This is a genomic window from Gibbsiella greigii (assembly GCF_039540155.1).
GTDB lineage: Bacteria > Pseudomonadota > Gammaproteobacteria > Enterobacterales > Enterobacteriaceae > Gibbsiella > Gibbsiella quercinecans.
In genome coordinates this window covers 1-56,983 of sequence record NZ_BAABEM010000051.1, presented here as the reverse complement: position 1 = coordinate 56,983, position 56,983 = coordinate 1, and the positions used below count along the sequence as shown (strand labels likewise).

Genomic DNA, 56,983 nt, shown 5'->3' with positions numbered 1-56,983 from the left:
ATGTCGCGGATCAGCGCGTTTAGCGTTGCGTCGGTAGTGGTCAGCAGTTGTAGCTGATTGCCTTTTACGCCGTCGATGCCCTGGCGGCGGTTGCACAATTCGAACAGCGGACTTGCCACTTCGCTGTATTCGGTGGCGAAAATTCTGCGGCTTTCTTTCAATTCGCTTAGCCAACGGGCGGTGGAAGGCCACATTGCTTTCGCACGTTCAGCCCGGCGTTTGCCCAGATTTAATTCGCCAAACGACAAATACGCCACGATGCCAAACAGCGGCAGAATATAAATGATCAGCAACCAGGCCATGGCGGACGGCACGGCGCGGCGTTTCATCAAAATGCGTAACGTCACACTGGCGATCAGTAGCCAGTAGCCGAATACCATTAACCAACTGACTACGGTATAAAATGTTGTCATAAAGGCGAAATATCCTGTTCGCAAACCACCAATGATGAGTGTATGCACAGATCGGAAAAAGAGGGAAACCCTTTCCGGCACTTACTGCTGTTGTGCAACGCCCAGGCGGCGCCCGGAGCGCTATTGCGCGCCGTCTGCGCCGAAATACGTCACTGCGTAACAAAGAGTCTATTTATAACATAAATATGATTGACTTAAGGAACTTACCTGCGGTGACAGCGGGTGTTTTGCCGTTGTATTTTAGCACGCTACCGATTTACCCGTGACTTGGCTCACGAATGGAAAGGGCTATAATGCATGCGCTTGGCTTAGCGAGGGAAAGAATATGAGACACAGTCGTAATGAAGTGGGCCGTTGGCGTATGCTGCGCCAGCAGCAGCGCCGCCGCCATCGCTGGTTGGAACGCCAGTCGTGCAGTAACCGCCATATTCTGCGGGTGCGGCACCGGCTGGACGGGCAGCATCGCCGGTCGCTGCTGTTCGCTGTTGCCTGCGAGTGGTAGCAAACAAACAGTCCCTTACGGGACTGTTTGCTTTCTCAGGGAATTATTTGCCCAGGTAGGCGTTCAGCATCCAGACCTGTTTTTCCTGCTCTTTGATATAATCGCTCATCAGGGAAGAGGTGCCTTCATCGCCGGCTTCCGCCGCCAGGGCCAGCAGCTCGCGCTGCTGGGTCAGCAAGATGGAGTAGCCGTCCAGCAGGCCGCCCAGCGTACCCTTATCATCAGTGACGTTGGTATCTTCTTTGATATCTGCGGTTTTCAGATAGTCGCTGAATGCATGGCGCGGCTGATAACCCAACGTCAGAATACGTTCTGCCAATTCATCTACTTTCGTCAGCAGATCGTTATAGGTTTCTTCAAATTTGACGTGGAGTTCAAAGAAATGCGGGCCGGAAATATTCCAGTGATAGCCGCGCACGTTCATATAAAGCACCTGATAGTTGGCCAGCAGCGCGTTCAGCGCTTCAGACAGTTTTGCTGAGTGTTTCGCATCCAGTCCAATGTGAGTTTTTGCTGACTTTTTCGTCGTTGCCATAATAATCTTCTCCTGATTATTGGTTCCGGTGGTTTACACAGATAAAGGCCCATACAAACACGGTAGCGGGACATGCTTAACCCTGGCGTGTATCGGCGTGTTCAATCCATAACGCAAACTCCGGAAACAGTGTACGCACAATGCTTTAACGGAAAAAGCGTCTTTTTGCTTTTGGCGCTATCGGCCGCCTGAACCGCTGGATTATTCAGGTAACGCCGTTGCGGGTGATGCTGCAATGGACGTGGTCTTTTAACGGCGTAACTCAAGGGTTCACACCCTTATTATTGCGCGTGCTATTGGAAAATAAGTGTAAAAACAGGTAATTGTACTCAGATGAATAGATGTTACTTACTTTATGGCATGGTGAAATGAAAAAAAGCTTAATAACGCTCGTCGGGGTGCTGGCATTAACCAGCGCGTTTTCGGCAATGGCCAACCGCTGTATTGAAACCCGGGCAGGGATCGATGTGGGCTCCGGCAGCACCAAGATCCAGGTGGCGCAGGTGGATATTTGCCGGCAAACCCTGGGCAAAGTGTTATATGAAGATCAACGCCCGGTAGGGTTTAACGCCGATCTGGCTAAATCGACCAATAACCAACTTGGCAGCGCCATCCAGCAACAAGGGCTGGCCGCGTTGAGAGCGCTGGTGACGAAGGCGCAAACCTTCCACCCGCAACGTATCACCGGCGTGGCGACGGCGGTATTTCGTTCGGCGGCCAACGGCCAACAGGTCATTGATGCTTTTAACCAACAGCTCGGCGTGCAACTGAAGGTCATTTCCCAGCAGCAGGAGGCCGAACTGGGGTTCCTGTCGGCAAAGGCGGCGTTGCACGATAATCGCCTGCGCAATGAAGATTTGCTGGTTTGGGATATCGGCGGCGGCTCAATGCAGATGACGGCCTTTCGCCAGCAAGGGGGCCAGACGGTCACCGATATCTATCAGGGCAAGTTGGCTTCGGTTACTCTAAAAGACTTCATCACTCTGGTGCTGCAAAACAAAGATCCGCAAGCAGACAACACGCCGAACCCGATTGGTTCGCTACGCAATACGGTGCTGCGTTACGTGGCGTTTTATGCCCGCACCCACGTTAGCCCGCAAATTAAACAAGATATCAAAACCCGCAGGGTGATCGGCATCGGCGGTGTGCATGGTTATTCGATCAAAGCGCAGGTGCAGCCCGCGGGCAACACCTATACCCAGGCCGATCTGGCGCGCGTGGTGCAACGCCAGGTATGGAAAGGGGACTCGGAACTGGCCGGGGATTACCGCGCGACCGATGTCAGTAACCTGTTGCTGGTGGAAGGCTTTATGCAGGCGTTGGCGATCCCGCAGGTGACCATCGTGAAAGCCAGCCTGATTCAGGGGATACTGATCCAGTAACCTTATATTGATGTGGTGTTAAACGGCAAAAGGCCTCCGAGCATCGGGGGCCTTTTGCGTTATCTGGCCGCCATCAGGCCGGTAAAGCCCATGAAGGCTAACGACATCCGCCCGGTGGTGATCAGCGAGATAGAGGAATCTTTGAACAGAGCCGGAACGTTAGCCACCGTCAACGCCGTAGAAGATTGCTGCCGGAAATGTGTGGCCGGCGTTATCGCTGGTCAGTGATAAGAAAGTCGTGGAAATAACACGCTTCTATACTGTTGCTATAAAAGCGTGTTGATCCGTTGGGGCATTGCGCCAGTGAATGGCCTATCAGAACACTTGCTTAAACGGCTTTACCGTGACCTCGCCATAAACCCCCGCATCAACATACGGATCCTGCTCGGCCCAGGCTTTGGCTTCGGCTAATGAAGGGAATTCGGCGATCACCGTGGAACCGGTAAAACCGGCGCTGCCGGGATCACTGCTGTCAATGGCCGGGTTTGGGCCGGCCACCACCAGGCGGCCTTGGTCACGCAGCGCCTGCAGGCGGGCCAAATGGGCCGGGCGTGCGGCCAGGCGGTTTTCCAGGGAGTTGGCAACGTCTTGTGCGTAAATCAGATAAAGCATGTTTAACCTTTAGAATCATTGCTATATAACGGTAAAATCAAGGTAGCGCAAAATATGCGCCAAGGAAACGATTTTCACCGGTGCGGGGGCGGGTGCCTTGAAGCAGCCGCCTTTTATCCGTATCATGCCGCCCGCATGATATATTCAGAAAATGAATGAGAGGTGAGGGAAAATGACGGAACTGGTAAGAGAAAAACTCGATTTGCCAGCGGGGAAAAAGAAGCTGTTGTTGCACTCTTGCTGCGCGCCCTGTTCCGGTGAGGTGATGGAGGCTATCCAGGCTTCCGGTATTGAGTACACCATTTTTTTCTACAATCCGAACATTCATCCACAGAAAGAATATTTGCTGCGCAAAGAGGAAAACATCCGCTTTGCTGAAAAACACGGCGTGCCTATTATCGATGCTGATTATGATACCGATAATTGGTTCGCCCGCGCCAAAGGTATGGAGAATGAACCGGAGCGCGGCATTCGTTGCACCATGTGTTTTGATATGCGGTTTGAACGCACTGCGCTGTACGCCTATGAACATGGCTTTGACGTCATCTCCAGTTCGCTGGGCATTTCCCGCTGGAAAAATATGCAACAGGTTAATGATTGCGGTACCCGCGCCGCGCAAAAATACCCGGATTTGATTTACTGGGATTATAACTGGCGCAAGAAGGGCGGATCGTCACGCATGATTGAAATCAGCAAGCGTGAACGTTTTTACCAGCAGGAGTACTGCGGCTGCGTTTACTCACTGCGCGACGCCAACCTGCACCGTAAATCCCAGGGGCGGCCGTTAATCAAACTGGGCGTTTTATATTACGGTGATGAGGAGTAACGCATCGCGTGCCGGCCGTAAGTCCGCATATTTACTGCCCCAATGAAAGATGGGCATCTGCCGCAAGCGGGTGCCGCTTCTTGAGCCGCCCAACCGTTATTCGTTATTTTCGTGCGCAGATCGCCAAACGCTCGCAGCTAGCCAGAAAGTCGCCGGCTGCTTCCGGCATTTTTTTGTTTTATATCAGTGCATAGCGTAGCCGGATGCATCAGCATAGAAAGCCTCCTAATTCATGAGGGGGGCTTTCGCGCCAACCGGCAACGCTGGGCGGCGTGATAACGAGTCAGTTCATTTTGCCGGCTTTTCCGTTTACCTCTCCAGAAAAGGTTAAAACTCCGTGTCATCGCGTTAAAAGCCAGGTTATAAACGGGCCAATAACCTTGCTAACTGCAGGTTTTAACGGCAAATAGTCATGATTAGAGCAATAGTTTGCTTTCGTTATTGAATATGATTGCTATTTGCATTTAAACTTGGCGAATCCGAGGAAACAGAATCATTATGCCGCTAAAAAAGATGTTGCCTATTCGCCGTTTGTCAGTGCCGATTGTTCTTTCCGTTGGCTTACACAGTGCCCTGGTGGCCGGTTTACTCTATGCGTCCGTCAAGGATGCCATGGAGCTGCCAAGGCTGGAAGAGGCGCCAATTAGCGTCATGATGGTGAATTCCGAAACCATGACGGAACCGCCGCCGCCGTCCGCTGCGGAGCCTGAGCCGCAGCCTGAAGAGCCACAACCGGTTGCAGAGCCTGAGCCAGAACCCGAGCCGGAGGTCGTGCAAGAACCGCCGCCGCCGGTGCCGGTGGCTATTCCTAAACCTGAACCGGAAAAACCCAAGCCGAAGCCAAAACCGAAGCCAAAGCCGAAGGTTGAAAAGGCGATAAAACGCGAACAAAAACGCATTGCGCCCCCGCGCGATCCTTCGCCGTTCGAGAATAATGCGCCAAGCAACGCGTTGGCGAATGCGCCGGTCAAGCAGGCGCCGAATGCGCCGGTGCAAGGGGATTCACTTGACGTTGCGCCGCGTGTCATCAGCCAGGTAAAACCGACTTATCCGATGCGTGCGCGTGCCTTGCAGATTGAAGGCCGGGTTCGGGTGCAGTTTGATATCGACAGCGATGGCCGCGTGGATAACGTGCGTATTCTGTCAGCAGAGCCGCGTAATATGTTTGAACGTGAAGTTCGCCTGGCGCTGCGCAAGTGGCGCTATGAAGGTAAAACGATTAAGAATCACACAATTAATATTGTATTCAAGCTTGACGGCACCACGACGGTGAACTGAGTCTGTCCGGTTGTCATAAAAAAGGGCCGCATTCAACTGCGGCCCTTTTTCGTGGCAAAGGCTGGCGTTTATTCGCCGCCTTCGCCGCGGAAGTTCCTTTTGCCATCCGGCAGCGGGCGCGAGTGGCCTTCGTCGTCAACGGCGACATAGGTAAATACCGCTTCGGTGGCGCGGTAGCGCTGGCCGATAGGTGCCGAGGAAACCTTTTTCACCCACACTTCAACATTGATGGTGATTGAGCTACGCCCGGTGCGTATGCACTGGGCGTAGCAGCAGATGACATCCCCCACGGCGACCGGTTTCAGGAAGGTCATTCCGTCAACGCGCACGGTAACCACGCGCCCTTCAGCAATCTCTTTTGCCTGAATCGCACCGCCAATGTCCATTTGCGACATTATCCAACCGCCGAAAATATCGCCGTTGGCATTGGTATCGGCAGGCATCGCCAATGTTCGTAATACCAGCTCACCGCTGGGTAAAGGTCGTTGTTGTGTCATCGCTTTCCGCTTTGATAACGTGGTTCAAAAAAGCCCGCTGGTGAGCGGGCATGGTGCAGGGCGCTACTTCTTCTGTTCTGCTGGCATATGTTTATAAATATAGACGCCGCTGAGCAAGGTGAAGACCAGCGTCAGCGCCGTCAGGCCGAACACTTTAAAATTGACCCAAACGCTTTGCGGCAGCCAGAACGCAACATAAATGTTCGCCAGACCGCAGGCCAGGAAAAACAGCGCCCAGGCAAGGTTAAGGTTGTTCCACACGCGATCGGGCAGCGCCAACTCTTTGCCCAACATGCGCTGGACCAGCGGCTTTTTCAGCACCAGTTGGCTTATCAGCAACGCCAGTGCAAACAGCGTATAAATAACCGTCACTTTCCATTTAATAAACAGATCGTTGTGGAATACCAGGGTCAGGGTACCGAATACGGCCACCATGATGAAAGTGATCAGCGTCATTTTCTCTACCTTGCGGTATTTAACCCAGGTAAAGACCAACGCCAGCGCCGTGGCGGCAATGAGGGCGCCGGATGCAACGTAGATATCGTAGAGCTTATAAAAAGCAAAAAAGACGATGAGTGGGAGGAAATCAAGAAATTGCTTCATAAATCAATCCATCATTTGTTCATCGGCAGACTATACCGGATTCGGCTGTGTCTGTGTACCGCAGGCAAACGCCGATTATCGACGTTTCTCTGCGGGAATTCCGCAGGCCCGGCGAATATTTGCATAACCTTACGATTATATCTGCAGGCCGCCGATGCAATGCAAAAGGCCCAAATAACTAGGGCACGTCGGTTGACGTGCCCTACGTTGCGAAGGCGTTGTTAGCTGCGTAGCAGCATATACAGCCGGAACAGATAAATCAGCAGCAGCGCTGATATCAGATTGCTGAGCGCGGTTAGCACCACGCTGGCAACGTTTGGCGTTATCGCCGACAGATGGCTGACCAGGAACAGCACCAGCAGCTTCGCCGCCAGCCACAGCATCATGGCCGGCACAATCACGCGTGCGTTGGAGAACGCCAGCTTGCTGCTTTGCTTGAGCGAAGCAAATACGCCTTTTTTATCTGCGGTGGCAATCACCGGCGCTAACGAGAACGCAACAGCCAAAATAACGCCGGGCACCACAAACAGCATTAAGCCGAGCTGGATCAGCAAGGTGCCGATAAACAGCAACAGCAACAGGCGCGGTAAAATAGGGGCGGAAATACCGATTGCGCGCAGCGCGCTGGTTTGTACCCCTTCAGACACCAGGCGGATAAGCGTCAGCATCCCGCCAACCAACAGAACATTCCCTACCAGCGCAGAGACGGTGGCGGCGGCGGAAACCTTCAGCAACACCATTTGCTGCTCGGGCGACATCTGTTGGATGATTTCCTGGATCCCAATCCCGGTAGAGGACGTAAAGTCATTTTCCGCCGTCGTCAGGATCTGTAACTGTTCCGCACTCGGGCTGAATACCTGGTTGAGCAGGACAGAAATAAACGCGGTTAACAGCGCCAGCAGCAAAATGCTGACCAGTTGGTTGCGGAAAAAGTTAAAACTGTCACGGTACAACGTGTTGGCCGTGATAGGCATGCAGACTCCTTGGCATTAAGAACAGAGATAAGTAGGGCAGTGCCATCAGGCCGCCGCAGGGGAACGATTTCAACGCGCGTTTATACCGATCGCCTGCCAGGGGCAGCCTGGCAAAAGGCGACGGTTTTTACGGCCGGCGGGTGAAATGGCTACGCCCCACAACGGTGCACTGCTGTAGTGGTGATTGTACCCTGTTCCGCTTCGCTGTGGCACCCCATCAGTGGTACAGCGCTGATTTCTTCAGCAGCGTTAGCGCTGGGCAGGGGCAGCGGTTTTTCCATCGGCAAAGGCGGCAGGCCGTAGCGCGCACGTGCGCGATCGCAGGCCTCGTTACGCAGGCCGTTCAAGCCGGATTTGTCAAATTCCCGGCAGGGGGACGGCCGGTTGAGGTAAATAGAGCAGGAAACGGCCTTGCCGATCTCGCCGTCCAATGCGGTGCAACGGGGGGATTTGCTGTTCGTCCCCTGCATACAACGCAGAAACGGGGTGAGCGGCTCGGTTAATGACGTGGGGACAACTCCGCCGCCGTCATCGGCTTCAGCCCAGTAAAATGATACGCGGAAATAGGCGCAGCAGGCGCCACAGCTAACACAGGGATTATTGAATTCGCTCATCTTGATTGCCCACCGACTCCTCACGGCCACCAACCAAAACCAACATCGATGCAAGACGTTACTCAGTGGCCGAATGTTTGGCAACTGAAATTTCACGCGGCGCACTATTTGCCATAAATCGTGATTTTTGATGTAGATCAATCCGCTATTTATTAGCGTGTTAGGTAACCTTGTTTTTAGTGGGAATTTGAATTTTTACCCATAAGATGTGATCTCGATTGGATCATAAATACCCGTTAGCAGGTATATTCGTTGAAACTTTAACCACACAAATGGAATGGATAATGAAAAAGACAACTCTGGTGGTACTGGCGGCCATGATGGCACCGATGTTGGCAAGTGCGCATCAGGCCGGTGATTTCTTGTTCCGCGCCGGCACCGCGACCGTTCGGCCGACGACGGGCTCTGATGATGTGCTCAATCAGGGCTCATTCGATGCGAACAACAATACTCAGCTCGGCCTGACCTTCGGTTACATGGTCACGGATAATATCGGTGTGGAATTGCTGGCCGCGACGCCGTTTCGTCATAAGGTCTCGCTGCATGGTTCGGGGGTGAGTGGCGATATCGCAACCATTCATCACTTGCCGCCAACCCTGATGGCGCAGTATTACTTTGGCGATCGGCAGGATAAACTGCGCCCATATCTGGGCGTCGGTGTGAACTACACCATGTTCTTTGATGAAAAATTCAATGACAACGGTAAGGAAGCCGGGTTGAGTAACCTGAGCCTGAAGAACTCATGGGGCGTTGCGGCGCAGGCAGGGCTGGATTACAACCTGGATGAGCATTGGCTGCTGAACATGTCGGTCTGGTGGATGAATATCGAAACGAAAGTCCGCTTTGACGATAATGCCGGTGGCCACCACAGCATTGATACCCGGTTGGATCCGTGGGTGTTTATGTTTGGGGCCGGTTATCGCTTTTGATGCGGAATGCTTACATGGGGAGGCGCAGTATTGCGCCTCCTGTTTAACGCTACTTGACTCGCATGTCGTTCGCGACGGTTCTGACGCCGGCCACGCCGCGGGTGATTTGAATCGCCCGGTTTGCATCGGCCTGCGAGCTGACGAACCCGCTTAATTGCACCCGCCCTTTAAACGTTTCTACGTTGATTTCCGTGGATTTTATTCCTTTATCTGCCAGCAATGCTGATTTTACTTTGGTGGTAATGACGGTATCGTCGATATAGCCGCCGGTTCCTTCCGATTTTGCCGTCGGTGCGCAGGCGCTAACCGCTACGGCCACCAGGGCCGCCATGCATAAGGCCGAAATGGTCTTAAATAGCTTCATAAATTACTCTCCATGCAATGTTATTGTTTGAAACTACGCTCGGTTTTTAACCTGCCGTTTTTGCTTGTTTAAGCGAAAAGAGGTAGGACCCAGAGTATTGTGGAACAGGAAACGCGGAAGTTCAAATAGGCGTGCCGATGCGGCGGGGGAAAGCTGCGGGCATCAGGCTGCCCGCAGCTGATGCGTCAGGCGCGGGTTGCGGCCTTCATTTCACTGACGAATTTACCCAGCTTGGCCAGCATTTCTTCCGGTTGCGCCTGGTTTTGCTCAATGATTTTTACAATTGCCGAACCGGAGATGGCGCCGGCGGCGCCCGCTTGCAGCGCCGCGCGCACCTGCGCCGGCTCGGAAATGCCGAAGCCCTGCAGCGGCGGGGCAGCGTGGTATTCACGCAGCGTATCCACCAGATGATGCAACGGCAACTGCGCTCGGCTTTCGGTGCCGGTGACCCCGGCGCGTGACAGCAGGTAGGTGTAACCACGTCCATGGGATGAAATTTCACGCAACAGATCGTCACTGGCGTTCGGCGGGCAGATGAAGATCGGGGCGATGCCATGGCGCAGCGCCGCGGCGCGGAACGGCGCGGACTCTTCAAACGGCACGTCAGCGATCAACACCGAATCGACGCCCACCTCGGCGCAGCGCGCATAGAACGCGTCGATGCCTTTGTGGAACACCAGGTTGGCATACATCAGCAGGCCGATGGGCATAGCCGGGTGCTTTTGGCGGATCGCCGCCAGCATTTCGAAGCAGTGGGTGGGCGTTACCCCGGCGGCAAAGGCGCGCAGGGCCGCACTCTGAATGGTCGGCCCGTCCGCCAGTGGATCGGAGAACGGGATGCCTAGCTCCAGTGCGTCGGCGCCGTTTTCTACCAGGGTATCGATAATCTGCAGCGACAGGGCCGGGTTAGGATCGCCAAGCGTCACGAACGGAACGAACGCACCTTCCTTGTTGCTTTCCAGGCGTTTAAACAGTTGCTGATAACGTTCCATCAAATTTCTCCCCGTGCTTTCAGAATGTCGTGAACGGTAAATATGTCTTTGTCACCGCGGCCAGACAGGTTGACCACCAAAATTTGCTCTTTCTGCGGCGTTTCACGGATCATTTTCAGCGCATGTGCCAGAGCATGGGAGGATTCCAGCGCGGGAATAATGCCTTCATGGCGGGAAAGCGCTTTGAAGGCATCCAGGGCTTCATCATCGGTGACAGAAACGTATTCCGCACGGCCGATGCTGTTCAGATGCGCATGCTGCGGCCCGACGGAAGGGAAGTCCAGCCCGGCGGAAATAGAATACGATTCTTCGATTTGCCCTTCAGAGGTCTGCATCATCGGGGATTTCATGCCGAAGTAGATACCGACCTGGCCATGCTTAAGCGGTGCGCCGTGCTGGCCGGTTTCAATCCCAAGCCCGGCCGGTTCTACGCCGATCAGGCCAACGCCCGGCTCATCAATAAAGTCCGCAAACATGCCGATGGCGTTGGAACCGCCGCCAACGCACGCCAGCACGGCATCCGGCAGGCGCCCTTCGCGTTCCAGAAGCTGCGCTTTGGTTTCTTCGCCGATCATGCGCTGAAATTCGCGGACGATCGTCGGGTAAGGGTGCGGGCCGGCTGCGGTACCGAGCATGTAGTGGGCGTTTTCATAGCTGCCGGACCAGTCGCGCAGCGCCTCGTTACAGGCATCTTTCAGCGTAGAGGAACCGCTGTGCACCGGGATCACTTCGGCGCCCATGAGGCGCATACGGAACACGTTGGGTGACTGACGCTCCGCATCCTTGGCGCCCATATACACGCGGCACTTCAGGCCGAGCAGGGCGCTGGCGAGCGCAGATGCCACGCCGTGCTGGCCGGCGCCGGTTTCTGCGATGATTTCGGTTTTCCCCATGCGTTTGGCGAGCAACGCCTGGCCCAACACTTGGTTGGTTTTGTGCGCGCCGCCGTGCAGCAGATCTTCGCGCTTCAGATACAGTTTGGTTTTGGTGCCGGCCGTCAGGTTTCTGCACAGCGTCAGTGCGGTGGGGCGCCCGGCGTAGTTTTTCAGCAGATCGTTGAATTCCGCCTGGAACGCCGGATCTCGCTGGGCACTGACAAAGGCTTCTTCCAGTTGTTGCAGCGCGGGCATCAGAATTTGCGGCACATACATGCCACCAAATTCACCGAAATAGGGGTTAAGCAGCGTCATTTTTTTCCCGTCTTATCCATTAATTAGAATGATTGTGAATCAGTAGGCGCGTAGCGTCTGAAATACCGCAGCTAGAAGATTGGCATCTTTGATGCCCGGCGCGCTTTCCACGCCGGAGTTGAAATCCAGCCCGGCGCAGCCCAACTGTGCGGCCGCGACGCAGTTGTCGGCGCTCAGCCCGCCGGCCAGCATGACGTTATCCAGCTTCTCGCCGTGCAACATGGCCCAGTCAAAGCGTTGCCCGCTGCCGCCAGCACCGTTATCCAATAGATAGCGATCCACCTGCTGCAGGTTACGCGCCGGCAGGCTGTCTTTCACACTCAGCGCTTTCCAGATCTGGCATTCGGCCGGCAGTTCGGCCCGCAGCGCGTTGATATAGGCCTGATCTTCCGCGCCGTGCAGCTGTACCGCGCGCAGCCCAAGCTGGCTGGCGGTTTGCGCCACAGTACTCACCGGTGCATCGCTGAACACACCGACGTACTTCAGCGGCGCGCCGGCGATGATGCTGCGCGCACGCTCGATATCCACGCAGCGTGGCGAGCGCTCGACGAAAATCAGCCCGCCGTAGTTAGCGCCCGCCTGTTCAGCGGCGGCGGCGTCCTGCGGCCGGGTCAGCCCGCACACCTTGTTATCGCCAAGCAGCACCTTGCGCACCGCGGCGCGCAGATTGTCTTCGGCCATCAGCGCGCTGCCAATCAGGAAGCCGTTGGCAAAGCGGCTGAGTTCACGCACGTGGCCATAGCTGTTGATGCCGGACTCGCTGATTACCGTCACGCCGTGCGGTACGCGCGGTGCCAGGCTGCGGGTGCGATCCAGGTTAATGCTCAGATCCCGCAGATCGCGGTTATTGATGCCCACCACGCGGGCGCCCAGGGCGATCGCGCGTTGCAGTTCTTCTTCACTGATCACTTCGGTCAGCACGCCCATCTTCAGGCTGTGCGCCACGGCGGCGAGCTGACGGTATTGATCGTCATCGAGTACCGACAGCATCAGTAGAATCGCATCACCCTGGTAATAGCGTGCCAGGTAGATCTGATACGGATCGATGATGAAGTCTTTGCACAATACCGGCTGCGTTACCGTTTTGCTCACTTGCGTGAGGAACTCGAAATTGCCTTGAAAATATTTCTCATCGGTCAGCACGGAAATTGCCGAGGCGTAATCTTTATAGACCGTAGCGATGCTGACCGGATCGAAGTCTTCACGGATCAACCCTTTGGAAGGGGATGCCTTTTTACATTCGAGAATAAATGCCGTTTTGCTGCCCTGCAGCGCATGGTAGAAACTGCGTGTGCTGGGGGTTATCTGGTTTTGAAAGCTGGCCAGCGGCTGTTGTTGCTGTCGTGCTGCGATCCATTGCGCTTTGTCACGAACAATTTTGTTGAGCACGGTTTCCTGCATCATTTATCCTCTTGCTGCCAATGCGGTTACACGCTGGTAAGCCTGCCCGCTATGTATCATATCCAATGCCTGCTGTGCGTTCTGCCGCAGGTCTTCATTACCGAAAAGTTTCAGCAGCAACGCCACGTTGGCGGCCACTGCGGCGGCATGCGCCGGCTCGCCCTTACCTTGTAACAACCGTGCCAGAATGTCACGGTTTTCTTCCGGAGAGCCGCCCTGCAACGCTTCCAGCGGGTAGGTTTGCAGGCCGAACGACGCCGGGCTTAGCGTATAGCTTTCAATCATGCCGTTATTGAGTTCGGCCACGTGGGTGGTGGTATGGATCGCCACTTCATCCATGCCGCCGCCGTGAACCACCGCTGCACGTTGGTAACCCAGCACACGCAGGGTTTCAGCGATCGGCAGCACCAATTCCGGGCTATAGACGCCAATCAGCGCCAGCGGTGGGCGCGCCGGGTTAATCAGCGGGCCCAGCACGTTGAAAAGGGTACGGGTTTTCAACTGTTGGCGCACCGGCATCGCATGGCGGAACCCGGTGTGATACTGCGGGGCGAACAGGAAGCAAACGCCCAGATCGTCCAGCGCCTGACGGGCTTCTTCCGCCGGCAGATCAAGCCGGATGCCGAAGGCGGCCAGCAGATCGGAAGAGCCAGAGCGGCTGGAAACGCTACGGTTGCCGTGCTTCGCGACTTTCGCTCCGCAAGCCGCCGCCACAAACGCGCTGGCGGTGGAAATATTGATGCTGTTGGTGCCGTCGCCGCCGGTGCCGACGATATCGGCGAACAGGTAATCCGGCCGCGGGAATGGCTTGGCATCCGCCAGCAGCGCCTGTGCTGCGCCGGCAATTTCCTCCGGGCGTTCGCCGCGGATTTTCATGCTGATCAGCGCCGCCGCCAGTTGGCTGTTTTCCAACTCGCCGCGCACGATGCCGCCGAATAGTTGTTGGCTTTCCTGCTGGCTTAGCGGTTGGGCGCCGTACAGTTTTTCAAGAATAGGTTGCATGGTGGTCACTCCTGTCCTTATTTCGCCAGCGCCCAGGCCAGGGTTTGCTCCAGCAAACGCGCGCCGTGGGTGGTGAGAATCGATTCCGGGTGGAACTGGAAGCCGCAAACGCGTTGGGCGTCATTACGCACCGCCATCACCATTTCGCCAAAGTGCGCATTGACGGTCAGTTCGGCGGGAATGTTGCTGCCGACCAGTGAGTGGTAGCGGGCCACCGGCAGCGGGTTCACCATGCCGGCAAACATGCCTTCGCCGTCGTGGGTAATCGGCGATGCCTTGCCGTGCAGAATCTCGCCGGCCTGGCCGACATGGCCGCCGTAGGATTCGATAATGGCCTGGTGGCCAAGGCAGATGCCGATAATCGGCAATTGCCCACGCAGGCGTTGCAGCAGTTCCGGCATACAGCCAGCGTCGGCCGGTGTGCCTGGGCCAGGGGAGAGCACCAGCACCGGCTGCTCCATCTGTTGCAGGCGCTCAATGATGGTATCGGCGGCGATCTGGTTACGGTAAACCACCACCCGGTGGCCGCTGGCGCGCAGTTGATCGACCAGGTTGTAAGTAAAGGAATCGACGTTGTCGAGTAACAGAATATCCGCCATCAGAACACCTCCTTGGCCTGATGCGCGCTGGCGATAGCACGCAGCACGGCACGTGCCTTGTTTCTTGTTTCATCGGCTTCCGCTTGCGGAACGGAATCCAGTACCACCCCGGCGCCGGCCTGCACGGTCGCGATCCCGTCTTCAACATACGCCGAGCGGATGACAATACAGGTATCCAGATCGCCATGCGCGGTGAAGTAGCCGACGGCGCCGCCGTAGCTGCCGCGGCGGGAGCCTTCAGACGCAGCGATAAGCTGCATGGCGCGCACTTTCGGCGCGCCGCTGAGCGTGCCCATGTTCATACAGGCCTGGTAGGCGTGCAGTACGTCCAGATCTTCACGCAGGGTGCCGACCACGCGCGAGACCAAGTGCATAACGAAAGAGTAACGGTCGACTTTGGTCAGATCGGCGACGTAACGGCTACCGGCCTGGCAGATGCGCGCTAGGTCATTGCGCGCTAAATCCACCAGCATCAGGTGCTCGGCCAGTTCTTTGTGATCGGTGCGCATTTCCAGTTCGATGCGGCTATCGAGATCCAGATCCAGCGAACCGTCGGCGCGGCGGCCGCGCGGGCGAGTGCCGGCGATCGGGTAGATTTCAATCTGGCGGTTGTTGGCATCGTATTTCAGCGCGCTTTCCGGTGACGCGCCGAACAGCGTGAACTCATTATCCTGCATAAAGAACATGTAGGGGCTGGGGTTGTTTTCTTTCAGCGTTTTATACGCCGCCAACGGCGCCGGGCACGGCAGTGAGAAACGGCGGGACGGCACGACCTGGAAGATTTCACCGTGACGAATAGCCTGCTGCAGGGTGCTGACCACGGCACCGTACTCTTCATCGCTTTGGTTACAACTGAGCTGCATGTCTTCAATCTGTTGCTGAGGGATCGGCAACGGTGTTTGCTTGATTTGCGCCTGTAACTGCTCCAGGCGTTGCTGCAAGCGCCGTTCTTCGCCGGCGTCAGGGGTGAACAGGCTGGCCTGCAGGCGGGTAGTGCGGTGTTGGTGATCCAACACCAGCAAGGTTTCCGCCAGATAGAAGCAAAAATCCGGGCAGCGTTGATCGTGGCGCAGCGCCGGCAGATCTTCGAACCCCGCCACCAGATCGTAGGCGAATAGCCCGCCGAGTAGCATGGCTTCACGCTCATCGACTGGCGTTTCGACCAGCGCCAGCAGGGTGCGCAGCGCATCGAATACCGATAACGAACGCAGGCGCGCGTCTTCGTCCTGCACGCTATCTATGACCGGGAACGTCAGCACGCGGCCATTGGGCTGCACCTGAATCGCCACTTCAGCCGGCAATGCGTTGTCCAGCAGCGGCAATAAGGCCGCGCCGTTGGCGGTCAGCGCCTGGATGGTCACCGTGCGTTCCAGCGCAGTGATGCGCAGCGCACTGTCAACCACCAGCAGGCTTTTTAGATCTTCTTTGCTGTTGATCTCGGCTGATTCCAGCAGCAAGGTCGCCGGGCGTGCGCCGCACAGTTGATTGAACAGACTGGTGGGATCCCCACGGTAGATGGCTTGCGCCGTGAGCAGTTTCAGCTGTGGTTTGGTGTTTATCATGATGATTCCAGTTGAATTTTGTCCATAAAAAAGCCCGCATGCGATGCGGGCTTAGGAAATCTGCAGTGTCAAATGACAGGTATGCGCGATTATACCGCCCGCGGAAGGGAGGTGCGCCACCAACGAAGAAGAGAAGTTTGCTTGCTCATTTATGTGCTCTCTTGGATTATCATTTAACCTGTAACTGGTGTACTAGTTAACTAGTTCAGTGAGGTAAAGTCAACCCCTTTCTGAAGAATGTTTTTGTCTGCCGCTGGCAGAACATTTGCAGGCACATAACCGGCAAGGTGAGAATAGATTTCCGTCCGCCCGGGCTTAACGGTTATGATAATCCTCCCAGCCATAGCCGGATATTTCTTTTGACACACACGCCGTTACCTTCTTCAGCATTCACCCTGTACGATCTTCACAGCCACACCACTGCATCTGACGGCTATCTTTCGCCAACGGAACTGGTGCTGCGGGCGGTGGAAATGCGCGTCGGCGTGTTGGCGATTACCGACCACGACACCACCGAAGGTCTGGCAGAAGCCACCGCCGCCATCGCTCACCACCGCTTACCGCTGCAGCTGATCAATGGGGTGGAAATTTCAACCCTGTGGGAAAACCACGAAATACATATTGTTGGGCTGGGCATGGATATCCAGCACCCGGCGCTGCTTCAGCTTTTGGCCGAACAGGCCGAGCGCCGTCGGCAGCGCGCCCAGGCGATCGGCGAACGGTTGGCGAAAGCGCGTATTCCCGGGGCTTATGAAGGCGCACAGGCGCTTGCGGGCAGCGGCGCAGTAACGCGCGGGCACTTTGCGCGCTACCTGGTGCAATTTGGCGTGGCGGATAATCTGGCGCAGGTTTTCAAGAAATACCTGGCGAAGGGCAAAACCGGCTATGTTCCGCCGCAGTGGTGTACAATAGAACAAGCTATTGATGTGATTCATCAATCCGGCGGCCAGGCGGTCATGGCGCACCCTGGGCGTTACGATTTGTCGGCGAAATGGTTAAAGCGCCTGCTGGCGTATTTCGCCATGCAGGGCGGTGATGCGATGGAAGTAGCCCAGTGCCAACAGGCGCCGCATGAGCGCAGCCAACTGGCCGCCTATGCGCGGGATTACCAGTTATTGGCTTCCCAGGGCTCTGACTTTCACCAGCCCTGCGCCTGGATTGAACTGGGCCGTAAACTGTGGCTGCCCGGCGGCGTTGAGCCGGTGTGGCGCGATTGGCCGGTGCCAGGCGCCAACAATACAGAACAGATTTAACGCGGGCGGGGCCGCTCGCGAAGTGACTTTTAGGAGCAAGATATGGGCCAGCATTTTTATATACACCCGGACAACCCCCAGGCACGCCTGATCAACCAGGCGGTTGATGTGCTGCGCAAAGGCGGGGTGATTGTCTACCCGACGGATTCCGGCTATGCGCTGGGCTGCATGCTGGGCGAGAAGAACGCCATGGAGCGTATCTGCCACATTCGCCAGTTGGGCAGCAATCATAATTTCACGCTGATGTGCCGCGATCTGTCGGAGCTTTCCACTTATGCCTACGTGGATAACAGCGCGTTTCGCCTGATCAAAAACAACACGCCGGGCAACTACACCTTTATTCTCAAAGCCACCAAGGAAGTGCCGCGTCGGCTAATGAATGAAAAGCGTAAAACGATCGGCCTGCGCGTGCCGTCCAACCCGATCGCGCTGGCTCTACTGGAATTGCTGAATGAGCCGATGATGTCGACCACACTGATGCTGCCGGGCAATGATTTCGCGGAATCCGATCCCGAAGAGATCAACGATCGTCTGGGCAAACAGGTGGATCTGGTGATTCACGGCGGCTTCCTCGGCCAGCAACCAACAACGGTTATCGATTTGACCGAGTCTTCGCCGGTTATCGTGCGTGAAGGCGCCGGCGACGTTGCACCGTTTCGCTGACAGGCCGCGGCACCTGTCCGTTTTCTGAAAAAGTGCCCGCCTTGCAGTTATTTAGCATAAAAACCGCTATTCTGATTGTCCAATACGGTTAACGAGCAGGATAGCAGGGCGATGATCAACAAAACACTTCTGATGCTGATGATCTTACTGGTACCGGCGTTGGTGCATGCCGGCTTCTATTCCGGCAGTACGCTGCTGGCGCAAACGCAGGATTACACCAAGCATAAGGCCGGGGCGGTGACCGCCAGCGAAGCCCTTAACAGCGGGCTGTTTATGGGCTACGTGGCCGGCGTGTTCGATAGCTATGCGATGCAAGGCAACCGCAATATTTGCCCCGGTTCCGGTATCAGCGTCGGCATGGCTGCCGATGCCGTCATGAAATACCTTGATGATCACCCAGAACAACTGCACTATTCGGCGCCTTCTGTGGTGATGCTGGCGTTGACCACCGCGTTCCCTTGTGAACGGCACTAAGGCAATAATCGCGCTTGCCGCCTACCTTCATTTCTGAAGCAAGTACTCAGACGCAGAATGTCGCCCTTGTGCCGTTTGTTGTAGGTTGGGCATCACGGTGCGATACACGCACCGTCCACCATTAAGGGATCTGCTTTAGGCTGTTGATTGCATGAAGTGGCAATTCTAGAACGTCTGGCGTTTAGGATGGGGTGTCAATCGGTGAAGGGGCGTGATTTCTTTACTCTACGGAACCAATAAAAAATAGGAACCTTCCGACACACCAGACGGGTTATGATTAGCTCAGTTTGTCTTTACGGTGATCGGGTATGGATACAGTAGAAGAGCTAAACGGCACGTATTTTATGCAGGCCGCGCCAACCTTAGCGCCAGCGAGTTGCTATTTATGATCTTTTTCCCCCTCCTTGGCGTAGTTATTCTATCCGCTGATGTCTTACAAATTGTCTACGGCACAATCCACAACTACAACACAATTGCCAGAGGGAACGATAAATTATGGAAATAGATGAGATTGAAAAACGTGTCTATGACCTTGTGCGGCCCTATGCTGGTGTTTATGTGTTTAGCCGGAAGGACGTCCCCTTAACCCCTGAAACCGACCTTGATTCTGAACTAAGTATTGATGAGCTTGAAATAGAAGACCTGATGGAATCCTTCTTCAAAGAATTCAAGGTAGAGCGCGGCCGATTCAATATTAAAACCTATTTTCCGGAAACCCCAATGTCATGGAATCCATTTAAGAAGGTGGAACCCGTTCCTGTTCCCGATTTTACTATCGGTATGCTGATTGAATCCGCCAAAGCTGGCCGCTGGCTTTATGAATGACGATTTGATCTTACTCAACAATAGTGGACATGCGTCTAAGTGAGTAAACTCTTAACCAGAGCCCGCTCACATGGCAAAACCCGTATCAACCAGCAAAACCCCGTAAGCAATATACGCCTGAATTTCGTCAGGAAGCGCAAGGCAGCCAAAGCCAAAACAGTGCAGCAAGACAAGTGTAATAAAATAACACAAAACAATAACGAAAGGTTATAACAAAAGCCCGGCGTTTAGACCGGTTTTTTTGTATCTATGGTTCTGCAGAGTGTACAACAAACAGGGTTACATAGTGGTGAAAAGACTGTATAATAACAACCGGTAATGCAAGTAAGCTATTGAAAATAAAAGATATTTTATTTTCACAACGACGCCTGTGAAGGCGACACTAGAGGTTGCTCAATGAGCGAAAAGTTACAGAAAGTTTTAGCGCGTGCCGGCCATGGCTCGCGCCGTGAAATCGAAGCGATGATCCAGGCAGGCCGCGTCAGCGTTGATGGCAAAGTGGCCACGCTGGGCGATCGCGTTGAAGTGACGCCGGCGATGAAAATCCGCATGGACGGCCACATTGTCTCGATCAAAGAATCCGCGGAAGCGGTGTGCCGGGTGCTGGCCTACTATAAGCCGGAAGGCGAGCTGTGCACGCGCAGCGATCCGGAAGGGCGGCCAACGGTGTTCGATCGCTTGCCGAAGCTGCGCGGCTCCCGCTGGGTTGCGGTAGGGCGCCTGGACGTGAATACCTCCGGCCTGCTGCTGTTCACCACCGACGGTGAATTAGCCAACCGCCTGATGCACCCAAGCCGTGAAGTCGAGCGTGAATACGCGGTGCGCGTATTCGGCCAGGTTGATGATGAAAAAATGAAACTGTTAAGCCGAGGCGTGCAGTTGGAAGACGGCCCGGCGGCATTTCGCACCATCAGCTTCCAGGGCGGCGAAGGCCTGAACCAATGGTACAACGTTACCCTGACCGAAGGGCGCAACCGTGAAGTTCGCCGCCTGTGGGAAGCGGTCGGCGTCCAGGTCAGCCGCTTGATTCGCGTGCGCTACGGCGATATTGATCTGCCAAAAGGGCTGCCGCGCGGTGGTTGGGCCGAACTGGATCTGCCGGCGATCAACTACCTGCGTGAGCTGGTGGAGCTGAAACCGGAAACGGTCAGCAAATTGCCGGTGGAGCGTGAGCGCCGTCGCGTGAAGGCGAACCAGATCCGCCGTGCGGTAAAACGCCACAGCCAGGTTGCTGGCGGCCGCCGCAGTGCCCCGGGCAGCAAACCCGCCAAACCTGCCGCCAAGCGCGGCTGATAGCGGCCGTAGCCCACCTGGCGGTGCGGCTACGGCGCTTTTCCCTGCTACCAATCGATCCCTTTCTGCGCCTTGATGCCGGCGTCAAATGCGTGTTTTACCGGCCGCATTTCGGTCACCGTATCGGCCAGCGCCAGCAGCTCGCGGTGGCAGCCGCGCCCGGTGATGATCGCCGTTTGATGCGCCGGGCGCTGCTTTAGCGCCGATAATAGCGCGTCAAGCGGCAGATAGCCGTAACTGACCATGTAGGTCACTTCGTCGAGCAGCACCACGTCCAGGCTGCTGTCGGCCAGCATGCGCTTGCCGTGTTCCCATACCGCCAGGCAGGCTTCGGTGTCGGCCGTTTTGTCCTGGGTTTCCCAGGTAAAGCCACTGGCCATCACCTGAAATTCCACATTGTGTTGCTGCAACAGGTTCTTTTCGCCGTTAGGCCATTCCCCCTTGATGAACTGGATCACCCCGGCCTTCAGGCCGTGGCCGACGGCGCGGGTAATGGTACCGAACGCCGCCGTGGTTTTTCCCTTGCCGTTGCCGGTAAACACCAACACCAGGCCGCGCTCTTGCTGTGCGTTGGCGATGCGGGCATCAACCTGTTCTTTCAGGCGCTGCTGGCGTTGTTGGTGGCGATCTTCGCTCATAGCAGTGAACCTCTATTCCGCCGGGCCGGGCTTGCGTTTGGGTTGGGCATCAAAGCTCATACCGGTCTTGCGGCGGCTGTCGTCGCCCATCAGGTAGAGGTATAACGGCATGATGTCCGCCGGCGTTTTCAATTTGTTGCTGTCTTCCTGGGGGAAGGCGGCAGCGCGCATTTGGGTGCGGGTGCCTCCCGGGTTGACGCAATTAACACGCAGAGGCGTGCCTTTGTACTCTTCCGCCAGTACCTGCATCATGCCTTCGGTGGCAAATTTGGACACCGCATAGGCCCCCCAGTTGGCGCGGCCCACGCGGCCGACGCTGGAACTGGTGAACACCAGCGATGCACTGTGAGATTTGAGCAACAGCGGCAGCAGCGCCTGAGTGAGCATAAAGGTGGCGTTGACGTTGACCTGCATCACTTCCGTCCACGTGGCAATGTCGGTTTCGGCCATCGGCACGATGTCGCCCAGCAGGCCGGCATTGTTCAATACGCCATCCAGGCGCGGCACCTGTGTGGCCAAATCACCGGCGATTTGTTGGCATTGTTCCGGGGTGGCGTGCAGCAGATCCAACGTGATGGTTAAGGCCGGTAGGCCGCCTGACTCGGCGATTTGCTGTTGCACCGCCAGCAGTTTGCTTGCGGTCCGGCCCAACAGCACCAGGCGGGCACCGAAGCGGGCATAGGTCAGCGCCGCTTCGCGGCCAATGCCGTCGCCCGCGCCGGTGACTAAAATAATACGTTGATCGAGCAGATCTTGTTTGGGTTGATAATGCACAATAATTCCTCGTGCCGGGGGCAACCCTTGCGCGGGCGCCCCAGTGGGATACGTAGCCGGAACGGGAGCTGAAACCTCGACCGTTATGCCGGCTGCGCAGCGAATTTGCCTCATCATTTAGATGAATAATCTGTGTTATATGCCTGAAATGGAGCGTCATTTCAATGACTAGCCGGTGAAATCGGTATTCTTTTGTAACAAAAGCAGAACAATCCCAACGCGAAAGGCCCGTAGTGTATCCTCAGCCGTGCGTTTGCGTATTTAGCCGCGACAGACATGGCATCACTTGGCTAAAATGGGCAGAGTTATACTAACAACCTGTTAATCAAGGCGGAATCTGTGGAGTTTATATCTGAGTATGGCCTGTTTCTGGCCAAAGTGGCCACGGTGGTGATTGCAATCGCCGCACTGGTAGCGCTGGTGGTCAATCTTGGCCAGCGCAAAGGGCATCGCAAAGGGGAATTGCAACTGACCGATCTGGGTGAACAGTACCGCGATATGCAGCGGGATATGCGCCTGGCGCGTATGGACGCCGTTGAGCAAAAGGCCTGGAGCAAGCAGTTTAAAAAACAGACCAAAGCGGATGAAAAGCTGAAGAAACAGCGGGTCAAATCCGGTTCTGCGGCAGTGGTTAAACCCTGCCTGTTCGTGATGGATTTTAAAGGCAGCATGGACGCTCATGAAGTGACCTCGCTGCGTGAAGAGATTTCCGCCGTGTTGGCGGTGGCCACTCCGCAGGATGAAGTGCTGCTGCGCCTGGAGAGCCCTGGCGGGGTGGTGCATGGCTACGGTTTGGCGGCTTCGCAACTGGAGCGGCTGCGCAAAGGCGGTATTCGCCTGACGGTAGCGGTGGATAAAGTCGCGGCCAGCGGCGGCTACATGATGGCCTGCGTGGCGGATCGCATCGTTGCCGCGCCGTTTGCCATTATCGGTTCGATCGGCGTCGTGGCGCAGATCCCCAACTTCCACCGTCTGTTGAAGAAAAACGATGTTGACGTCGAGCTGCACACTGCCGGCCAGTTCAAACGCACGCTGACGCTATTTGGTGAAAACACCGAGCAGGGGCGTGAGAAGTTCCGCGAGGAGCTGAACGAAACCCACGAACTGTTCAAACAGTTTGTGCGCCAACAGCGGCCATCGCTGGATATCGACAACGTGGCGACCGGTGAGCACTGGTTTGGCATTCAGGCCAGAGAGAAGGGGCTGATCGACGCCGTTGGCACCAGTGATGATTTGCTGATCGCCGAAATGGAAAACCATGAAGTGATTGGGGTGCGTTATACCCGCCGCAAACGCCTGATGGATCGTTTTACCGGCAGCGCGGCGGAAAGCGCCGATCGCCTGCTGCTGCGTTGGTGGCAGCGCGGGGAAAAGCCGTTGCTTTAAGCCGAATGCTTTTACCAAACAGGGGCCGCAGCGCCCCTGTTTTTTTTGGGCGCTAATCAATCAGATGATATTTTTCTGACAGTTTGTGCGAGAGGTGCTTAAACATATTAAACACCGCCGTTGTTTTTGCCGTTGGCAATCCATCCGGATCCAAAAAGAATTCCCCACGGAAAACTAAAACGTGGCCTTTTTGTTCAACCTCTGTGGCTACCATGCCGTGAAGATAATCTTCGTGCTCGCGGATGATGTTATTTGCTTCAGCCAAAAGGCTTTCCCGGTTGATCGGGGAGGTATTCGTACGCATTTATTACGCTCCAATCATAAACTCTGGCGGCATTCTAACGCTGGTTTGTGTTTATCCGCAAACTGGCTATGGTTTATTTGCGCAGCGCGCGGCATTCGGTAGATTACAGTTGGCGAAAATGCATTTTCCATGCTAATTAGGTTGCGCAACGTTTTTTATCAGGTACAGTGTGGGATTTCGTGGTATTGGGTGGAAGGTTTTGTTTACGGCTTACATGGGCGCGCGTTGAGATACTTAAGTCGCGTTGATGAAATCCCCCGGCGATCAGCCACTTGTACCCCGGTTGCGCAATTGAGCGGCTATCAGGAAAAAACATGTTGATCTCCTGCCAGAGTGCCGCAATATAAAAAAGCGATATGGATTGCCGTGGCACGGCAGGATAAAAGACTTCTTTTTAGAAGAAATAAATTAGGTTAAAAGGTAAATATGGGTAAAGCTCTCGTAATAGTTGAGTCCCCGGCAAAAGCCAAAACTATTAATAAATACTTGGGAAATGACTACGTGGTGAAGTCCAGCGTGGGTCATATCCGTGATTTGCCGACCAGTGGCTCAGCCAGCAAAAAGAGCGCTGACTCGACCGAAGAAAAAGCCAAGAAGAAAGTTAAAAAAGATGAAAAGACGGCCCTGGTTAACCGAATGGGCGTCGATCCTTATCACGGTTGGAAAGCGCAATATGAAATCTTGCCGGGTAAAGAAAAAGTTGTCGCCGAGTTAAAATCATTAGCGGAAAATGCTGACCATATTTATCTCGCAACCGACTTGGACCGCGAAGGGGAAGCCATTGCCTGGCACCTGCGGGAAGTTATCGGTGGTGACGACAAACGCTTTAGCCGCGTGGTATTTAACGAAATTACCAAAAATGCTATCCAGCAGGCGTTCAGTCAGCCGGGCGAACTGAATATCGATCGCGTTAACGCACAGCAAGCGCGCCGCTTCATGGACCGCGTGGTCGGCTATATGGTCTCCCCGCTGCTGTGGAAAAAAATCGCCCGCGGCCTCTCTGCCGGGCGCGTGCAATCGGTGGCCGTGCGGTTGGTGGTTGAGCGTGAGCGCGATATTAAAGCCTTCGTACCGGAAGAATATTGGGAACTGCATGCCGATCTGCTGGCGAAGGGCGAAACCGTGCTGCAGATGGCGGTAACCCATGTTCACGACAAGCCGTTCAAACCGGTAAATCGTGAGCAGACGCACGCTGCGGTAAAACAGTTGGAAAACGCGCGTTACACGGTGCAGGATCGGGAAGACAAACCCACCAGCAGTAAGCCGGGCGCACCGTTTATCACGTCCACGCTGCAGCAGGCTGCCAGCACCCGTTTGGGCTTTGGCGTGAAAAAGACCATGATGATGGCCCAACGGTTGTATGAAGCCGGCCACATCACCTACATGCGTACCGACTCCACCAACCTGAGCCAGGATGCGCTCAACATGGTGCGTGGTTACATCGGCGATAATTTCGGCGCCAAATACTTGCCGAAAGCCGCCAATCACTACAGTAGCAAAGAGAATTCGCAGGAAGCGCACGAAGCGATTCGTCCCTCCGACGTCAACGTGGTGGCGGAGCAATTGAAGGACATGGAGGCCGACGCGCAGAAGTTGTATCAGCTGATTTGGCGCCAGTTCGTGGCCTGCCAGATGACGCCAGCGCAGTATGATTCCACGACGCTTATCGTCAACGCTGGCGATTACCAACTGCGTGCCAAGGGCCGTACCCTGCGCTTCGACGGCTGGACCAAAGTGATGCCGGCGCTGCGCAAAGGTGATGAAGATCGCACTCTGCCTCTGGTGGAAGTGGGCAGCGAACTGGAACTGCAAAAATTGATCCCAAGCCAGCACTTTACCAAGCCACCGGCGCGCTACAGTGAAGCATCGTTGGTCAAAGAGCTGGAAAAACGCGGGATTGGCCGCCCGTCGACCTATGCCTCTATCATTTCCACGATCCAGGATCGCGGCTATGTGCGGGTAGAAAGCCGCCGCTTCTATGCAGAAAAAATGGGTGAGATCGTCACGGATCGGCTGGAAGAAAACTTTCGCGAGCTGATGAACTACGACTTCACCGCCCGCATGGAAGACGGCCTGGATCAGGTGGCGAATAACCACGCCCAGTGGAAAGCCGTGCTGGACGAGTTCTTTGCCGAGTTCAGCGAACAGCTGGAAGTGGCGGAAAAAGATCCGGAAGAGGGCGGTATGCGCCCGAACCAGATGGTGTTGACCAGCATCGACTGCCCAACTTGCGGCCGCAAAATGGGTATTCGCACCGCCAGCACCGGCGTATTCCTCGGCTGCTCCGGCTATGCATTGCCGCCGAAAGAGCGCTGTAAAACCACCATTAACCTGGTGCCGGAAACCGAAGTGCTGAACGTGCTCGAAGGCGACGATGCGGAAACCAACGCCCTGCGCGCCCGCCGCCGCTGCCCGAAATGCGGCACCGCGATGGACAGCTACCTGATCGACAACCAGCGCAAGCTGCACGTGTGCGGCAACAACCCGGCCTGTGACGGTTACGAGATCGAACAGGGCGAGTTCCGGCTGAAAGGCTACGATGGCCCGGTGGTTGAGTGCGACAAGTGCGGCGCTGAAATGCACCTGAAGATGGGGCGCTTCGGCAAGTACATGGGTTGCACCAACGAAAACTGCAAGAACACCCGTAAAATCCTGCGCAACGGTGAAGTGGCGCCGCCGAAGGAAGATCCGGTGCCGTTGCCGGAATTGCCGTGCGAGAAGTCCGACGCGTATTTTGTGTTGCGCGATGGCGCAGCCGGCGTATTCCTGGCCGCCAACACCTTCCCGAAATCACGCGAAACCCGTGCGCCATTAGTGGAAGAGTTGCAGCGGTTCAAAGATCGCTTGCCGGAGAAACTGCGCTATTTGGCGGAAGCGCCGGTGGTCGATCCGGAAGGCAACAAAACGCTGGTGCGCTTTAGCCGCAAAACCAAGCAGCAGTATGTGTCCTCGGAAAAAGACGGCAAAGCCACTGGCTGGTCTGCCTTCTACGTGGATGGCAAATGGGCGGAAGCGAAGAAATAGCCCGGAGAGTCCCCTGTAAAACCAGCCCCCGTGGCTGGTTTTTTACTGGTGAAAACCCCATCTCGCCGCAGGCTGCTATCATAATTGAATAACAGGCTTAGCCTTGATAATCACCCAGAATAATCATTACCATGCTGTGACACGGATCTATACTTGCCACAGTGACGTGGTATAGTGGTTATATAAAAGTATTTCTTATGAAAAATGCTTATTACTTGCGGTATTTTCAGCCTCAGCATCGGGTTCTGAGCGAAACACGGCGTGTTTATAGCCTGTGATTGTTTCAACTATACCCAAAATAATTCGAGTTGCAGGACAAAAACGCAAAAGCGTTTTTGAACAGCGCTAGCGCTGGCCCCGAAGGGGTGAGGCCGTATGGCCGAATCATGCGGCAACGCAGCGAATCCCCAGGAGCTTACTGGAGTAAGTGACTGGGGTGAGTGACAAATCTGCCAGGAGTAGATTTGAACGCTGTTAGCAGCGGCCCCGAAGGGGCGAGGCCCAGGGATGGGCCGAGTAATCAAGCCAACACGCCTGCAACTCGAAGTATGAAGGGGATATACCGGGGTAACGCCGATATACCTGGCTGCGGTTAAGCCGCAGTGTTTAACCTAGGATGGTATAAGAATGAAATTGCAGCAGCTTCGTTATATTGTGGAAGTGGTTAATCACAATTTGAATGTGTCATCGACTGCCGAAGGGCTTTATACCTCACAGCCGGGTATCAGCAAGCAGGTGCGGATGCTGGAGGATGAGCTTGGCATCCAGATCTTTGCCCGCAGCGGCAAACACCTGACGCAGGTGACGCCTGCCGGGCAGGAAATCATCCGTATCGCGCGTGAAGTGCTTTCCAAAGTGGATGCCATCAAGGCTGTTGCCGGTGAACATACCTACCCGGACAAAGGTTCGCTGTACGTTGCGACCACCCACACCCAGGCGCGCTATGCGCTGCCCAACGTCATCAAAGGGTTTATCGAACGCTACCCGCGCGTATCGCTGCATATGCACCAGGGCTCGCCAACCCAGATCGCGGAAGCCGTCTCCAAGGGCAACGCCGATTTCGCCATCGCCACCGAAGCCTTGCACCTGTATGACGATTTGATCATGCTGCCGTGCTACCACTGGAACCGTGCGGTGGTTGTGAAGCCCGATCATCCTTTAGCGGGCAAAAGCCAGATTAACATCGAAGAGCTGGCGGCTTACCCCATCGTGACCTACACCTTTGGCTTTACCGGCCGCTCGGAACTTGACACCGCCTTTAACCGCGCGGGGCTGACGCCGCGTATCGTGTTCACCGCCACCGATGCGGACGTGATCAAAACTTATGTGCGTTTGGGGTTAGGCGTGGGGGTGATTGCCAGCATGGCGGTAGATCCGATTCAGGATCCGGATCTGGTCACCGTCGATGCGCGCGATATTTTCAGCTACAGCACCACCAAAATCGGCTTCCGCCGCAGCACCTTCCTGCGCAGCTATATGTATGATTTTATCCAGCGCTTTGCGCCGCACCTGACGCGTGACGTGGTTGATACCGCAGTAGCGCTGCGTTCCAATGAAGAGATAGAAGCGATGTTCAAGGACATCAAACTGCCGGTGAAATAACCCGTTTTTCGGGCAGGAGCGATTCAGGCCTACGCCTGTCGATCCTGCTCGCCACGTTTTCATCTCCTGCCTCACCGCCACTCTTACGCCTTTCCTCCGCTGTCACGCAAACTTTGCGGGTTTGATTGCCTGCGCCTGTTGTTGTTATCAGAACGTTAAATCAAGTTTGTGTTATCTTTAAGAAAGACCTTATTAAGTACCCTGTTTTGACATAATAAAAAAGGAGGAGCTATGTCGTTGGATCTGCGTATAAAAAGTATGGATAAACTGGCGGTAGGGGATCGTGAATACCACTACTACAGCTTGCCGTTGGCGGCCAGGCAACTGGGGGATATCGGCCGGTTGCCGAAATCCATGAAAGTGTTGTTGGAAAACCTGCTGCGCCACGTGGACGGCGACACCGTGCAAGAGGACGATCTGGCCGCGCTTGCCGGCTGGCTGCAAACAGGCCATGCCGATCGTGAAATCGCTTATCGGCCGGCCCGCGTGCTGATGCAAGATTTCACCGGCGTGCCGGCGGTGGTGGATTTAGCCGCGATGCGCGAAGCCGTGCTGCGCCTGGGCGGCGATGTGGAACAGGTGAACCCGCTGTCGCCGGTGGATCTGGTCATTGACCACTCGGTCACCGTCGATGAGTTCGGTGACGATCGGGCCTTTGGCGATAACGTGCGTATCGAAATGACGCGTAACCACGAGCGCTATATGTTTCTCCGCTGGGGGCAAAAGGCGTTTAACCGCTTTCGCGTGGTGCCGCCCGGCACCGGTATTTGCCACCAGGTCAACCTGGAATATCTGGGCCAGACGGTATGGCACACAGAAGAGGGCGGCAAGCGCATCGCTTACCCGGATACCCTGGTCGGCACCGACTCCCACACCACCATGATTAACGGGTTGGGGGTGCTTGGCTGGGGCGTGGGCGGCATCGAGGCCGAAGCCGCTATGCTCGGCCAACCGGTATCAATGCTCATTCCCGACGTGGTGGGGTTTAAACTGACCGGCAAATTGCAGGAGGGGATTACGGCCACCGACCTGGTGCTGACCGTCACCCAAATGCTGCGTAAGCATGGCGTGGTAGGTAAATTCGTCGAGTTCTATGGCGATGGTCTGGCGGATTTGCCGCTTGCTGACCGCGCCACGATTGCCAACATGTCGCCGGAATTCGGCGCCACCTGCGGTTTCTTCCCCGTGGATGACGTTACGCTGGGGTATCTGGCGCTCAGTGGCCGCAGCGATGAACAGATCGCGCTGGTTGAAGCTTACGCCAAGGCGCAAGGCATGTGGCGCAACCCAGGGGATGAGCCGGTGTTCACCAGCACATTGGCGCTGGATATGTCTACGGTGGAATCGAGCCTGGCCGGGCCTAAACGCCCACAGGATCGCGTTGCGCTCGCCAACGTGCCGGCAGCGTTCAATGCCGCAACCGAGCTTGAGATCGGCAGCAAAAGCGCCGGCGCCGTTCCCTTTACGCTCAATGGCACTAGCCACACGTTGCATAACGGAGCGGTCGTGATTGCCGCGATCACCTCCTGCACCAACACCTCTAACCCCAGCGTGATGATGGCCGCCGGTTTGTTGGCTAAAAAGGCGGTTGAGAAGGGGTTGCGTACGCAACCCTGGGTAAAAACCTCGTTGGCGCCCGGCTCGAAGGTGGTGACCGACTATTTCGCCAGCGCCGGGCTGACGCCCTACCTGGAAGAACTGGGCTTCAATCTGGTGGGCTACGGCTGTACCACCTGTATCGGGAACTCCGGGCCACTGCCGGCGCCGATCGAACAGGCCATTAAAGACGGCGATCTGACGGTGGGCGCAGTGCTTTCCGGCAACCGTAACTTTGAAGGCCGTATCCACCCGTTGGTGAAAACCAACTGGCTGGCTTCACCGCCGCTGGTGGTGGCTTATGCGCTGGCGGGCAGCATGAAAACCGATCTGCTCAACCAACCGCTGGGCGAAGGCCGTGACGGCCAGCCAGTTTATCTGAAAGACATTTGGCCAAGCAGCCAGGAGATCGCGCAGGCGGTGGCGCAAGTGCGCACTGAGATGTTCCACAAAGAGTACGGCGAAGTGTTTAACGGCGATGCCGACTGGCAGGCGATACAGGTGGCGGGCTCCTCAACCTATACGTGGCAGGAGGATTCAACCTATATCCGTCATCCGCCGTTTTTCACGAGCATGAAAGCGCAGCCGGAGCCGGTGCAGGACATCAAAAACGCGCGTATTTTGGCGATCCTGGCGGATTCGGTCACCACCGACCATATCTCGCCCGCCGGTAATATTAAGGCCGATAGCCCAGCCGGGCGGTATCTGAGCGAGCATGGCGTGGCGGCGGATGCCTTTAACTCATACGGTTCGCGCCGCGGCAACCACGAGGTGATGATGCGTGGCACCTTTGCCAACATTCGTATCCGCAACGAAATGGTGCCGGGGGTGGAAGGGGGGATTACCCGCCATGTGCCGTCGCAGGCGCAGATGCCGATCTATGACGCTGCAATGCAATACCAGCAGGAAAACGTGCCGCTGGCGGTGATCGCCGGTAAGGAATACGGCTCCGGCTCCAGCCGCGATTGGGCCGCCAAGGGGCCACGCTTGCTCGGGGTGCGGGTGGTGATTGCGGAATCCTTTGAGCGTATCCACCGTTCCAACCTGATTGGCATGGGGATCCTGCCGCTGGAGTTCCCGCAGGGGGTGACGCGTAAAACGCTGGGGTTGAGCGGCGATGAACAGATCAGCGTCGGCGGTTTGCAGGCGTTACGCCCGGGGCAAACGGTGCCGGTGCATATCACCTATGCCGACGGCCGGGAAACGGTGATAGAGACGCGTTGCCGCATTGATACCGGCAATGAGCTGGTCTATTACCAAAACGACGGCATTTTGCATTACGTGATCAGAAAAATGTTGTGACGGGCGGCTGTCAGGCAGGCAAATCGCGCGATGAAAAAGCCCGCCGGGATTAAGCGGCGGGCTGCTTACGGCAAGGAGTGCTATTTTTGATCCAGCAGATGCCCCATTTTGGCCGCTTTGGTAGCCAGATAACGCTCGTTCTTTGGGTTACGGCCCACGATCAACGGCACGCGCTCGGTGATATTGATGCCCGCTTCGGTCAGGATCTCGACCTTCTTCGGGTTGTTGGTCAGCAAACGCACTGCATTCACGCCCAACAGTTTGAACATATCGGCGCACAGGGTGAAATCACGCTCATCGGCGGCAAAACCCAACTGGTGGTTGGCTTCTACCGTGTCGGCCCCTTTATCCTGCAGCGCGTAGGCGCGGATTTTATTCAACAGGCCGATATTACGGCCTTCCTGGCGATGGTACAGCAGAATACCGCGCCCTTCCTCGGCAATATGCTCCAGTGCGGCCTCCAGTTGGAAGCCACAGTCACAGCGCAGGCTGAACAGCGCATCGCCGGTCAGGCATTCCGAATGTACGCGTGAGAGCACAGGCGTATCGCCTGAAATATCACCGAAGACCAGCGCCAGATGATCGTGCCCGGTAGCCAGTTCTTCAAACCCCACCATCAGGAAATCGCCCCAAGGTGTTGGCAGTTTAGCTTCTGCCACCCGTTTAAGCTGCATGTTACTCTCCACAAACACACCCGATTTAATCACTGTTGCGCAGCGTACTTCCGGTACGACCTGATGACCAGAACTAAAAACACGCGTCAGCGAACTGTCGTTCGTTAAATATGCGCTATTTTGCCACAACTTCTTGCCCAGTGGTGCTCAGCAAAGCAGCATCCGGTGTTTTACCTGCCTTATTATTGCGATAGGTGTAAATACTGTTTAATTTTGCCCATGTTGTCGGGATGACAAGATTGTTACACTGCAGGCGGGTTCAAGCATAAGGATGAACGAATGTTAGAGATAGCAAAACGCACGGCGGTGGGCGCCATTCTGTTGTTGGTTATGCCATTGGCGGTCTGGTTTTCGGGTTGGCAATGGCAGCCCGGCGGCAATGAAACGGTGTTGAAGGCCCTGTTTTGGGTCACGGAAACGGTGACATCGCCCTGGGGAACGTTAACCAGCGTGCTGCTTTCCCTTTGGTTCCTGTGGTGCCTGCGCTTTCGGCTAAAGCCGGCGATAGCGCTGGTGGTTCTGCTGTCTGCCGCGGTATTGATCGGCCAGGGTGTGAAAAACCTGATGAAAGAGCAGGTGCAGGAGCCGCGGCCTTATGTGGTGTGGCTGGAGCAGGCGCATGGCGTTGATGGCAAATATTTTTACTCGCTCCATCGCAAGGCGCGCAGCGCGCTGGTGCAGCAACAGCTTTTGGATCAGCCGCTGGTGCCGCAATGGCTGCGCCAACATTGGCAGTTCGAAACCGGCTTTGCTTTCCCCTCCGGCCATACCATGTTCGCTGCCACCTGGGCGTTGCTGGGCGTCGGGCTATTATGGCCGCGCCGCCATTATAAAACCGTGGCGGTGCTGATGGTTTGGGCGGTGGGCGTGATGGGCAGCCGCTTGTTGCTCGGCATGCACTGGCCGCGCGATCTGGCGATGGCTACGCTGATCAGTTGGCTGCTGGTCACCCTGGCATGCTGCCTGGCGCAGCGTTGGTTCGGCCCGCTGGCGCCGCAGGAACAGGAACCCCAATCCAACGCCCAGCGCGAGTAAGGCCGTTGTAATATCCATTAAGGTGACAATGTCACTAAATTCGGCGGCCTTTTTGCGGACCGCCGTCCGGCCTGCGTTGTTTTGCTCCAATTAGCCCCCATATCCTGATAAATACGCCGGTTTGATAGGGTTTCTCATCAATAGTGCTAACTGTGCCTTTTTACTGCTGAATATCCCGGCAGACGGCCGCTTTTATCATGCCGAGGGTTTCCCTGCCAGCGGCGGAAATGCTAACTTAAGGGGCAGGGACGCCATAAATTGGCTTGATTCATCCGATTAACTCGGCATTACGGGAAATAATGTGAAATATTTGCTGATTTTTTTGCTGGTTCTGGTGATATTCGTGATTTCTGTCACCCTGGGGGCGCACAACGATCAGGTGGTGTCTTTCAATTACCTGATAGCGCAAGGTGACTATCGCGTATCCACGCTGCTGGCCACGCTGTTTGGCGTGGGTTTCGTCCTTGGCTGGATCATTTGCGGCCTGTTTTACCTGCGCACCCGCATCGCGCTGGCGCGTGCAGAACGCAAGATCAAACGGCTGGAACTGCAGCAAGAGCCGCAAACTGAGCCGGTTCCCTCTGCTGTCAGCAAGGAATAATCCTCTATGTTAGAGCTGCTGTTTCTGTTGCTGCCCGTTGCTGCCGCCTATGGTTGGTATATGGGGCGCAGAAGTGCTCAGCATGATAAGCAGCAGGAAGCCAACCGCTTGTCGCGTGAATATGTGGCGGGGGTGAACTTTCTGCTTTCCAACCAGCAGGACAAAGCGGTCGATCTGTTCCTCGATATGCTGAAAGAAGACAGCAATACCGTTGAGGCGCATCTAACGCTGGGCAACCTGTTCCGTTCTCGCGGCGAAGTCGACCGCGCCATTCGCATCCACCAGGCGCTGATGGAAAGCGCCTCCCTGACCTTTGAGCAACGTTTGCTGGCCATCCAGCAGTTGGGCCGCGATTACATGGCGGCCGGCCTCTACGATCGCGCCGAGGACATGTTCGGCCAGCTTATCGACGAGGAAGATTTTCGCATTTCCGCGTTGCAGCAGTTGCTGATTATCCACCAGGCCACCAGTGACTGGCTAAAAGCGATCGACGTGGCGGAAAAACTGGTCAAGTTGGGAAAAGAGAAGCAGCGGATTGAGATCGCCCATTTTTACTGCGAACTGGCGCTGCAGGCGATGGGCAGCGACGATCTGGACAAGGCGATGAGCCTGTTGAAACGCGCCGCGGCGGCGGACAAACAGTGCGCGCGCGTCTCCATTATGGTCGGGCGCATCTATATGGCGCAGGAAGAGTACGCCAGGGCGGTGGAATCACTTAAGCGCGTGTTGGAACAGGATAAAGAGTTGGTCAGCGAAACGCTGCCGATGCTGCAAGAGTGCTACCGGCACCTGCCGCAGCAAGAAGGCGAATGGGCCGATTTTCTGCGGCGCTGCGTTGAAGATAATACCGGCGCGACCGCCGAGTTGATGCTGGCGGATATCGTCGAGCAGCATGAAGGGCGTGATGTGGCCCAGTTGTACATCAATCGCCAGTTACAACGTCACCCAACCATGCGCGTGTTTTACCACCTGATGGATTATCATCTGGCGGATGCGGAAGACGGGCGGGCTAAAGAGAGCCTGGTGTTGTTGCGCGATATGGTTGGCGAGCAGATCCGCACCAAGCCGCGCTATCGCTGCCACAAATGCGGCTTTACCGCACATTCACTGTATTGGCACTGCCCGTCATGCCGGGCCTGGGCGTCGGTTAAACCGATCCGTGGCCTGGATGGGCAATAAAATACATACGGGGTTACGGGGTTAACTGCTGCGGCAGTTGCAGTGTTGGCGAGTGTTTGGCCGCACACGTTGCCGGTGAGTAGGCAGGGCCAACACACCGGCAACGTGAAGCAAAGCGATTATACCGTTCGGCTTATTTCTTCTTGCTGTTTTTCAACAGTTGGCGCAATTTCTTCAGCTCTTTTTGAGTCAGTGGTTGTTCAGGCGTTTCCTCGGTGCTCTGGTTATCCACTTCGCTGTGGTGAACCGTAGGCGCCGCAAAGCTGGCTTCCAGGCGTTCGCACACCAGTGCGCTCAGAGAAAGCTGCTGCTCAAGGGCCACTGCCTTGATTTTATCCTTCAGTTCCAGAGGGATTTTAATGGTAAGTGTTGATATCTCGCTCATTTTGCAGCCTTTATTGCAGTAGGGTTACCTCAAGCTATGCCAGCTGCACCAAACTGTCCAGTATGTAATAAAAATTTAATCTAACTGTCATTTTCCGCAGCCTCGTTTCTTGCGCTGCGGGCCGAACAGAAATGCCGCCAACGGCGGCCTGGCAACGCTGCGGCTGGGATTTCCCGCCGCTGGCATGTAGAATGCGGCGGTCGGTTTTACAGGTAATGACGTAACTATGTCCATTTTACAAAAGGTAGAAGAAATGAAGTCTGGAAATAACAAGAACAACAATGACTTGACCTCATCACCGATCGTTGTGGCGCTGGATTATGCAGACAAGGGGGCGGCATTGGCCTTTGTCGACCGTATTGATCCTCAAGACTGCCGGCTTAAAGTGGGCAAAGAGATGTTCACCCTGTTCGGGCCGCAGTTCGTGCAAGCATTGCAGGCGCGCGGTTTTGAGGTTTTCCTCGATCTGAAGTTCCACGATATTCCGAATACCACCGCGCATGCGGTAGCCGCTGCGGCTGAACTGGGTGTGTGGATGGTCAATGTGCACGCCAGCGGCGGTGCGCGCATGATGGCGGCGGCCAAAGAAGCCTTGCAGCCGTTTGGCGCCGATGCGCCGTTGTTGATCGCCGTTACCGTGCTCACCAGCATGGCGGCGGAAGATCTGCGGGCGATTGGTATCGATGCCAGCCCGGCAGAACATGCAGAGCGTCTGGCGCGCCTGACGCATGATTGCGGGCTGGATGGGGTGGTGTGTTCGGCCCACGAAGCCGAACGCCTGAAGCAGGCCTGTGGCCGGCAGTTCCAACTGGTGACGCCGGGCATTCGTCCTGAAGGCAGTGCAGCGGGCGACCAGCGCCGTATTATGACGCCGGTGCAGGCTCAGGCCGCCGGCGTGGATTATATGGTGATTGGGCGGCCCATCACCCAATCGGCCGATCCTGCCGCCACGCTGAAAGCGATTCGCGCATCTCTGGCATAAGGAGTTAACGATGAACGACAGTAACAGCCGCCTGGTTTATTCCACCGGCGTTGGGCGGGTTAATCAACCCAAGGCGGCGCCGCAACGTCCCAAAGGGGACGGCATTGTGCGTATACAGCGCCAAACCAGCGGCCGCAAGGGCAAAGGGGTCTGCCTGATCAGCGGTATCGATCAGGACGATGCCGCGCTGAATAAACTGGCTGCGGAGCTAAAGAAAAAGTGCGGTTGCGGCGGCGCGGTGAAAGACGGCGTGATTGAAATCCAGGGGGATAAGCGCGATCTTCTCAAGCAATTGTTGGAAGCCAAAGGCATGAAGGTCAAGCTGGCCGGCGGCTGAGGTGTAAACCATGCCGCAGGGCGGCATGGTATGTGGTGGTGCGGTTGTTGATGCAGGAAAAAGCCACAGACAAAAGAGAACAGACCTGAAATTATTTTTGTTAATACGTCAAAGCGCTAAAGCTTTTGCTCGCCTGCTGGCAGAGGTATCTGGCAATTTATAATATTATTTACCTACCTGGTGGCCAATAATCCCACCAACGGCAGCCCCGCCGAGTGTGCCAAGCGCACTACCATCGGTTAATACCGCGCCGCCGATGGCGCCTGCGCCCGCACCGATCGCCGTATTGCGATCGCGTTTAGACATATTGGAACAGGCCGTGAGTGACATTGCCAGAGTAATGGCCACTGCGGCGGTGGCAAAACGTTTATTCATCATAATGATTTCTCCTTAGCAAGGACTATACCCTTCATACTTCGAGTTGCAGGTGTGTTGGCTTTCCTCGCTCACCCCAGTCACTTACTCAAGTAAGCTCCTGGGGATTCGCTGCGTTGCCGCATAATTCGGCCATACGGCCTCACCCCTTCGGGGCCAGCGCTAGCGCTGTTCAAAAACGCTTTTGCGTTTTTGTCCTGCAACTCGAATTATTTTGGGTATATATGGAAGTACCTTAGTAATAAGTATAGCTGCCTTACCGGTATGCCCGTCATATTTCATATCGCAGGCGTGCTGGCTGTATTGCCGCCAAAATCAGTATAAATAACAATACCGCCCGGTATAGGTAAATAATCCTATATTTGGCGGGATGCGCGCCCGCTGGGGCCTGAACCGCGTTTTATTTGGCTTGTATCAAACGGCGCACGCGCTTTTACTTTATGATGGCCGGTAAGACAGATGGGCTTATCACAGACGCAGGAGTTGATATGGAGCTTTACCTAGATACCGCCGATGTTATTTCCGTTAAGCGGCTGGCACGGATACTGCCGTTGCACGGCGTTACCACTAACCCCAGCATCCTGGCCAGGGAAGGGAAACCTGTCTGGGAAGTTTTACCGGCGCTGCGTGACGCGCTGGGCGGCACCGGCAAACTGTTTGCGCAGGTGATGGCCAACGATGCGGAGCGCATCGTCGCGGAAGCCATGTTGTTGAACCAGCGGGTGCCCGGCCTGGTGGTGAAAATTCCCGCCACCGCCGAAGGGCTGGCGGCAATGAAGAAGCTGAAGACGATGGCGATCCCGACTCTCGGCACCTCCGTATACGGTGCCGGGCAGGGGCTGCTGGCGGCGCTGGCCGGCGCCGAGTATGTGGCGCCCTACGTTAACCGCGTGGATGCGCAGGGGGGCGACGGCATCGCGATGGTGAGCGAACTGCAACAACTGCTGAAATTGCACGCGCCGCATGCCAAAGTGCTGGCCGCCAGCTTCAAAACGCCGCGCCAGGCACTGGCCTGCCTGCTGGCGGGCTGCGAGGCGATCACGCTGCCGGTGGATGTCGCAGAACAGTTTTTGGCCGCGCCCGCGGTGCAGGCGGCGGTGGAGAAATTTGAACAGGATTGGCAGGGCGCTTTCGGCTCTATGGTGTTGAGTTAACCATACGGTTTATTCTGCCGCCCGGTAAGGCGGCAGAATGGCGCGCAGCGGTTAGCCGCGGTTGGCGCTTTCGCGCAGGACGATCTCCGACTCATGTACCGTCGGCGCATCGGCGCGAAGCGCCCGGCGGATAGCCAGGAATGCGGAAACCAGCATGGTGGCCGCCACCAACATAAAGAAAGCGCAAAGCGCGGCGTTCACCTGGTTGCTGAATACGATGGTTTCCATATCCCGCAGTGTTTTCGCTGGTGCGATGACCGTGCCTTGCTCAATGCCGGCGGCGAATTTATTCGCCTGCGCCAGGAAACCAATGCTGGGCTGCTCGTGGAAGATTTTCTGCCAGCCTGCGGTCATTGAGGTGATGAACAGCCATAGGGTAGGCAAAATGGTCACCCAGGCATAGCGCTGCTTTTTCATTTTAAACAGCACCACCGTGCCGAGGATCAACGCCATCGCCGCCAGCATCTGGTTACCGATGCCGAAAAGCGGCCACAGCGTGTTGATGCCGCCCAGCGGATCCACCACCCCCTGATAGACAAAGAAGCCCCAGCCGGCTACCGCAACGGTGGTGCCCGCCAGGTTGCCGAACCATGAACGGCTGTTGGCCAGGCTCGGCACGGCAACGCCAACCAGATCCTGCACCATGAAACGGCAGGCGCGGGTGCCGGCATCAACGGCGGTGAGGATGAACAGCGCTTCGAACAGGATGGCGAAATGGTACCAAAAGGCCATCATCGCCCGGCTATTGAAGATCTCGCTGATGATGTAGGCCATGCCGACGGCAAAGGTAGGGGCGCCGCCGGCGCGGGAAAGCACCGAATTCTCACCCACGTCTTTAGCGATCAGCGCCAGGGTTTCCGGCGTGATGGTAAAGCCCCAGCTGTTAATCACCTGCGATGCGCTTTCCACCGTGGTGCCGATCAGCGCCGCCGGCGAGTTCATGGCGAAATAGACGCCCGGTTCAAGCACGGAAGCGCAGATCAGCGCCATAATGGCGACAAACGATTCCATCAACATCGCGCCATAGCCGATAAAGCGAATGTGGCTTTCGCGTTCCACCAGCTTTGGCGTTGTGCCGCTGGAAACCAGCGCGTGGAAGCCCGAGATCGCGCCGCAGGCGATGGTGATGAACAGGAAGGGGAACAAGGCGCCGGAGAACACCGGGCCGCTGCCATCGATAAAGCGCGATACCGCTGGCATTTTCAATTCCGGCATGGCGAATACGATCCCGATAGCCAGCCCGACGATGACGCCGATTTTCAGAAAGGTCGACAGATAATCGCGCGGCGCCAACAGCAACCACACCGGCAGCACCGAAGCGACAAAGCCGTAAATCACCAGCACCCAGGTCAGGGTGGTGCCGTGCAGCGTGAAGAAAGGCCCCCAGTAAGGGTGCTGGGCCACGTTGCCGCCATACACGATCGCCAGCATCATCAATACAAAGCCGATGACGGAGACTTCCGCAATTTTACCCGGGCGGATAAAACGCATGTAAACCCCCATAAACAGCGCGATGGGAATGGTGGCCGCGATGGTGAACAGCCCCCACGGGCTATCGGCCAAGGCCTTAACCACCACCAGCGCCAGTGCGGAGAGGATGATGATCATCACGCCCAGCGCCCCAAGCATGGTTACCACGCCGGCAAAGGCGCCCAGTTCCTGTTTGGCCATTTCCCCCAGTGAGCGGCCGTCGCGGCGGGTTGAGATAAACAGGATCAAAAAGTCCTGCACCGCCCCGGCCATCATCACGCCGACCAGGATCCAGATCGTCCCGGGCAGGAAACCCATCTGCGCGGCCAGAATCGGGCCGACCAGCGGCCCGGCCCCGGCGATAGCCGCAAAGTGGTGGCCGAACAGCACCCATTTGTTGGTCGGTACATAATCCAGGCCATCGTTATGCCGTTCCGCCGGCGTTAGCCGACGATCGTCCAACTCGAATACTTTTTTAGCGATAAACAGGCTGTAGAAACGGTAAGCGATGCTGTAGCAGGCCACTGCGGCCACGACCAGCCAGACCGCGTTAACATGCTCACCCCGGCTTAGGGCCAGCATCGCGAAGGCAAATGCACCGACGAACGCCACTACCAGCCAGATAATCCCGGACTTGACGTTTTTCATAGTCAACGACTCCTTGGTATACAGAGGTAAAATAATTATTTTCGAGAGGTGGCTAACAGGTTAAAAATAGGAGGTTTGTGTACAAAAAGAAGCCGGATGAATAAGAAGTGTGAGCGCGGTAGGGTTAATTGTAAAAACGAGATGATGTGTGCCGGCGATCGGTTATTGCGGCCAAGAAAAAGGCGATGCCAAGCATCGCCTTGAGTCAACGCCGCGGCGGCTAATCAGGCAGCCGGCCGGGCAATCACGCTGCGGGTTTCCATGCGTACTTCGGCGATGGTGACTTGCAGCGCATCGCCCTGGCGATACACCTCTTCACTTTTCACCTGCACGGTGCCGGTATCCTGGCTGCAAACCAGCTCGTCACGCACCGAGTGGATAAACGGTGCCGGGATAAAGGCAACGGCGCCGTTGTCCACCAGGCGCACGCGCAGGCCGCCGCGGGTGACGTCGATGATCTCCGCATTAAAGCGGGTATCCGTGCCGGCCTTGTCTTGCAGGAAGCGCGCATACAGCCAGTCGCCGACATCGCGCTCCGCCATGCGGTTCAGGCGGCGGCGTTCCGCCAACTGCACTGTGACTTCTTCCTGCGGTTTTTCAGCCGCCTGCTCGCTGATAATCGCTTTTAGCAAGCGGTGGTTCACCATGTCGCCGTATTTGCGGATTGGCGACGTCCAGGTGGCGTAGGCTTCCAGCCCCAAGCCAAAGTGCGGCCCCGGCGTGGTGCTGATTTCTGCAAAGGTCTGGAAACGGCGAATGCGGCTGTCGAGGAACGACGTCGGCAACGCATCCAGCTGGCGGCGCAGTTCGCAGAAGCCATCCAGCGTCAGCAGTTTTTCCGCCTCGGCTTCAATGCCGTTGGCCTGCAGAACGGTAACCGCCTGCTCGACCAGCGCCGGATCAAAGCCGCTGTGGACGTTATAGATGCCAAAGCCGAGCCGATCGCGCAGCACGATGGCGGCGCAGACGTTGGCGGCGATCATGCACTCTTCCACGATGCGGTTGGCTGTGCGGCGGTGTTCGGTAATGATATCCAGCACTTCGCCTTTTTCACCCAGTACAAAGCGGTAATCAGGGCGATCCTTAAACACCAGCGCGTGTTGGCTGCGCCAGTTGCTGCGGGCATCGCTTACGCGTTTGAGCAGGGTGATTTGGCGCGCGATGGCGTCGCTTGGCGGCTGCCAGCCGGCAATGCCTTCCAGCCAGTCGGAAACGTCGTCATACGCCAGTTTGGCCTTGGATTCGATTTCTGCGGCGAAGAAGCGAATATCGCTGCCCAGTGCGCCATCAGCGCCAACGGTAACGCTGCAGGCCAGCACCGTGCGGTGTTCGTTGGCGCGCAGCGAGCACAAATCATCAGCCAGATCGCGCGGCAGCATCGGGATGTTAAAGCCCGGCAGGTAGTTAGTGAATGCGCGCTGGCGCGCGATGTCATCCAGTTTGCTGCCTTCGGCGACATACGCCGTTGGATCGGCAATGGCGACCGTCAACTGCAGCGAGCCGTCGGCATTTTCCTGCACGAACAGGGCGTCATCCATATCTTCGGTGCTGGCGCTGTCGATAGTAACGAAGTTCAGGGCGGTCAGATCTTCACGCGGCAGGCTGGCATCCGGCGTTTGCATGCTGACCATTTCCGGCGCTTCTTTTTCCAGATTATGGCGTGCCAGCGTGACCCACCACGGCGCGAAGTGATCGTCACCGGTCGTGATGAACTGGGTCAGGTCCGCATAAAAGCCGCGATCGCCCTTTAACGGATGACGGCGCATTTGCGCCACCGCCCAATCGCCGGCCTGGAAGTTATGCGCCAGCTCGCGCGCTGGGCGGCACTGAATCGCATCTTTCAGCAACGGATGATCCGGCACGATAGACAGCCGATCGTCTTTTTTCTGCACCCGGCCGACAAAGCGCGACAGGAACGGCTCAACCAGCGTTTCCGGCTCGGCAATCTCACGGTCTTTTTCGGTATGCAAGGTGGCAACGATACGATCCCCGTGCATGACTTTCTTCATGTACGGCGGTGGGATGAAATAGCTTTTCTGGCCATCGACCTCAAGAAAGCCAAAACCTTTCTCAGTACCTTTCACTACGCCTTCGACGCGCGGGGTCTGAGAGTGAAGTTGCTGTTTAAGCTGCGCCAGCAGCGGGTTGTCTTGAAACATATCGTCCAGTGAATGGGTTATGGGTGGCTTGATTTGCGGCAGACAGTTTTACGCTAATCACCCGCTGCGGGCAAGCGTAACGTCACGGTTTTCCCGTTGCTGCGCATCATTTTACCGGATTGGCGGGCGGGGCGATTGCCGGTAAAACCCGGCCGTCAAGGCCGGGGGCAAATGGGCGCATGCCGCGGGCGGATTTTCAGACGATCCTCAAGGTTTGCAGTGCCGCAGCGCAGCGGCGGATCGCCACCGGAATGGATTTGGAGGTTGGCGTACCGGTGCCGTCGCCAAAGCTGGCCAGCGGTACCAGCGGGTTGGTTTCCGGGTAATAGGCCGCCAGGTTGCCGCGCGGGATGTCATAACTCACCAGTTTGAACCCCTGGACTTTCCGCGTGATCCCATCGTTCCACAGCGTTTCGATTTCTACCTCGTCGCCGTCTTGCATGCCCAACGCGGCCAAATCGTCAGGGTTGATGAACAGCACTTCGCGCTGGCCATACACACCGCGGTAGCGATCGTCCAGGCCATAGATGGTGGTGTTGTACTGATCGTGCGAGCGCAGGGTTTGCAAGGTGAACGGCGCCGGTTGCGGGAACAGCGTTGCCGGCAGATCGGCGGCGCTGAATTCGGCCTTGCCGCTTGGCGTGGCGAAGCGCAGTTCGGCGGCGGCGTTGCCAAGGTAAAAACCGCCGGGTTGTTCGCAGCGCTGGTTGAAGTCTTGAAAGCCGGGAAGGGTTGCTTCAATGAGGTTGCGGATCTGCGCGTAGTCTTCCGCCAGCGCCGGCCAGTCGAGGTAGCGCTTGCCCAGCACCGCATCGGCGATACCGCAGACAATGGCGGTTTCAGACCACTGTGTTTCCGCCAACGGCTTGCCCACACCTTCCGAGGCATGCACCATGCTGAAAGAGTCTTCCACCGTAATAAACTGTGGGCCGCCGGCCTGGATATCGCGTTCGGTGCGCCCCAGAGTCGGCAGGATCAGGGCATCTTTTCGGCCGGTGATCAGGTGGCTGCGGTTGAGCTTGGTGCTGATATGCACGGTTAAATCGCAGTTGCGCAGGGCGCTGGCGGTGCGGTCGGTATCCGGCGCCGCCGCGGCGAAATTGCCGCCCAGCGCAATCAGCACCTTGACCTCGCCCTGTAGCATGGCCTCGATCGCTTCGACCGTATTGTGGCCATGCTCACGGCGCGCGGTGAAGTGAAAATGCTTCTCCAGGCTGTCGAGCAGCGCCGGCGGCGCTTTCTCGTCAATCCCCATGGTGCGGTTGCCCTGCACATTGCTGTGCCCGCGCACCGGGCACAGGCCGGCGCCCGGCTTGCCCAGTTGGCCGAACAGCAGTTGCAGATTGGTGATTTCACGCACCGTCGCCACCGAGTGTTTGTGCTGGGTTACGCCCATGGCCCAGGTGCAGATCACGCGCTCAGCGCTTTGATAAATCTGCGCCGCCTGGCGCAGTTGCGCTTCACTCAGGCCGGATTGCTGGGTGATTTGCGCCCAGGAGGTGGCGTCTACCTGCGCCAGATAGTCTTCAACACCGGTGCAGTGCTGCTCAATAAACGCCAGATCGAACAGCGGCGGCTCGCCCTGCGCCAGCCGCTGGCGATGGGTTTCCAGCAATGCTTTGACCATGCCACGCACCGCGGCCATATCGCCGCCCAGCTTAGGCTGAAAGTAGGCGGAACTGATGGGCGAAGAGATCGGCGTTAGCATCTGAATGGGGCTTTGCGGATCGGCAAATCGCTCCAGCCCGCGCTCACGTAGGGTATTGAAACTGACGATACGCGCGCCGCGCCGCGCTGCGTCTTTCAAACTGTGCAGCATGCGTGGGTGGTTGGTGCCTGGGTTCTGGCCGAAGACAAAAACGGCGTCTGCTTGCGTAAAATCATCCATGCGGATGGTGCCTTTGCCCACACCGATACTTTGTTTTAGCCCCACGCCGCTGGCTTCGTGGCACATATTCGAGCAATCAGGAAAGTTACTGGTGCCGAGCATGCGGCCAAACAGTTGGTACAAATAAGAGGCTTCATTACTGGCGCGCCCAGAGGTGTACAGCTCGATCTGGTTAGGGTTGTCCATCTGGCGGATGTGTTCGGCGATCAGCGCTAGCGCATCCGGCCAACTGATGGGCAGGTAGCGATCGCTGGCGGCGTCGTAACGCATAGGATGGGTTACGCGGCCTTGATACTCCAGAAAGTAGTCGCTTTGTTGGCGCAGGCTGCTGACGGTATGGGCGGCAAAAAACGCCGGATCCACCGCATTGCGCGTGGCTTCCCAACTGACGGCCTTGGCGCCGTTTTCACAAAAGCTGAAGGTGCTGTGGTTGTCGTCGCCCCAGGCGCAGCCCGGGCAGTCGAAGCCGCGCACTTTGTTAACGCGCATCAGGTTGCGCAGGTTTTTCAGCGCCTGCTTGCTGTCCAGCACGTAGCGGGTGGTAGCTTCTAACGAACCCCAGCCGCCGGCTGCGCCGGTGTAGGGTTTAATTGCCGGTTTGAATTTCATGATGATCTTCGCAGGTGATGGCTGTAATCAAAAAGTGAATGACTCTTTACGTTTTTGAGTCTCTTATGTCACAAGTGTAGGAGTGTGCCGACACAGCGTCTAATTGAATAAGGCAATGGCGGGATAGAGGCGGTTTATCGCGGATGGAAGGGGCGCGCGAACGTTATGGCATACAATCAGAGCGTTTCAGCATAATATCGTCCGGCCTGATTGGTTACGCTCTTCTGGTTCTAACAGGAGAGAGTAACATGAAGAAAATCATTATATCTTTGGGCCTGCTGGCGGTTGCGAACGGCGCTCAGGCGGATACGTTCAGCGTCAGCAGTACGGATATGCAGCCCGGCAAGCCGTTAAAAACGGCGCAGGTTTTCCAGGGTTTCGGGTGCCAGGGCGGGAATATTTCCCCACAGATTGCCTGGAAAAACGCGCCGCGGGGAATAAAAAGCTTTGCCGTTACTGCTTTCGATCCGTATGCGCCAACGGGCAGCGGCTGGTGGCATTGGACGGTGGTGAATATTCCCGCCGGCATAAACCGGCTCGCGGCGGGGGCCGGTAATAAAGATAATTTGTCGTTGCCGCAGGGGGCTGTCCAAGGGCGCAATGACTACGGTTTTGCCGGGTTTGGCGGCGCTTGCCCGCCACAAGGAAATGCGCCGCACCGTTATCAATTTACGGTTTGGGCGTTAAAAACCGCAAACTTACCGATTGATAACAATGCCAGCGGCGCACTGGTGGGATTTATGCTTAAGGCGAACGTATTAGCCACGGCAGAATTGGAGGCCATCTACGGGCGTTGAAATGCAGCCATTGAACCACAGCGAGCAGGTTGTCACCTTACAAGCTATCCGGGCGCGTTGCGCCCATGAGCTGCACCGGGTCACGTTGTTCGCGCCGGCGCTATGTCACGTGCGCCGGGGCAGCAAAGTGGTGCAATTTGCGGATTACCATGAGGTCGCCAGGGCGGATTCGCTGATCGTGTTCCCGGCGGGTAAAGAAATCAGCATCGCCAATCGGCCTGCCCAAGGGGAATATGCATCAGATATCATCTATATTCCCCAACGTTTTTTATCCCAGTTCAGGGCGCGGTATCCTGCGCCTTTCACGGCAGAGCCGGCGGTGAAGCAGGCCAGCCTGTGCGTGCCGTTTGATGCACATACGCGGCAAATATGGGATAGCCTGTTAAACACGCTTAACGATAACGCCCCCCAACAGCTGCAGGAACACCAGTTACAGGGGGTATTATTGGCGCTCCAATTGGCTGGTAATGCCGGGCTACTGCTGCGTGAGCGCCACGATCCTGTCTCTGCGCAGGTGCAGGGGTTGATCGCTTTGGCGCCCGCGCATGATTGGCAGGTCTCGGAAATGGCGGCGCATTTGCATATGGGCAGCTCAACGCTGCGGCGGCGGTTGGCGGCCGAGGGCCAGCATTTTCGCCATCTGCTTGAAAATACCCGTATGGCCAATGCGTTGTACGAGGTGCAAAGCAGTGGGCGCAGCATCGGGGAGATCGCTTACCGTAACGGCTACGCCTGTGCGTCGCGTTTTGCTGCCCGCTTCTTGCAACACTTCGGCCTTAGCCCCCGGGTGCTGCGAGGGGCCATGCGCGATGGTTAGCCAGATCGCTAAGGCCACTTAATTATTCCTGGCCGCAGGGTTGCGCGGTGTTCTGCGGGTGAAGAGAATCGATGATAAACTGCTTTTATCCGGCTGCCAGTGGCTGGAAAGCTGAAACCGCCGTCAGGTGAATCGTCTTTTATCTTTTTGTCGCTGATTGGAATAAAAAAATAGACATCAAGCAACTGATCTACCTGTGTAATCTTGAACAGGAACGCCATTTTGGCCGCGCCGCCGAAGCCAGCTTCGTCAGCCAGCCCACGCTTTCCATGCGCCTGAAAAACCTGGAAAAGGAATTGGGTGTCGCGTTGATCAATCGCGGCAACAACTTTGAGGGTTTTACCGCCGAAGGGGAAAGGGTGCTGGCGTGGGCGCGAGAGATCGTCTCAGTCTACCAGGGGCTGAAGCTGGAAGTGGAATCGCTCAAGCATGGCCTGAACGGTCGGTTGCGCATCGGTGCGGTGCCGCAGTGCAGCATTTCGCTGGCGCAGATGTTGAAGGCCGTCAGCGCAAGCTACCCGCAGCTTGATTACCGGGTGGCGGTGCTCAGTGCCGATCAACTGCTGGAAGCGCTCACCGCGCATACGGTGGATATAGGCATCGGTTTTTTTGAGCTGTCCACGCTGGAAAAGCTGCATTTTCAGTCGCAGCCGCTTGCCGACAGCGGCATAGAACTGGTGTTTCATCCGCAGCATTTTCCGCAGTTGCTGGGAGAAGCGCCGTTGCCGTTGACGCAGGTTGCCGCGCTGCCGCTATGCCTGGCGGAACCGACGCGCTATTTCCGCCGCTATCTCGATCATCACTTTCACGCCGCCGGCCTGGCGCTGCATGCGCGCCTGGAAACCGCGTCCATCTTTCAACTGTTGCAGGGGATTTGGGTGGGGCTGGGCTGCGGGCTGTTTCCGCGCGGCAATCTGCTGGCGCAGATGACGCCAGATTTGCAGCGTCGCCCGCTCGCTATTGCGCCGATGTCGCGGCATGCGGCGGTAGTGATTGCCGAACCGGGGCGTGCCACGCCGCTGGCTCAGCACTTCTTCGATGCCGCCCAGGCATGGCTACTGCAGGACGCTCTCTTGCGCATCGGCTAAAGGTGCAAAATCGCCCAAGCTATGGCGCAGGCGGTTTTCCCAGGCATAGAGCGCGCTACTGAGGATCACTTCCAGCACCTGAGCCTGGCTTAGTCCGATATTGAATAACGGTTGAACGCTTTGCGGCGTGAATTTCTCCGGTGAACGGGTAAGCTCCGCGGCGGTGGCGATCACCGCCTGCGCCAGCGGTTCAGCCGTACTCTGGGCGGTATTGATGCTTTGCTGCAACGCACCGGTCAGGGTTGCATCGGCCACCTGCGGTATCAGGTTGGCGACGCAGTAAGCGCTGCCGTTAATGCGTGAAACCACCAGCGCAGCCAGCGCTTTCAATTCGGCTGGTAGACCATAGTCACCGGCGTTAATCTGGTTGAATACCCCGTTGCGTTCGCGCAGCGCGGCGGCGTCGTGCGCCAGCAGCCGGTAATAGGCATCATTACGTGCCTCGGGGTGGCTTTGATCGAGCACGTCCAACTGTTCAGCGGCCGCCGCCGCCAGCGTGATTTCCGGCAGCCGCGCTTGCCATACCTGCTGTTGCTCTGCGGCGCTGAAGGCTTCGGCGTCGTCTATCACCGGGAACCCCGGCACCACCACCGCCGGCCGCCCGGCCAGCGCCGCAATGCCGGCGATAACGCGTGCCTGATAACTGACAAAGCCGATGATTTGCGAAAAGGTGACGATATCTTCGGTGCTCAACTCCACGTCAACCAATTGTTGCAAGGCCTGCGGTGTGATCTGGGTGGGGTGTGTGGCTAACTGGCGAGCATATTGGGTGATTTGCGCCAGGCGGATGTTGCTTTTGCGCGAGGCTTCAGGGCTGTCCAGCGGGGCGAGGCGGGCCGCGTAGTGGCTACAAAGCGGTTGGATGCCGGTCACCTGGGCAACGGTCAAGGCGGTGCTGAGACGATCATAAAGTGACAATGTCACTTTTCTGCTTAGCACAACACGCTTGGGAAACAGCCGGTGGTAGCAAGCCAGCGAGGCGTCGAACACGCCGGCCCGCGTAGTGAGGGCGGTGTTCAGCGTTTCGTCGGCCAAAGCGCCAAAGCCTTGCAGAAAGCGATCGCGAATGGTGGCCGCGCCGGGCTCCAACAGGTTACCGCTGTATACGCTGCTCTGGGTTTCGTGATACCACTGGGTATTGTGTTGTCGACGTAACGGTTCCATTGGCTTAATCCTTAATCATGACCAAAACCACCGCTCAGGTACCGTGGTGGCTGAGTGAAGGGGCAACAGCTGAGCAGAAGTGCAAGGGAAGGCGGGTACCGGTGGCGGTTATCACAACATACTGCGGCGCATATTCCGCTGGTGGCTGCGATGGCGTGCAGGCAGTGATCTTGCTTTCCCATTAGATTGATATCCTGTTGAAGAGTGGACTTTTCGTGCAGGATATCTTCACCGATCGTTATGGCGAGATAAAATAATGTTACGTGCTAATAAATAACTAAAGTGAATAAAATATACTGAGATATATTAAAAGGTAATTTACATTTGAGTTTAATGGATAACGCCACGTGCGGGATGGCGTTGCCGCGCCCTGATGGGCGCGGTTTACGGCCGGGGGATCAGAAGCGGCCGCCGTCGCGCCGCCAGGCGTCTGCGGTCAGCGCCTCGCCGAAGTGGCTGGCGATCAGGCGTTTGGTAAGATCGTGCAGTGGCGCGGCCAACACGTCGGCGGTGCTGCCGCGTTCCACCACTTCGCCTTCGTGCATCACCAGCACCTGATCGCTGATGTGCTTCATCATGCCAAGGTGCTGGGTCACGTAGATATAGGCGATGCCGTGTTTTTCCTGCAGTTCCAGCATCAGGTTAATGATCTGCGAACGCATCGACATATCAAGTGCGGCCAGCGCCTCATCGGCCACGATCACTTTCGGCTGCAGGATCAGCGCACGCGCCAGGGCGACGCGCTGTTTCTGGCCGGAAGCGAGCATATGCGGATAGTAATAAGCGTGATCCGGCAGCATCCCCACCTGGCGCAGCGTGAGGTTGATGCGCTGTTCACGCGCGGCGCTGTCCAAATCGGTATTCAGCCGCAGCGGGGCGTCCAGCAATTGGCCGATGCGTTGGCGCGGATTGAGCGACGTGCTGGGATCCTGAAAGATCATGCGGATGCGCTGGCTGCGGTAGCGATAGTCGCCGTATTCCAGGCGATGATCGTCGATCAGCAGTTCACCGTCGCTGGGCTCAATCATGCCGGAGAGCATTTTCGCCAGCGTGGATTTCCCCGAGCCGTTTTCACCGATGATCGCCAGCGTCTGGCCTTCGCGCAGCGTAAAGCTGACGGATTTCACTGCTTCCACATGCTGGCGGCGGAACAGCCCGGTGCGGTAGCGGTAGGTTTTGGTCAGATTGCGCACTTCCAACAGCGTTTCCATTTTAGTTATCCTCCATGTTCAGCGGGAAGTGGCAGGCAAAAAGGTGGGTTTTGACCGGGCGCAGTTGCGGCGCTTCAATGCATTTTTTCTGCGCATAGGGGCAACGCGGCCCCAGGCGGCAACCAATCGGCAGGTGCTCCAGCGAGGGGATTGCCCCCGGCAGGGTGTTCAGCCGGCTTTTATGCGGCAACGAACGGCCAAAATCCGGCATGGCGCGGATCAACGCCTGCGTATACGGGTGGTGCGGTGCGGCCAGTAAATCCTCGCACTGGGCGCTTTCCACCGTTTGGCCGCAGTACAACACGTTTACCCGGTTCGCCCATTTACTCATGATCTGCAGATCGTGGCTGATCAGCAAAATCGTCGTGTTGTTGTTCTGGTTGAGCCGCGCCAGCAGGCGGAAAATTTGCGCCTGGGTAGTCGGTTCCATGGCGTTGGTCGGCTCATCGGCGATCAACAGCCGCGGCTGGTTGGCCAGCGCGATGGCAATCATCACCTTTTGGCATTCCCCTTCGGTCAGTTCGTAGGGGAAAGAACCCATGATGTCCTGGTGATCTTTGATGCCGACGCGGTGCAACAGCTCTATGGCGCGGCGTTTGCGCCAATGGAAGCGTTGCCACCAACGGCCTTTATACGTCCAGCCGGGGATCGCCTGCACCAACTGCCGGCCGATGCTTTCAGAAGGATCCAGGCAGGACTGCGGTTCCTGGAAGATCATGGAAACATTGTGGCCGACCAGTTTGCGCCGCTCGCGCGGCGTCAATTGGAGCAGGTCGATGTCGTTAAAACGCATGCGATCGGCGGTTACCCGCCAATTGTCTTTGGTCACGCCGCAGATGGCCTTGGCGATCAGGCTTTTGCCGGAGCCGGACTCCCCGACCAGGCCGCGCACTTCGCCCTCGGTGAGCGTGATGCTGACGCGATCGACGGCTTTGACCGGCCCTTCGGCGGTCATAAACTCAATGGTCAGATTGCGGATATCGAGTAACGGCATTATTCCACTCCCGCATTAATTGCCCGGCGTATACCATCGCCTAACAGGTTAACCAACAGCACGCTAACCAGAATCGCGGCACCCGGCAGCATCACCGTCCAAGGCGCAACGTACACCAGCTCCAGCGAATCACCCAGCATGGCTCCCCATTCCGGGGAAGGCAACTGCGCACCGAGATCGAGAAAGCCCAGCGCGGCGATATCCAAAATGGCCATGGACAGCGCGCGGGTGAATTCGGTCACCAGCACGGCGGCAATGTTCGGTAAAATGGCATACCACAGTATCTGGCGGGTAGAGGCGCCATCCAGGCGCGCGGCGACCACATACTCTTTTTCCAGCTCGTCATGCACTGCACTGTAGATGGTGCGCACCATGCGCGGCAGCAGCGCCAGCCACACCGCCAGCATTGCGTGCGGCAGCGCGGGCCCGATAAAGGCCACCACAATGATCGCCAGCAGCAGCGAAGGGATGGAGAGCAGGGTATCAAGAATATGGTTGAGCACCGCTGAGCGCAGGCCGTGGGTAACGCCGGCGAAGACGCCAAGAACCACGCCGAAACAGGCGGCGGCTACGGTGACGATCAGCGCGGAACCGTAGGTGGCGGCGGTGCCGGTCAGCAGGCGGCTGAGGATATCGCGGCCCAGATCGTCGGTGCCGAGGAAGAAAGAAACATTGCCGTGGCGCGACCAGGAAGGTGGCAACAGTTGGTAGCCAAGAAATTGCTGATCGAGCGCATAAGGAGCCAGCCAACTGCCGAAAACCGACAGCAGCAAAAGCAGGATGACGCCGTAAAAGCCGATCATGGCCAGCGCATCGCCGTAAAACAGCCGCCAGGTATAACGCAGCGGGCTGGGCATTTTCTTTTCGCGGTATACGTTATCGAAGGGCATACCATTCCTTATGTTTCAACGGGTTGGTTGCAGCGCCTAAAATATCTGACAGCACGTTGATGGTGATGACCAGCATGCCGATCACCATCACACCGGCAGAAATCGCCGCAAAATCCTGTTGGCGGATGGCGTTTACCAGCCAGCGCCCAAGCCCAGGCCAACTAAAGACCACTTCGGTAATCATCGCCAGCGTCAGCATGGTGGAAAATTGCAGCCCCAGTTTAGGAATGATCGGCGGCAACGCATTGTGCAGCACGTGGCGGCGAATGATGGTGAAGCGCGACAGGCCGCGAATGGCGGCCGCTTTGATATAGTTCTGGCCACTGACGTCGTCGGTGCTGATGCGCATCAGGCGGATCACTTCCGTTACCGGCGCCACCGCCAGTGCGGCCACCGGCAGCACCATATGGCGCAGGGCGCTGGCGATCATTTCCGTGCGGTACGGCGAATCCGACAGCCAGGCGTCGATCAGCGCAAAGCCGGTTACGGGCTGCACCTGGTATAGCAAATCAAAACGCCCGGAAACCGGCAGCCAGCCAAGGTGCAGCGAGAAGAACAGCATCAGCAATAGCGCCAGCCAGAATACCGGCATGGAAAAACCGATCAGCGCGAAGGTGCTGATGGCGGTATCCTGCCATTTTCCGCGCATCACGCCCGCGATAATGCCCAGCGGGATACCGATGAATAACGCCAGGGTAAAGGCCAATAGGCACAGTTCCATGGTGGCGGGGAACACTTCACGCAGTTGAGCGTTGATCGCCTGGCCATTGATGCTGGACACGCCAAAATCCCAATGCAGCAGGCTAACCAGGTAAAAGCGGTAGGCATCCCACAGCCCGGCACCGCTGAGCGGCGCATGCGGCGTAAAGTAGCTGAGGCTAAAGCTGACCAACGTGAGCAGGAACAGTGTGATCACCAGCAGCAGCAGGCGGCGCAAGGTAAATATAATCACTTTTTCGCCCCCTCGTCAGATTCACGATACACCCCGGCAAACGACGCGTTGCCGAATGGGCTTAGCACCAGCCCGCGGATATCATAGCGGTAGGCCTGCAGGCGCAGCGATGAGGCCAACGGCAATACCGGCAGCTCTTGCTCAAGAATTTTTTGCGCTTGCTGGTAGCTGTCGATCCGCTGTGACAACTGTTGAGACAGCAGAGCGTTTTGCAGCAGCGCGTCAAATGCGGGGTTGCACCAGTGAGCATAGTTGGTTTGCGAGCGGATTGCCGCACAGCTTAACAGCGGGCGGAAAAAACTGTCCGGATCGTTACTGTCGGTGGCCCAGCCGGTCAGGGTTAAATCATGGTTGCGCTCCATCAGGCGGGCTTCCTGAAAGCGGCCTTCCACCGGCACGATATCAACCCGGATGCCGACCTGGGCCAGATCGGCCTGGATCAGTTCGGCGGTTTTCAGCGGGCTGGGGTTATAAGCCTGCGAAGCGGTCGGCACCCATAGCCTTAAATGCAGTTGTTCGGCACCGGCCTGGCGCAGCATCTCACGCGCCAACGCCGGGTTGTATTCGGTGATGTGCGCATCGTTGTCATAGGCCCAGGAAGCACGCGGCAGAATTGAAGCCGCGGTTTCCGCCGTGCCGTAATAGATGGATTGCATCAGGCGCTGGTTATTGATCGCCAGTGCCACCGCTCGGCGAATTTTCACATTGTTAAACGGCGGTTTTTCCGTGTTAAAGGCCATGTAAGCAATGTTCATCCCCGGGCGCAGCGTCAGGCGCAGGCGCGGATCGTCGCGCAGGATCGACAGCTGGCTGGCCGCCGGGTAGGCCAGCACGTCGCACTCGCCGGTTAACAGTTTGGACAGGCGCCCGGTGCCGCCGGCGCCAAGATCGATCACCACCTGTGCCATGCGCGGTAGGCCTTTCCAATAGGCCTGGTTACGCGCCAGGCGGATATATTGCCCGGAGCGGTATTCATTGAGCATAAATGGCCCGGTGCCGACCGGTTCGCGGTCGATCAGCGGCTGTTTATCCCGTTTGGTCAGCGTGTCGGCATATTCGGCCGAGAGAATCGGCGCGTAGTGGGTTGCGATATGCCACAGGAATGAGGCGTCCGGCGCCTGCAGGCGGATCTCAACGGTATAGTCATCAATCTTTTTCACGCTCTGGATCGTATCGCCGAACTGCAAGCTGTCAAAATAGGGGTATTCACCGCCGTTGACGTTGTGATACGGGTGTTTTTGATCGAACACGCGCGTGAAGCTGAATACCACGTCGTCCGCGTTCATCAGGCGCGTTGGTGTAAACCAGGCGGTGGTCTGGAACGGCACGTCACGGCGCAGGTGGAAACGGTAGGCGGCGCCGTTATCTAGCACTTCCCAGCTTTGCGCCAGTTCAGGGATCAGGCGATAGGTGTAAGGATCGACATCCAGCAGGCGATCGTACAGCTGTGCCGCCAGGGTATCGACCGTCAGGCCGCTGCTGGCCATTTGCGGATTGAAGGTATTGAGTATGCCGCTGACGCAATAAACAAAGCCGCTTTGGCGGATATCCGGCAGCGGCGCTGCAGCGGCAGGGGCAGCGGGTGTTGAGGCGATGGCGGAGCCTGCCAGGCAGCTCAACGACAGTATCCAAAGGGGTAAAGCACGCATAGACGCTTCATGAGTTATTAAGCAATGGCGATAGTGTACCGTACTCTGGCGAGCGACCCAATTCCTTGCGAAAAATGGTTGAATTTTCTACTTTTTGGCTAACTCTGCGGCAGCGATCGTCGCTTTTGACTGGCGGGCGTTTTCATGGCCGGCGCCGCAGGCCAAATCCGTGGCGTATCGGGCACTATTACCTGCCTTTGAACGCGTAACGGATTTGCAGATCCCCCGTTACCGGGGGGAGAACGCACAATGTTGATATGGTAATGAGAAAAATTCTCAACAAAGCACTTTACAGCTGATACTGATAACCATTATCATCGCTTTGCACTTCACGGAAGGTAACGCCTCGTTGCTTTTTGTGGAAGGCACGACATTGCTCACATTGCTTCCAGTGTTTATTTAAGCCAGCTCGGGTGCTGGCTTTTTTTTGTTCATTTTAGTAGCGCCTTCATCAGCCAGACGATATTCAGTGGCGGGTAGGGGCTCCGCGACAACTCCGCCAGTTCATATCCTGACTTACTACCGATTCTTCTTAATACGTAGCAACACCAGCGGCTGATGTTCTACCGTGATTCACCGTATCACGCAACTGCTCAGCCTAAATAACCGAAGACGTGATGAAACTCAATGGATTGGGTACTTACATGCATTTATAGAGTGAATGTATTTTTTTATTATTATCTTAATCATGAATATAAATTGCGTTTAAATATCGATAGTTTGTTATTTATGACCATTTTTAGGAGATAAATTTTAAATAATCTATCTTTTGTAGTTGATTATCATACTAATGGGAATGATAATCGTCACGTAAATTGACATGTTTTTCACAGTGAATACTTCTAGGGATTAGACATGCTGGCATGCAGGACGTATCCATGGCTTTAGGCCGTGCGGCTTTTCCGTTTTGCCTGCGTTTTCTCTACAAATTTGCCGCAACTGACCAGAACGGACTGACTTTTCTCACGGATGTGACTCATGAACAAGCATTGCTATCGCCTTATTTTCAGCCGCACCCATGGGGAACTGCGGGTGGTTTCCGAACTGGCCCGCAGTTGCTGCAGCGAGCCGGGGCAAAGCCGCGGCACCGGCGCGCCACGGTTGTGGGTGACGCTGCGCCGCACGGTATGGCTGCTGGGGCTGGCGCTGTTTGCCGGGCCGGCGGCGGCCGACGGCATTGTGGCGGACGGTGCGGCGGCGCCCGGCCAGCGGCCGGATGTGATCGCGACGGCGAACGGCTTGCCGCAGGTGAATATTACCGCGCCCAATCAGGCCGGGATATCGCACAACCAGTATCAGCAGTTTGATGTCGAGCAGAAAGGCGCCATTCTCAACAACTCGGCGGTGATGACGTCCACCCAGATGGCCGGGATGATACAGGGCAACCCCAACCTGAATCCGGACGCCGCCCCCGCACGGGTGATCCTCAATGAAGTCAACAGCAACAACCCCAGCCAACTGCGCGGTTTTCTGGAAGTGGCCGGCGGGCGGGCGCAGGTGATCGTTGCTAACCCGGCGGGGATTGTCTGCAACGGTTGCGGCACCCTCAATGCCGGGCGAATGACGCTGACCACCGGCAAGCCGCAGTTGAACGCCGACGGCAGCCTGGCGGGTTACCAGATTGAACGCGGCGTGGTGCGCGTTGAAGGCGGCGGGCTGAATGGCGATAGCCGCCATGATACCGAATACGTGGATATTCTGGCGCGTGCGGTAGCAATCAATGCCGGCGTCTGGGCCAAAGATGAGCTGTCGGTGGTGGCTGGCCGCAACCGCGTGAGCGCGGACGGTAAAACCGCGACGCCGCTTTCGGACGACGGCAGCGCCAAACCCGAGTTGGCGATAGACATGGGCCAGATGGGCGGCATGTACAGCGGCAGTATCCGGATGATCGGCACCGAAGCGGGGGTGGGGGTTCGCAATCAGGGCGGGCATCTGCAGGCTGAAAAGACCCTGGTGGTGAGCAGTGAGGGCAAGCTTGTCTGGCAGGCCGGCACGGCAGAGCCTTACACGCAGGCCGGCGGCGATATTAGCTTAACCGCCCGAGACAGCGTTGAACACCAGGGCAAACTGTACAGTGGCGGCCAGCTGGCCGTACAAAGTCGCCAGGGCGACATTCGCCAATCCGGCACGCTGGCGGCGGCCGGCAACGTCACGCTGCGCGCTGAGCAAGGTATCCAGAGCAGCGGGGCGCTTTTGGCGGGCAGCGATGCGAACAGCAGCCTGATCCGCGCGGCGGATATCACTCTCGTCAGCCAGGGGGATATTCGCGCCAGCGGCAGCTTGCTGAGCCAGAAACAGGTGGCGGTGACCGGCCGCCGGGTGGATTTAAGCCACAGCCTCCTGGCGGCCGGGCAGGCGCAGTTGACGGCGCAAGCCGGGGACGTGCTGTTGCAACAGGCGCAGGTGGACAGTGAGCAACTCACCGTCAACAGTTTGGGGCACCTCGACACGCAACAGGCGCAAATCCGCGCCGGGAATTGGCAAATCACCGCCGATAGCCTGTACAACCAGGCGGG

Annotated in this window: 52 protein-coding genes, 3 pseudogenes and 1 other annotated feature (1 of these 56 cut by a window edge); of the genes and pseudogenes, 26 read left to right on the top strand and 29 right to left on the bottom strand. The window is 56.7% G+C overall.

The features are described 5' to 3' along the window. Positions 1-413, bottom strand: the start of a protein-coding gene (gene cls / locus AC559G_RS22970; RefSeq protein ID WP_438598734.1) for a cardiolipin synthase. 1,048 nt of this gene lie to the left of the window's left edge; 413 of the gene's 1,461 nt are visible here — the first part of the coding sequence; the start codon lies at positions 411-413; the stop codon falls past the left edge of the window. A 325-nt stretch (positions 414-738) separates the two neighbouring features. Here cls and AC559G_RS22965 point away from each other — a divergent pair, with 325 nt between their 5' ends. After that, a complete protein-coding gene (locus AC559G_RS22965) occupies positions 739-915 on the top strand; it encodes a YciY family protein (protein WP_095848843.1) in 177 nt (58 codons plus the stop codon). 43 nt (positions 916-958) lie between these two features. Here AC559G_RS22965 and AC559G_RS22960 read toward each other — a convergent pair whose 3' ends face one another. Next, positions 959-1,450, bottom strand: coding sequence for a Dps family protein (locus AC559G_RS22960; protein WP_121552533.1), 492 nt, complete (start codon positions 1,448-1,450; stop codon positions 959-961). A 368-nt stretch (positions 1,451-1,818) separates the two neighbouring features. On the opposite strand from AC559G_RS22960, the gene AC559G_RS22955 reads away from it, so the two are divergent. Further along, positions 1,819-2,832 (top strand): Ppx/GppA phosphatase family protein, encoded by a 1,014-nt coding sequence (locus AC559G_RS22955; RefSeq protein WP_498914948.1) that lies wholly within the window; start codon positions 1,819-1,821, stop codon positions 2,830-2,832. A gap of 59 nt (positions 2,833-2,891) precedes the next feature. Here the strand turns inward: AC559G_RS22955 and AC559G_RS22950 are convergent. Beyond that, positions 2,892-3,005, bottom strand: a pseudogene (locus AC559G_RS22950) (electron transport complex subunit RsxA); the annotation flags it as partial. A 142-nt stretch (positions 3,006-3,147) separates the two neighbouring features. Then, positions 3,148-3,444 (bottom strand): YciI family protein, encoded by a 297-nt coding sequence (locus AC559G_RS22945; protein WP_498914946.1) that lies wholly within the window; start codon positions 3,442-3,444, stop codon positions 3,148-3,150. A 172-nt stretch (positions 3,445-3,616) separates the two neighbouring features. On the opposite strand from AC559G_RS22945, the gene AC559G_RS22940 reads away from it, so the two are divergent. Together AC559G_RS22940 and tonB are read left to right on the top strand one after the other, a co-directional pair. After that, a complete protein-coding gene (locus AC559G_RS22940) occupies positions 3,617-4,270 on the top strand; it encodes an epoxyqueuosine reductase QueH (RefSeq protein WP_498914944.1) in 654 nt (217 codons plus the stop codon). Between the two features lie 498 nt (positions 4,271-4,768). Further along, entirely contained in the window at positions 4,769-5,548 is a 780-nt protein-coding gene (gene tonB / locus AC559G_RS22935; RefSeq protein WP_498914943.1) for an energy transducer TonB, read from the top strand. A 68-nt stretch (positions 5,549-5,616) separates the two neighbouring features. Here the strand turns inward: tonB and yciA are convergent, their stop codons facing one another. The 4 genes from yciA to AC559G_RS22915 all read right to left on the bottom strand — a co-directional run bounded on the left by yciA (position 5,617) and on the right by AC559G_RS22915 (position 8,236). After that, the gene (gene yciA / locus AC559G_RS22930; protein WP_438598730.1) at positions 5,617-6,045 is read right to left on the bottom strand and encodes an acyl-CoA thioester hydrolase YciA; all 429 of its coding nucleotides are present in this window, start codon (positions 6,043-6,045) and stop codon (positions 5,617-5,619) included. Positions 6,046-6,108: 63 nt separating this feature from the next. Continuing rightward, positions 6,109-6,648 (bottom strand): septation protein A, encoded by a 540-nt coding sequence (locus AC559G_RS22925; protein WP_438598729.1) that lies wholly within the window; start codon positions 6,646-6,648, stop codon positions 6,109-6,111. A 221-nt stretch (positions 6,649-6,869) separates the two neighbouring features. After that, positions 6,870-7,622, bottom strand: coding sequence for a YciC family protein (locus AC559G_RS22920; protein ID WP_498914941.1), 753 nt, complete (start codon positions 7,620-7,622; stop codon positions 6,870-6,872). A 149-nt stretch (positions 7,623-7,771) separates the two neighbouring features. After that, on the bottom strand, positions 7,772-8,236 hold the full coding sequence (locus tag AC559G_RS22915) for a YkgJ family cysteine cluster protein (RefSeq protein ID WP_498914939.1): 465 nt from the start codon (positions 8,234-8,236) through the stop codon (positions 7,772-7,774). A gap of 284 nt (positions 8,237-8,520) precedes the next feature. Here AC559G_RS22915 and ompW point away from each other — a divergent pair, with 284 nt between their 5' ends. After that, positions 8,521-9,165: an outer membrane protein OmpW gene (gene ompW, locus AC559G_RS22910; RefSeq protein WP_121552538.1), complete on the top strand. Its 645-nt coding sequence runs from the start codon at positions 8,521-8,523 to the stop codon at positions 9,163-9,165. Positions 9,166-9,214: 49 nt separating this feature from the next. On the opposite strand, the gene AC559G_RS22905 is transcribed toward ompW, so the two are convergent. The 6 genes and pseudogenes from AC559G_RS22905 to AC559G_RS22880 all read right to left on the bottom strand — a co-directional run bounded on the left by AC559G_RS22905 (position 9,215) and on the right by AC559G_RS22880 (position 16,275). Continuing rightward, entirely contained in the window at positions 9,215-9,529 is a 315-nt protein-coding gene (locus AC559G_RS22905) for a BON domain-containing protein (protein WP_095848831.1), read from the bottom strand. A 185-nt stretch (positions 9,530-9,714) separates the two neighbouring features. Further along, positions 9,715-10,521 (bottom strand): tryptophan synthase subunit alpha, encoded by an 807-nt coding sequence (gene trpA / locus AC559G_RS22900; RefSeq protein WP_498914937.1) that lies wholly within the window; start codon positions 10,519-10,521, stop codon positions 9,715-9,717. Further along, positions 10,521-11,711 carry a tryptophan synthase subunit beta gene (gene trpB / locus AC559G_RS22895; RefSeq protein WP_498914935.1) on the bottom strand — a complete coding sequence of 397 codons (1,191 nt, stop codon included), beginning with the start codon at positions 11,709-11,711 and terminating at the stop codon, positions 10,521-10,523. The genes trpA and trpB overlap by 1 nt, the downstream gene beginning before the upstream one ends. A gap of 39 nt (positions 11,712-11,750) precedes the next feature. Further along, positions 11,751-13,112, bottom strand: coding sequence for a bifunctional indole-3-glycerol-phosphate synthase TrpC/phosphoribosylanthranilate isomerase TrpF (trpCF, locus tag AC559G_RS22890; RefSeq protein WP_498915100.1), 1,362 nt, complete (start codon positions 13,110-13,112; stop codon positions 11,751-11,753). A 3-nt stretch (positions 13,113-13,115) separates the two neighbouring features. Further along, a pseudogene (trpD, locus tag AC559G_RS22885) lies at positions 13,116-14,713 on the bottom strand (bifunctional anthranilate synthase glutamate amidotransferase component TrpG/anthranilate phosphoribosyltransferase TrpD). Next, entirely contained in the window at positions 14,713-16,275 is a 1,563-nt protein-coding gene (locus tag AC559G_RS22880; protein ID WP_498914933.1) for an anthranilate synthase component I, read from the bottom strand. The pseudogene trpD and the gene AC559G_RS22880 overlap by 1 nt, the downstream one beginning before the upstream one ends. 24 nt (positions 16,276-16,299) lie before the next feature. After that, positions 16,300-16,403: a sequence feature (Trp leader region), on the bottom strand. Between the two features lie 231 nt (positions 16,404-16,634). On the opposite strand from AC559G_RS22880, the gene rnm reads away from it, so the two are divergent. The 6 genes and pseudogenes from rnm (at position 16,635) to rluB (ending at position 20,783) form a co-directional block, all read left to right on the top strand. After that, entirely contained in the window at positions 16,635-17,528 is an 894-nt protein-coding gene (gene rnm, locus AC559G_RS22875; RefSeq protein ID WP_498914932.1) for a PHP domain-containing protein, read from the top strand. Between the two features lie 42 nt (positions 17,529-17,570). Continuing rightward, entirely contained in the window at positions 17,571-18,191 is a 621-nt protein-coding gene (locus AC559G_RS22870; protein WP_462616121.1) for an L-threonylcarbamoyladenylate synthase, read from the top strand. A 111-nt stretch (positions 18,192-18,302) separates the two neighbouring features. Next, positions 18,303-18,665: a Rap1a family protein gene (locus tag AC559G_RS22865; RefSeq protein WP_498914929.1), complete on the top strand. Its 363-nt coding sequence runs from the start codon at positions 18,303-18,305 to the stop codon at positions 18,663-18,665. 308 nt (positions 18,666-18,973) lie between these two features. Beyond that, positions 18,974-19,170, top strand: a pseudogene (locus AC559G_RS22860) (STM2901 family protein). After that, positions 19,161-19,490: a DUF1493 family protein gene (locus tag AC559G_RS22855; RefSeq protein WP_498914927.1), complete on the top strand. Its 330-nt coding sequence runs from the start codon at positions 19,161-19,163 to the stop codon at positions 19,488-19,490. Before AC559G_RS22860 ends, AC559G_RS22855 begins: the two are co-directional and overlap by 10 nt. A 396-nt stretch (positions 19,491-19,886) precedes the next feature. Continuing rightward, entirely contained in the window at positions 19,887-20,783 is an 897-nt protein-coding gene (gene rluB, locus AC559G_RS22850; RefSeq protein ID WP_095848821.1) for a 23S rRNA pseudouridine(2605) synthase RluB, read from the top strand. Positions 20,784-20,830: 47 nt separating this feature from the next. On the opposite strand, the gene cobO is transcribed toward rluB, so the two are convergent. Next, on the bottom strand, positions 20,831-21,421 hold the full coding sequence (gene cobO, locus AC559G_RS22845) for a cob(I)yrinic acid a,c-diamide adenosyltransferase (RefSeq protein ID WP_498914924.1): 591 nt from the start codon (positions 21,419-21,421) through the stop codon (positions 20,831-20,833). A 12-nt stretch (positions 21,422-21,433) separates the two neighbouring features. After that, the gene (locus AC559G_RS22840; RefSeq protein ID WP_462616123.1) at positions 21,434-22,195 is read right to left on the bottom strand and encodes a YciK family oxidoreductase; all 762 of its coding nucleotides are present in this window, start codon (positions 22,193-22,195) and stop codon (positions 21,434-21,436) included. A gap of 339 nt (positions 22,196-22,534) precedes the next feature. Between AC559G_RS22840 and sohB the strand changes: the two genes are divergently transcribed. Then, the gene (gene sohB, locus AC559G_RS22835; RefSeq protein ID WP_498914922.1) at positions 22,535-23,581 is read left to right on the top strand and encodes a S49 family peptidase; all 1,047 of its coding nucleotides are present in this window, start codon (positions 22,535-22,537) and stop codon (positions 23,579-23,581) included. A 52-nt stretch (positions 23,582-23,633) separates the two neighbouring features. On the opposite strand, the gene AC559G_RS22830 is transcribed toward sohB, so the two are convergent. Further along, a complete protein-coding gene (locus AC559G_RS22830; protein ID WP_438596848.1) occupies positions 23,634-23,885 on the bottom strand; it encodes a YciN family protein in 252 nt (83 codons plus the stop codon). A gap of 426 nt (positions 23,886-24,311) precedes the next feature. Here AC559G_RS22830 and topA point away from each other — a divergent pair, with 426 nt between their 5' ends. The 3 genes from topA to acnA all read left to right on the top strand — a co-directional run bounded on the left by topA (position 24,312) and on the right by acnA (position 31,409). Beyond that, positions 24,312-26,909 (top strand): type I DNA topoisomerase, encoded by a 2,598-nt coding sequence (gene topA, locus AC559G_RS22825; RefSeq protein WP_498914921.1) that lies wholly within the window; start codon positions 24,312-24,314, stop codon positions 26,907-26,909. A gap of 627 nt (positions 26,910-27,536) precedes the next feature. Further along, on the top strand, positions 27,537-28,511 hold the full coding sequence (cysB, locus tag AC559G_RS22820; RefSeq protein ID WP_095848815.1) for an HTH-type transcriptional regulator CysB: 975 nt from the start codon (positions 27,537-27,539) through the stop codon (positions 28,509-28,511). Positions 28,512-28,742: 231 nt separating this feature from the next. Further along, positions 28,743-31,409, top strand: a complete 2,667-nt coding sequence (gene acnA, locus AC559G_RS22815; RefSeq protein WP_498914918.1) for an aconitate hydratase — start codon at positions 28,743-28,745, stop codon at positions 31,407-31,409. Between the two features lie 80 nt (positions 31,410-31,489). Here the strand turns inward: acnA and ribA are convergent, their stop codons facing one another. Further along, positions 31,490-32,083: a GTP cyclohydrolase II gene (ribA, locus tag AC559G_RS22810; RefSeq protein WP_438598225.1), complete on the bottom strand. Its 594-nt coding sequence runs from the start codon at positions 32,081-32,083 to the stop codon at positions 31,490-31,492. Positions 32,084-32,362: 279 nt separating this feature from the next. Between ribA and pgpB the strand changes: the two genes are divergently transcribed. The 3 genes from pgpB (at position 32,363) to lapB (ending at position 34,898) form a co-directional block, all read left to right on the top strand. Further along, on the top strand, positions 32,363-33,118 hold the full coding sequence (gene pgpB, locus AC559G_RS22805; RefSeq protein ID WP_498914916.1) for a phosphatidylglycerophosphatase B: 756 nt from the start codon (positions 32,363-32,365) through the stop codon (positions 33,116-33,118). Between the two features lie 301 nt (positions 33,119-33,419). Next, the gene (locus tag AC559G_RS22800) at positions 33,420-33,719 is read left to right on the top strand and encodes a LapA family protein (protein WP_438598227.1); all 300 of its coding nucleotides are present in this window, start codon (positions 33,420-33,422) and stop codon (positions 33,717-33,719) included. A 6-nt stretch (positions 33,720-33,725) separates the two neighbouring features. After that, positions 33,726-34,898, top strand: coding sequence for a lipopolysaccharide assembly protein LapB (lapB, locus tag AC559G_RS22795; RefSeq protein ID WP_095848810.1), 1,173 nt, complete (start codon positions 33,726-33,728; stop codon positions 34,896-34,898). A 133-nt stretch (positions 34,899-35,031) separates the two neighbouring features. Here the strand turns inward: lapB and AC559G_RS22790 are convergent, their stop codons facing one another. Continuing rightward, positions 35,032-35,283: a hypothetical protein gene (locus tag AC559G_RS22790; protein WP_498914913.1), complete on the bottom strand. Its 252-nt coding sequence runs from the start codon at positions 35,281-35,283 to the stop codon at positions 35,032-35,034. Positions 35,284-35,536: 253 nt separating this feature from the next. Here AC559G_RS22790 and pyrF point away from each other — a divergent pair, with 253 nt between their 5' ends. Genes pyrF through AC559G_RS22775 form a run of 3 tightly spaced genes read left to right on the top strand, consistent with a single transcriptional unit; the run spans position 35,537 to position 36,765 of the window. Next, a complete protein-coding gene (gene pyrF, locus AC559G_RS22785; RefSeq protein ID WP_498914911.1) occupies positions 35,537-36,265 on the top strand; it encodes an orotidine-5'-phosphate decarboxylase in 729 nt (242 codons plus the stop codon). Between the two features lie 10 nt (positions 36,266-36,275). After that, positions 36,276-36,602, top strand: coding sequence for a translation initiation factor (gene yciH, locus AC559G_RS22780; protein WP_498914909.1), 327 nt, complete (start codon positions 36,276-36,278; stop codon positions 36,600-36,602). Between the two features lie 10 nt (positions 36,603-36,612). Further along, positions 36,613-36,765, top strand: coding sequence for a hypothetical protein (locus AC559G_RS22775; RefSeq protein ID WP_498914907.1), 153 nt, complete (start codon positions 36,613-36,615; stop codon positions 36,763-36,765). Between the two features lie 2 nt (positions 36,766-36,767). Here AC559G_RS22775 and osmB read toward each other — a convergent pair whose 3' ends face one another. After that, positions 36,768-36,986 carry an osmotically-inducible lipoprotein OsmB gene (gene osmB, locus AC559G_RS22770; protein WP_416262589.1) on the bottom strand — a complete coding sequence of 73 codons (219 nt, stop codon included), beginning with the start codon at positions 36,984-36,986 and terminating at the stop codon, positions 36,768-36,770. Positions 36,987-37,465: 479 nt separating this feature from the next. Here osmB and fsa point away from each other — a divergent pair, with 479 nt between their 5' ends. After that, entirely contained in the window at positions 37,466-38,131 is a 666-nt protein-coding gene (gene fsa / locus AC559G_RS22765; RefSeq protein WP_498914905.1) for a fructose-6-phosphate aldolase, read from the top strand. 51 nt (positions 38,132-38,182) lie between these two features. Here fsa and AC559G_RS22760 read toward each other — a convergent pair whose 3' ends face one another. From AC559G_RS22760 to AC559G_RS22750, 3 genes are all read right to left on the bottom strand, one after another. Next, on the bottom strand, positions 38,183-40,249 hold the full coding sequence (locus AC559G_RS22760) for a carbon starvation CstA family protein (RefSeq protein ID WP_498914903.1): 2,067 nt from the start codon (positions 40,247-40,249) through the stop codon (positions 38,183-38,185). Positions 40,250-40,473: 224 nt separating this feature from the next. Further along, positions 40,474-42,408 carry an exoribonuclease II gene (locus tag AC559G_RS22755; protein WP_498914901.1) on the bottom strand — a complete coding sequence of 645 codons (1,935 nt, stop codon included), beginning with the start codon at positions 42,406-42,408 and terminating at the stop codon, positions 40,474-40,476. Between the two features lie 196 nt (positions 42,409-42,604). Further along, the gene (locus AC559G_RS22750) at positions 42,605-44,905 is read right to left on the bottom strand and encodes an FdhF/YdeP family oxidoreductase (protein ID WP_498914899.1); all 2,301 of its coding nucleotides are present in this window, start codon (positions 44,903-44,905) and stop codon (positions 42,605-42,607) included. Between the two features lie 248 nt (positions 44,906-45,153). Between AC559G_RS22750 and AC559G_RS22745 the strand changes: the two genes are divergently transcribed. From AC559G_RS22745 to AC559G_RS22735, 3 genes are all read left to right on the top strand, one after another. After that, positions 45,154-45,702: a YbhB/YbcL family Raf kinase inhibitor-like protein gene (locus AC559G_RS22745; protein WP_498914898.1), complete on the top strand. Its 549-nt coding sequence runs from the start codon at positions 45,154-45,156 to the stop codon at positions 45,700-45,702. Position 45,703: 1 nt separating this feature from the next. Continuing rightward, the gene (locus AC559G_RS22740; RefSeq protein ID WP_498914896.1) at positions 45,704-46,519 is read left to right on the top strand and encodes an AraC family transcriptional regulator; all 816 of its coding nucleotides are present in this window, start codon (positions 45,704-45,706) and stop codon (positions 46,517-46,519) included. A gap of 170 nt (positions 46,520-46,689) precedes the next feature. Continuing rightward, positions 46,690-47,607, top strand: a complete 918-nt coding sequence (locus tag AC559G_RS22735; protein WP_498915099.1) for a LysR family transcriptional regulator — start codon at positions 46,690-46,692, stop codon at positions 47,605-47,607. Here the strand turns inward: AC559G_RS22735 and AC559G_RS22730 are convergent. The 6 genes from AC559G_RS22730 to sapA form a co-directional block, all read right to left on the bottom strand. Beyond that, the gene (locus AC559G_RS22730; RefSeq protein WP_498914894.1) at positions 47,575-48,771 is read right to left on the bottom strand and encodes a CMD domain-containing protein; all 1,197 of its coding nucleotides are present in this window, start codon (positions 48,769-48,771) and stop codon (positions 47,575-47,577) included. The genes AC559G_RS22735 and AC559G_RS22730 overlap by 33 nt on opposite strands. 398 nt (positions 48,772-49,169) lie before the next feature. Next, entirely contained in the window at positions 49,170-49,982 is an 813-nt protein-coding gene (gene sapF / locus AC559G_RS22725; protein WP_498914892.1) for an ABC transporter ATP-binding protein, read from the bottom strand. 1 nt (position 49,983) lies between these two features. Further along, positions 49,984-50,976, bottom strand: coding sequence for a putrescine export ABC transporter ATP-binding protein SapD (gene sapD / locus AC559G_RS22720; protein ID WP_279023855.1), 993 nt, complete (start codon positions 50,974-50,976; stop codon positions 49,984-49,986). After that, entirely contained in the window at positions 50,976-51,866 is an 891-nt protein-coding gene (sapC, locus tag AC559G_RS22715; RefSeq protein WP_462616135.1) for a putrescine export ABC transporter permease SapC, read from the bottom strand. The genes sapD and sapC overlap by 1 nt, the downstream gene beginning before the upstream one ends. After that, on the bottom strand, positions 51,853-52,818 hold the full coding sequence (gene sapB, locus AC559G_RS22710; protein ID WP_438596893.1) for a putrescine export ABC transporter permease SapB: 966 nt from the start codon (positions 52,816-52,818) through the stop codon (positions 51,853-51,855). The genes sapC and sapB overlap by 14 nt, the downstream gene beginning before the upstream one ends. Continuing rightward, positions 52,815-54,467, bottom strand: a complete 1,653-nt coding sequence (sapA, locus tag AC559G_RS22705) for an ABC transporter substrate-binding protein (protein WP_498914889.1) — start codon at positions 54,465-54,467, stop codon at positions 52,815-52,817. The genes sapB and sapA overlap by 4 nt, the downstream gene beginning before the upstream one ends. A 978-nt stretch (positions 54,468-55,445) precedes the next feature. On the opposite strand from sapA, the gene AC559G_RS22700 reads away from it, so the two are divergent. Continuing rightward, positions 55,446-56,983, top strand: a 1,538-nt coding sequence (locus AC559G_RS22700) for a two-partner secretion domain-containing protein (RefSeq protein ID WP_498914887.1), incomplete at its 3' end; no start/stop codon positions are given.

Coding starts and splice junctions, on each gene's coding strand:
- fsa (WP_498914905.1), top strand. CDS start 37,466: ATGGAGCTTTACCTAGATACCGCCGATGTTATTTCCGTTAAGCGGCTG.
- pyrF (WP_498914911.1), top strand. CDS start 35,537: ATGAAGTCTGGAAATAACAAGAACAACAATGACTTGACCTCATCACCG.
- yciH (WP_498914909.1), top strand. CDS start 36,276: ATGAACGACAGTAACAGCCGCCTGGTTTATTCCACCGGCGTTGGGCGG.
- AC559G_RS22870 (WP_462616121.1), top strand. CDS start 17,571: ATGGGCCAGCATTTTTATATACACCCGGACAACCCCCAGGCACGCCTG.
- lapB (WP_095848810.1), top strand. CDS start 33,726: ATGTTAGAGCTGCTGTTTCTGTTGCTGCCCGTTGCTGCCGCCTATGGT.
- AC559G_RS22855 (WP_498914927.1), top strand. CDS start 19,161: ATGGAAATAGATGAGATTGAAAAACGTGTCTATGACCTTGTGCGGCCC.
- AC559G_RS22830 (WP_438596848.1), bottom strand. CDS start 23,885: ATGCGTACGAATACCTCCCCGATCAACCGGGAAAGCCTTTTGGCTGAA.
- tonB (WP_498914943.1), top strand. CDS start 4,769: ATGCCGCTAAAAAAGATGTTGCCTATTCGCCGTTTGTCAGTGCCGATT.
- AC559G_RS22755 (WP_498914901.1), bottom strand. CDS start 42,408: ATGTTTCAAGACAACCCGCTGCTGGCGCAGCTTAAACAGCAACTTCAC.
- AC559G_RS22965 (WP_095848843.1), top strand. CDS start 739: ATGAGACACAGTCGTAATGAAGTGGGCCGTTGGCGTATGCTGCGCCAG.
- AC559G_RS22745 (WP_498914898.1), top strand. CDS start 45,154: ATGAAGAAAATCATTATATCTTTGGGCCTGCTGGCGGTTGCGAACGGC.
- topA (WP_498914921.1), top strand. CDS start 24,312: ATGGGTAAAGCTCTCGTAATAGTTGAGTCCCCGGCAAAAGCCAAAACT.
- AC559G_RS22920 (WP_498914941.1), bottom strand. CDS start 7,622: ATGCCTATCACGGCCAACACGTTGTACCGTGACAGTTTTAACTTTTTC.
- AC559G_RS22760 (WP_498914903.1), bottom strand. CDS start 40,249: ATGAAAAACGTCAAGTCCGGGATTATCTGGCTGGTAGTGGCGTTCGTC.
- AC559G_RS22740 (WP_498914896.1), top strand. CDS start 45,704: ATGCAGCCATTGAACCACAGCGAGCAGGTTGTCACCTTACAAGCTATC.
- cobO (WP_498914924.1), bottom strand. CDS start 21,421: ATGAGCGAAGATCGCCACCAACAACGCCAGCAGCGCCTGAAAGAACAG.
- AC559G_RS22880 (WP_498914933.1), bottom strand. CDS start 16,275: ATGATAAACACCAAACCACAGCTGAAACTGCTCACGGCGCAAGCCATC.
- pgpB (WP_498914916.1), top strand. CDS start 32,363: ATGTTAGAGATAGCAAAACGCACGGCGGTGGGCGCCATTCTGTTGTTG.
- AC559G_RS22865 (WP_498914929.1), top strand. CDS start 18,303: ATGATCAACAAAACACTTCTGATGCTGATGATCTTACTGGTACCGGCG.
- yciA (WP_438598730.1), bottom strand. CDS start 6,045: ATGACACAACAACGACCTTTACCCAGCGGTGAGCTGGTATTACGAACA.
- AC559G_RS22955 (WP_498914948.1), top strand. CDS start 1,819: ATGAAAAAAAGCTTAATAACGCTCGTCGGGGTGCTGGCATTAACCAGC.
- sapF (WP_498914892.1), bottom strand. CDS start 49,982: ATGGAAACGCTGTTGGAAGTGCGCAATCTGACCAAAACCTACCGCTAC.
- trpA (WP_498914937.1), bottom strand. CDS start 10,521: ATGGAACGTTATCAGCAACTGTTTAAACGCCTGGAAAGCAACAAGGAA.
- AC559G_RS22790 (WP_498914913.1), bottom strand. CDS start 35,283: ATGAGCGAGATATCAACACTTACCATTAAAATCCCTCTGGAACTGAAG.
- AC559G_RS22905 (WP_095848831.1), bottom strand. CDS start 9,529: ATGAAGCTATTTAAGACCATTTCGGCCTTATGCATGGCGGCCCTGGTG.
- sapA (WP_498914889.1), bottom strand. CDS start 54,467: ATGCGTGCTTTACCCCTTTGGATACTGTCGTTGAGCTGCCTGGCAGGC.
- AC559G_RS22940 (WP_498914944.1), top strand. CDS start 3,617: ATGACGGAACTGGTAAGAGAAAAACTCGATTTGCCAGCGGGGAAAAAG.
- cysB (WP_095848815.1), top strand. CDS start 27,537: ATGAAATTGCAGCAGCTTCGTTATATTGTGGAAGTGGTTAATCACAAT.
- AC559G_RS22730 (WP_498914894.1), bottom strand. CDS start 48,771: ATGGAACCGTTACGTCGACAACACAATACCCAGTGGTATCACGAAACC.
- sapD (WP_279023855.1), bottom strand. CDS start 50,976: ATGCCGTTACTCGATATCCGCAATCTGACCATTGAGTTTATGACCGCC.
- AC559G_RS22925 (WP_438598729.1), bottom strand. CDS start 6,648: ATGAAGCAATTTCTTGATTTCCTCCCACTCATCGTCTTTTTTGCTTTT.
- AC559G_RS22750 (WP_498914899.1), bottom strand. CDS start 44,905: ATGAAATTCAAACCGGCAATTAAACCCTACACCGGCGCAGCCGGCGGC.
- trpCF (WP_498915100.1), bottom strand. CDS start 13,112: ATGCAGGAAACCGTGCTCAACAAAATTGTTCGTGACAAAGCGCAATGG.
- ompW (WP_121552538.1), top strand. CDS start 8,521: ATGAAAAAGACAACTCTGGTGGTACTGGCGGCCATGATGGCACCGATG.
- AC559G_RS22775 (WP_498914907.1), top strand. CDS start 36,613: ATGCCGCAGGGCGGCATGGTATGTGGTGGTGCGGTTGTTGATGCAGGA.
- ribA (WP_438598225.1), bottom strand. CDS start 32,083: ATGCAGCTTAAACGGGTGGCAGAAGCTAAACTGCCAACACCTTGGGGC.
- AC559G_RS22915 (WP_498914939.1), bottom strand. CDS start 8,236: ATGAGCGAATTCAATAATCCCTGTGTTAGCTGTGGCGCCTGCTGCGCC.
- rluB (WP_095848821.1), top strand. CDS start 19,887: ATGAGCGAAAAGTTACAGAAAGTTTTAGCGCGTGCCGGCCATGGCTCG.
- trpB (WP_498914935.1), bottom strand. CDS start 11,711: ATGACGCTGCTTAACCCCTATTTCGGTGAATTTGGTGGCATGTATGTG.
- AC559G_RS22960 (WP_121552533.1), bottom strand. CDS start 1,450: ATGGCAACGACGAAAAAGTCAGCAAAAACTCACATTGGACTGGATGCG.
- sapC (WP_462616135.1), bottom strand. CDS start 51,866: ATGCCCTTCGATAACGTATACCGCGAAAAGAAAATGCCCAGCCCGCTG.
- acnA (WP_498914918.1), top strand. CDS start 28,743: ATGTCGTTGGATCTGCGTATAAAAAGTATGGATAAACTGGCGGTAGGG.
- AC559G_RS22945 (WP_498914946.1), bottom strand. CDS start 3,444: ATGCTTTATCTGATTTACGCACAAGACGTTGCCAACTCCCTGGAAAAC.